General features: G+C 41.4%; 57 protein-coding genes, 1 tRNA gene and 6 pseudogenes (2 of these 64 cut by a window edge). 37 read left to right on the top strand and 27 right to left on the bottom strand.

The features are described from left to right. Together IPJ86_01980 and hpt are read right to left on the bottom strand one after the other, a co-directional pair. Window positions 1-218, bottom strand: a pseudogene (locus IPJ86_01980) (adenylate kinase) (it extends 360 nt beyond the left edge of the window). A 7-nt stretch (window positions 219-225) separates the two neighbouring features. Further along, window positions 226-760: pseudogene (gene hpt / locus IPJ86_01975) on the bottom strand (hypoxanthine phosphoribosyltransferase). Between the two features lie 129 nt (window positions 761-889). On the opposite strand from hpt, the gene IPJ86_01970 reads away from it, so the two are divergent. The 9 genes and pseudogenes from IPJ86_01970 (at window position 890) to IPJ86_01930 (ending at window position 10,683) form a co-directional block, all read left to right on the top strand. Next, window positions 890-1,153 (top strand): hypothetical protein, encoded by a 264-nt coding sequence (locus IPJ86_01970; GenBank protein MBK7886097.1) that lies wholly within the window; start codon window positions 890-892, stop codon window positions 1,151-1,153. Between the two features lie 547 nt (window positions 1,154-1,700). Next, window positions 1,701-2,847: pseudogene (locus IPJ86_01965) on the top strand (5-(carboxyamino)imidazole ribonucleotide synthase). A 141-nt stretch (window positions 2,848-2,988) separates the two neighbouring features. Further along, window positions 2,989-3,513, top strand: a complete 525-nt coding sequence (gene purE / locus IPJ86_01960; GenBank protein ID MBK7886096.1) for a 5-(carboxyamino)imidazole ribonucleotide mutase — start codon at window positions 2,989-2,991, stop codon at window positions 3,511-3,513. A gap of 64 nt (window positions 3,514-3,577) precedes the next feature. Next, window positions 3,578-3,958, top strand: a complete 381-nt coding sequence (locus IPJ86_01955) for a hypothetical protein (protein ID MBK7886095.1) — start codon at window positions 3,578-3,580, stop codon at window positions 3,956-3,958. A gap of 75 nt (window positions 3,959-4,033) precedes the next feature. Continuing rightward, window positions 4,034-4,384 (top strand): hypothetical protein, encoded by a 351-nt coding sequence (locus IPJ86_01950; protein ID MBK7886094.1) that lies wholly within the window; start codon window positions 4,034-4,036, stop codon window positions 4,382-4,384. 19 nt (window positions 4,385-4,403) lie between these two features. Further along, window positions 4,404-6,413 (top strand): helix-hairpin-helix domain-containing protein, encoded by a 2,010-nt coding sequence (locus IPJ86_01945; protein ID MBK7886093.1) that lies wholly within the window; start codon window positions 4,404-4,406, stop codon window positions 6,411-6,413. Window positions 6,414-6,519: 106 nt separating this feature from the next. Beyond that, complete coding sequence (locus IPJ86_01940) at window positions 6,520-7,776, top strand: S8 family serine peptidase (GenBank protein ID MBK7886092.1); 1,257 nt, start codon at window positions 6,520-6,522, stop codon at window positions 7,774-7,776. Window positions 7,777-7,850: 74 nt separating this feature from the next. Beyond that, complete coding sequence (locus tag IPJ86_01935) at window positions 7,851-9,503, top strand: T9SS type A sorting domain-containing protein (GenBank protein MBK7886091.1); 1,653 nt, start codon at window positions 7,851-7,853, stop codon at window positions 9,501-9,503. A 34-nt stretch (window positions 9,504-9,537) separates the two neighbouring features. Next, the gene (locus tag IPJ86_01930) at window positions 9,538-10,683 is read left to right on the top strand and encodes a lycopene cyclase (protein ID MBK7886090.1); all 1,146 of its coding nucleotides are present in this window, start codon (window positions 9,538-9,540) and stop codon (window positions 10,681-10,683) included. Window positions 10,684-10,798: 115 nt separating this feature from the next. Here IPJ86_01930 and IPJ86_01925 read toward each other — a convergent pair whose 3' ends face one another. Next, window positions 10,799-11,638 (bottom strand): DUF4349 domain-containing protein, encoded by an 840-nt coding sequence (locus IPJ86_01925; protein MBK7886089.1) that lies wholly within the window; start codon window positions 11,636-11,638, stop codon window positions 10,799-10,801. Between the two features lie 175 nt (window positions 11,639-11,813). Here IPJ86_01925 and IPJ86_01920 point away from each other — a divergent pair. Next, window positions 11,814-13,102: pseudogene (locus tag IPJ86_01920) on the top strand (bifunctional folylpolyglutamate synthase/dihydrofolate synthase). Window positions 13,103-13,110: 8 nt separating this feature from the next. Here IPJ86_01920 and IPJ86_01915 read toward each other — a convergent pair. Together IPJ86_01915 and IPJ86_01910 are read right to left on the bottom strand one after the other, a co-directional pair. Further along, complete coding sequence (locus IPJ86_01915; GenBank protein MBK7886088.1) at window positions 13,111-13,452, bottom strand: T9SS type A sorting domain-containing protein; 342 nt, start codon at window positions 13,450-13,452, stop codon at window positions 13,111-13,113. A gap of 25 nt (window positions 13,453-13,477) precedes the next feature. Next, entirely contained in the window at window positions 13,478-14,170 is a 693-nt protein-coding gene (locus IPJ86_01910; GenBank protein MBK7886087.1) for a SprB repeat-containing protein, read from the bottom strand. A 310-nt stretch (window positions 14,171-14,480) separates the two neighbouring features. Between IPJ86_01910 and IPJ86_01905 the strand changes: the two genes are divergently transcribed. From IPJ86_01905 to IPJ86_01885, 5 genes are all read left to right on the top strand, one after another. Beyond that, window positions 14,481-14,555, top strand: a tRNA-Val gene (locus IPJ86_01905). A gap of 231 nt (window positions 14,556-14,786) precedes the next feature. Next, window positions 14,787-15,455, top strand: a complete 669-nt coding sequence (locus tag IPJ86_01900) for a hypothetical protein (protein MBK7886086.1) — start codon at window positions 14,787-14,789, stop codon at window positions 15,453-15,455. 290 nt (window positions 15,456-15,745) lie between these two features. After that, the gene (locus IPJ86_01895; GenBank protein MBK7886085.1) at window positions 15,746-16,060 is read left to right on the top strand and encodes a hypothetical protein; all 315 of its coding nucleotides are present in this window, start codon (window positions 15,746-15,748) and stop codon (window positions 16,058-16,060) included. A 107-nt stretch (window positions 16,061-16,167) separates the two neighbouring features. Next, window positions 16,168-16,686, top strand: a complete 519-nt coding sequence (locus IPJ86_01890) for a T9SS type A sorting domain-containing protein (GenBank protein MBK7886084.1) — start codon at window positions 16,168-16,170, stop codon at window positions 16,684-16,686. Between the two features lie 172 nt (window positions 16,687-16,858). Then, a complete protein-coding gene (locus IPJ86_01885; GenBank protein ID MBK7886083.1) occupies window positions 16,859-17,866 on the top strand; it encodes a hypothetical protein in 1,008 nt (335 codons plus the stop codon). A 351-nt stretch (window positions 17,867-18,217) separates the two neighbouring features. Here IPJ86_01885 and IPJ86_01880 read toward each other — a convergent pair whose 3' ends face one another. The 4 genes and pseudogenes from IPJ86_01880 to IPJ86_01865 all read right to left on the bottom strand — a co-directional run bounded on the left by IPJ86_01880 (window position 18,218) and on the right by IPJ86_01865 (window position 20,091). Beyond that, complete coding sequence (locus IPJ86_01880) at window positions 18,218-18,451, bottom strand: energy transducer TonB (protein ID MBK7886082.1); 234 nt, start codon at window positions 18,449-18,451, stop codon at window positions 18,218-18,220. A 124-nt stretch (window positions 18,452-18,575) separates the two neighbouring features. Further along, complete coding sequence (locus IPJ86_01875; GenBank protein ID MBK7886081.1) at window positions 18,576-18,749, bottom strand: hypothetical protein; 174 nt, start codon at window positions 18,747-18,749, stop codon at window positions 18,576-18,578. Continuing rightward, window positions 18,746-19,477: a biopolymer transporter ExbD gene (locus tag IPJ86_01870; GenBank protein MBK7886080.1), complete on the bottom strand. Its 732-nt coding sequence runs from the start codon at window positions 19,475-19,477 to the stop codon at window positions 18,746-18,748. The genes IPJ86_01875 and IPJ86_01870 overlap by 4 nt, the downstream gene beginning before the upstream one ends. Next, window positions 19,474-20,091: pseudogene (locus tag IPJ86_01865) on the bottom strand (MotA/TolQ/ExbB proton channel family protein). The gene IPJ86_01870 and the pseudogene IPJ86_01865 overlap by 4 nt, the downstream one beginning before the upstream one ends. On the opposite strand from IPJ86_01865, the gene IPJ86_01860 reads away from it, so the two are divergent. The 6 genes from IPJ86_01860 to IPJ86_01835 all read left to right on the top strand — a co-directional run bounded on the left by IPJ86_01860 (window position 20,027) and on the right by IPJ86_01835 (window position 22,940). After that, entirely contained in the window at window positions 20,027-20,170 is a 144-nt protein-coding gene (locus IPJ86_01860; protein MBK7886079.1) for a hypothetical protein, read from the top strand. The pseudogene IPJ86_01865 and the gene IPJ86_01860 overlap by 65 nt on opposite strands. Window positions 20,171-20,510: 340 nt before the next feature. Next, window positions 20,511-20,795, top strand: coding sequence for a hypothetical protein (locus IPJ86_01855; protein MBK7886078.1), 285 nt, complete (start codon window positions 20,511-20,513; stop codon window positions 20,793-20,795). 155 nt (window positions 20,796-20,950) lie between these two features. After that, entirely contained in the window at window positions 20,951-21,112 is a 162-nt protein-coding gene (locus IPJ86_01850) for an SBBP repeat-containing protein (GenBank protein ID MBK7886077.1), read from the top strand. Window positions 21,113-21,179: 67 nt separating this feature from the next. Continuing rightward, window positions 21,180-21,527 carry a hypothetical protein gene (locus tag IPJ86_01845; protein MBK7886076.1) on the top strand — a complete coding sequence of 116 codons (348 nt, stop codon included), beginning with the start codon at window positions 21,180-21,182 and terminating at the stop codon, window positions 21,525-21,527. Window positions 21,528-21,609: 82 nt separating this feature from the next. Beyond that, window positions 21,610-22,341: a hypothetical protein gene (locus tag IPJ86_01840; GenBank protein ID MBK7886075.1), complete on the top strand. Its 732-nt coding sequence runs from the start codon at window positions 21,610-21,612 to the stop codon at window positions 22,339-22,341. Next, complete coding sequence (locus IPJ86_01835) at window positions 22,263-22,940, top strand: T9SS type A sorting domain-containing protein (protein MBK7886074.1); 678 nt, start codon at window positions 22,263-22,265, stop codon at window positions 22,938-22,940. Before IPJ86_01840 ends, IPJ86_01835 begins: the two co-directional genes overlap by 79 nt. A 241-nt stretch (window positions 22,941-23,181) precedes the next feature. Here IPJ86_01835 and IPJ86_01830 read toward each other — a convergent pair. From IPJ86_01830 to IPJ86_01815, 4 genes and pseudogenes are all read right to left on the bottom strand, one after another. Then, a pseudogene (locus tag IPJ86_01830) lies at window positions 23,182-23,695 on the bottom strand (gamma carbonic anhydrase family protein). A 123-nt stretch (window positions 23,696-23,818) separates the two neighbouring features. Beyond that, window positions 23,819-24,313 carry a GNAT family N-acetyltransferase gene (locus tag IPJ86_01825; GenBank protein MBK7886073.1) on the bottom strand — a complete coding sequence of 165 codons (495 nt, stop codon included), beginning with the start codon at window positions 24,311-24,313 and terminating at the stop codon, window positions 23,819-23,821. A gap of 45 nt (window positions 24,314-24,358) precedes the next feature. After that, window positions 24,359-24,643 carry a T9SS type A sorting domain-containing protein gene (locus tag IPJ86_01820; protein MBK7886072.1) on the bottom strand — a complete coding sequence of 95 codons (285 nt, stop codon included), beginning with the start codon at window positions 24,641-24,643 and terminating at the stop codon, window positions 24,359-24,361. Between the two features lie 40 nt (window positions 24,644-24,683). Beyond that, window positions 24,684-26,087: a hypothetical protein gene (locus IPJ86_01815; protein MBK7886071.1), complete on the bottom strand. Its 1,404-nt coding sequence runs from the start codon at window positions 26,085-26,087 to the stop codon at window positions 24,684-24,686. Window positions 26,088-26,411: 324 nt separating this feature from the next. On the opposite strand from IPJ86_01815, the gene IPJ86_01810 reads away from it, so the two are divergent. The 4 genes from IPJ86_01810 (at window position 26,412) to IPJ86_01795 (ending at window position 32,313) form a co-directional block, all read left to right on the top strand. Beyond that, entirely contained in the window at window positions 26,412-26,900 is a 489-nt protein-coding gene (locus IPJ86_01810; GenBank protein ID MBK7886070.1) for an SHOCT domain-containing protein, read from the top strand. 17 nt (window positions 26,901-26,917) lie between these two features. Further along, a complete protein-coding gene (locus tag IPJ86_01805) occupies window positions 26,918-27,553 on the top strand; it encodes a hypothetical protein (protein ID MBK7886069.1) in 636 nt (211 codons plus the stop codon). A 189-nt stretch (window positions 27,554-27,742) separates the two neighbouring features. Beyond that, window positions 27,743-31,252, top strand: coding sequence for a hypothetical protein (locus IPJ86_01800; GenBank protein MBK7886068.1), 3,510 nt, complete (start codon window positions 27,743-27,745; stop codon window positions 31,250-31,252). Window positions 31,253-31,260: 8 nt separating this feature from the next. After that, entirely contained in the window at window positions 31,261-32,313 is a 1,053-nt protein-coding gene (locus tag IPJ86_01795; protein ID MBK7886067.1) for a T9SS type A sorting domain-containing protein, read from the top strand. Window positions 32,314-32,348: 35 nt separating this feature from the next. Here the strand turns inward: IPJ86_01795 and IPJ86_01790 are convergent, their stop codons facing one another. Both IPJ86_01790 and acs read right to left on the bottom strand, forming a co-directional pair. Continuing rightward, window positions 32,349-32,615: a hypothetical protein gene (locus IPJ86_01790; protein MBK7886066.1), complete on the bottom strand. Its 267-nt coding sequence runs from the start codon at window positions 32,613-32,615 to the stop codon at window positions 32,349-32,351. Between the two features lie 106 nt (window positions 32,616-32,721). After that, a complete protein-coding gene (gene acs, locus IPJ86_01785) occupies window positions 32,722-34,617 on the bottom strand; it encodes an acetate--CoA ligase (protein ID MBK7886065.1) in 1,896 nt (631 codons plus the stop codon). Between the two features lie 133 nt (window positions 34,618-34,750). On the opposite strand from acs, the gene IPJ86_01780 reads away from it, so the two are divergent. Continuing rightward, window positions 34,751-35,095 carry a hypothetical protein gene (locus IPJ86_01780; protein ID MBK7886064.1) on the top strand — a complete coding sequence of 115 codons (345 nt, stop codon included), beginning with the start codon at window positions 34,751-34,753 and terminating at the stop codon, window positions 35,093-35,095. 200 nt (window positions 35,096-35,295) lie between these two features. Here IPJ86_01780 and IPJ86_01775 read toward each other — a convergent pair whose 3' ends face one another. After that, window positions 35,296-36,003, bottom strand: a complete 708-nt coding sequence (locus tag IPJ86_01775) for an SDR family oxidoreductase (protein ID MBK7886063.1) — start codon at window positions 36,001-36,003, stop codon at window positions 35,296-35,298. 68 nt (window positions 36,004-36,071) lie between these two features. Between IPJ86_01775 and IPJ86_01770 the strand changes: the two genes are divergently transcribed. Beyond that, window positions 36,072-36,629 (top strand): hypothetical protein, encoded by a 558-nt coding sequence (locus tag IPJ86_01770; GenBank protein ID MBK7886062.1) that lies wholly within the window; start codon window positions 36,072-36,074, stop codon window positions 36,627-36,629. 18 nt (window positions 36,630-36,647) lie between these two features. Here the strand turns inward: IPJ86_01770 and mtgA are convergent, their stop codons facing one another. Both mtgA and IPJ86_01760 read right to left on the bottom strand, forming a co-directional pair. Continuing rightward, window positions 36,648-37,325 (bottom strand): monofunctional biosynthetic peptidoglycan transglycosylase, encoded by a 678-nt coding sequence (gene mtgA / locus IPJ86_01765; GenBank protein MBK7886061.1) that lies wholly within the window; start codon window positions 37,323-37,325, stop codon window positions 36,648-36,650. A gap of 402 nt (window positions 37,326-37,727) precedes the next feature. After that, window positions 37,728-38,942, bottom strand: a complete 1,215-nt coding sequence (locus tag IPJ86_01760; GenBank protein ID MBK7886060.1) for a T9SS type A sorting domain-containing protein — start codon at window positions 38,940-38,942, stop codon at window positions 37,728-37,730. 195 nt (window positions 38,943-39,137) lie between these two features. Between IPJ86_01760 and IPJ86_01755 the strand changes: the two genes are divergently transcribed. Next, on the top strand, window positions 39,138-39,488 hold the full coding sequence (locus IPJ86_01755; GenBank protein MBK7886059.1) for a hypothetical protein: 351 nt from the start codon (window positions 39,138-39,140) through the stop codon (window positions 39,486-39,488). A gap of 832 nt (window positions 39,489-40,320) precedes the next feature. Here the strand turns inward: IPJ86_01755 and IPJ86_01750 are convergent. The 3 genes from IPJ86_01750 to purL all read right to left on the bottom strand — a co-directional run bounded on the left by IPJ86_01750 (window position 40,321) and on the right by purL (window position 44,141). Beyond that, window positions 40,321-40,962, bottom strand: a complete 642-nt coding sequence (locus IPJ86_01750) for an alpha/beta hydrolase (protein MBK7886058.1) — start codon at window positions 40,960-40,962, stop codon at window positions 40,321-40,323. A gap of 167 nt (window positions 40,963-41,129) precedes the next feature. Further along, the gene (locus IPJ86_01745; protein ID MBK7886057.1) at window positions 41,130-41,684 is read right to left on the bottom strand and encodes a hypothetical protein; all 555 of its coding nucleotides are present in this window, start codon (window positions 41,682-41,684) and stop codon (window positions 41,130-41,132) included. A 222-nt stretch (window positions 41,685-41,906) separates the two neighbouring features. Further along, complete coding sequence (gene purL, locus IPJ86_01740) at window positions 41,907-44,141, bottom strand: phosphoribosylformylglycinamidine synthase subunit PurL (protein ID MBK7886056.1); 2,235 nt, start codon at window positions 44,139-44,141, stop codon at window positions 41,907-41,909. Between the two features lie 125 nt (window positions 44,142-44,266). Between purL and IPJ86_01735 the strand changes: the two genes are divergently transcribed. The 7 genes from IPJ86_01735 (at window position 44,267) to IPJ86_01705 (ending at window position 51,847) form a co-directional block, all read left to right on the top strand. Further along, window positions 44,267-45,583, top strand: coding sequence for a hypothetical protein (locus tag IPJ86_01735; GenBank protein ID MBK7886055.1), 1,317 nt, complete (start codon window positions 44,267-44,269; stop codon window positions 45,581-45,583). Window positions 45,584-45,588: 5 nt separating this feature from the next. Beyond that, on the top strand, window positions 45,589-45,990 hold the full coding sequence (locus tag IPJ86_01730) for a hypothetical protein (protein MBK7886054.1): 402 nt from the start codon (window positions 45,589-45,591) through the stop codon (window positions 45,988-45,990). 23 nt (window positions 45,991-46,013) lie between these two features. Next, complete coding sequence (locus tag IPJ86_01725) at window positions 46,014-46,865, top strand: hypothetical protein (protein ID MBK7886053.1); 852 nt, start codon at window positions 46,014-46,016, stop codon at window positions 46,863-46,865. A 37-nt stretch (window positions 46,866-46,902) separates the two neighbouring features. Further along, the gene (locus IPJ86_01720) at window positions 46,903-48,624 is read left to right on the top strand and encodes an amino acid permease (GenBank protein MBK7886052.1); all 1,722 of its coding nucleotides are present in this window, start codon (window positions 46,903-46,905) and stop codon (window positions 48,622-48,624) included. Window positions 48,625-48,755: 131 nt separating this feature from the next. Then, window positions 48,756-49,514, top strand: a complete 759-nt coding sequence (locus tag IPJ86_01715; GenBank protein MBK7886051.1) for an SDR family NAD(P)-dependent oxidoreductase — start codon at window positions 48,756-48,758, stop codon at window positions 49,512-49,514. Beyond that, window positions 49,511-51,142: an amidohydrolase gene (locus tag IPJ86_01710; GenBank protein ID MBK7886050.1), complete on the top strand. Its 1,632-nt coding sequence runs from the start codon at window positions 49,511-49,513 to the stop codon at window positions 51,140-51,142. Before IPJ86_01715 ends, IPJ86_01710 begins: the two co-directional genes overlap by 4 nt. A gap of 300 nt (window positions 51,143-51,442) precedes the next feature. Beyond that, on the top strand, window positions 51,443-51,847 hold the full coding sequence (locus tag IPJ86_01705) for a lactoylglutathione lyase (GenBank protein MBK7886049.1): 405 nt from the start codon (window positions 51,443-51,445) through the stop codon (window positions 51,845-51,847). A gap of 131 nt (window positions 51,848-51,978) precedes the next feature. On the opposite strand, the gene IPJ86_01700 is transcribed toward IPJ86_01705, so the two are convergent. From IPJ86_01700 to IPJ86_01685, 4 genes are all read right to left on the bottom strand, one after another. Continuing rightward, on the bottom strand, window positions 51,979-52,686 hold the full coding sequence (locus IPJ86_01700) for a hypothetical protein (protein MBK7886048.1): 708 nt from the start codon (window positions 52,684-52,686) through the stop codon (window positions 51,979-51,981). 89 nt (window positions 52,687-52,775) lie between these two features. Next, on the bottom strand, window positions 52,776-53,969 hold the full coding sequence (locus tag IPJ86_01695) for a DUF255 domain-containing protein (protein MBK7886047.1): 1,194 nt from the start codon (window positions 53,967-53,969) through the stop codon (window positions 52,776-52,778). 68 nt (window positions 53,970-54,037) lie between these two features. Continuing rightward, window positions 54,038-54,658: a hypothetical protein gene (locus IPJ86_01690; protein ID MBK7886046.1), complete on the bottom strand. Its 621-nt coding sequence runs from the start codon at window positions 54,656-54,658 to the stop codon at window positions 54,038-54,040. Then, the gene (locus IPJ86_01685) at window positions 54,655-55,098 is read right to left on the bottom strand and encodes a hypothetical protein (protein MBK7886045.1); all 444 of its coding nucleotides are present in this window, start codon (window positions 55,096-55,098) and stop codon (window positions 54,655-54,657) included. The genes IPJ86_01690 and IPJ86_01685 overlap by 4 nt, the downstream gene beginning before the upstream one ends. Before the next feature lie 316 nt (window positions 55,099-55,414). Here IPJ86_01685 and IPJ86_01680 point away from each other — a divergent pair, with 316 nt between their 5' ends. Then, window positions 55,415-55,849 carry a DUF2384 domain-containing protein gene (locus IPJ86_01680; GenBank protein ID MBK7886044.1) on the top strand — a complete coding sequence of 145 codons (435 nt, stop codon included), beginning with the start codon at window positions 55,415-55,417 and terminating at the stop codon, window positions 55,847-55,849. Window positions 55,850-55,851: 2 nt separating this feature from the next. Further along, window positions 55,852-56,349, top strand: a complete 498-nt coding sequence (locus tag IPJ86_01675) for an RES family NAD+ phosphorylase (GenBank protein ID MBK7886043.1) — start codon at window positions 55,852-55,854, stop codon at window positions 56,347-56,349. Between the two features lie 20 nt (window positions 56,350-56,369). On the opposite strand, the gene IPJ86_01670 is transcribed toward IPJ86_01675, so the two are convergent. Together IPJ86_01670 and IPJ86_01665 are read right to left on the bottom strand one after the other, a co-directional pair. Continuing rightward, window positions 56,370-56,873 carry a DUF4442 domain-containing protein gene (locus tag IPJ86_01670; GenBank protein ID MBK7886042.1) on the bottom strand — a complete coding sequence of 168 codons (504 nt, stop codon included), beginning with the start codon at window positions 56,871-56,873 and terminating at the stop codon, window positions 56,370-56,372. 196 nt (window positions 56,874-57,069) lie between these two features. After that, a protein-coding gene (locus IPJ86_01665) for a nitronate monooxygenase (protein ID MBK7886041.1) crosses the window boundary here: on the bottom strand, window positions 57,070-57,671 show its 3' portion. Its footprint extends 430 nt past the window's final position; 602 of the gene's 1,032 nt are visible here — the last part of the coding sequence; the start codon falls outside the window, past its right edge; its stop codon occupies window positions 57,070-57,072.

Here is a 57,671-nt window from a genome sequence, read left to right as displayed (position 1 = left end):
AGCTTCTGATTCCAGCATACGGATTGTCACTTCATCCGGCACCAGTTGACCCTGATCCATAAACTTTTTGCAAGGTTTCCCAGCTCTGTTCCACCTTTGATGTTCGCTCTGAAAATATCTCCGGTCGAGAGATGAACGAGTTGATATTTCTCAATCAGTTTAGCACTTTGAGTGCCTTTACCTGCTCCCGGAGGGCCGAAGAGTACAATGTTCAGCATATTCATTTTATGATTTTAACTGGTAAATATCTGCGAGGTTTCTTCCCAGCCCGTCATAATCGAGGCCATAGCCCACTACAAATGCAGGTGGTATTTCGAATCCTATATAGTCGGGCTTTATAGCATGGCGAAGAGCGGTGGGTTTAAAAAGTATCGTAGCAAATTTGATACTGGCCGGATTCTTCTTTTTAATCTCGTCGATCAAATATACTGCCGTATCTCCTGTATCAACAATATCTTCAACGATGATAATGTCGCGACCGGTGATGTCATCATTAATACCCATTACGTTTCTTACTTTGCCGGAACTTTCGGTACCATGGTACGAACTCACCCTGATAAATCCGATTTCACAGGCGGATTTGATATGGCGAAGTAAGTCAGCCATGAAGATGACCGAACCGTTCAAAACCCCAATCAGCAAGGGCTTTTTCCGGCATAGTCAGCATCAATGGCCGCGCCCAACTCAGCTACCCTTTTTGGATAAGATCTGCTGTGATAAAGGGCGAGAAGGTTTTGTCGTGAACGTTTACGTCTGGCATAAGAGGCGCGAAGGTAAGAAAAAAGGTGGCTTGTCGTAATTATTTGTATTCGTTTAAAAACAGGTAAGCCGCATTTGAGTGTTATTTTTGCCGGAATTTAAGTGTTTGATCAATCAAAATTTGCAGCGCATGTATAAAATCAGTTATTTTAGCAGTATGAAGTCTAACCAAATCAAACTTGAACTGCTTCAGTGGTTAAAGGAATTGCAAGACAAGAATACGCTGCAATCACTTTTCCATTTTAAGCAAATTCAGGAAAGCAATGATTGGTGGGAAGGCCTTACAGAGAAGCAGAAAGAGGAGATTGAACTTGGAATGAAGCAAGCAAAGGAAGGAAACACATATTCAAGTTCAGAAGTCTGGAAAAAATATGGCCGCTCACCTAAAGATTGAATGGTCTGAATTGGCAGTTCTGCAGCTCGATAATTTTTATAACTATTTACTTGTAGAATGGTCATTGGTTGAAGCCGAACAATTTCTAGACCGTGTGCAGGAATTGAATTGGTTGTCTCTTTATTTCCCAGAGCCTTTATCGCGAGCAAACGACACAAGAGTTGTAGAATTGGTTTAATTCACAAGAATATTTCCGCAGTGTATGGAATTTATAAAGGTAAAATAATTGTTTTTTCTTTGGTAGATAACCGATCTTCTCACATTGAAAGATAACTGTATCGTTTAAAGAGAATTTAATAGCCTGATCTTTTCAAATCGTTTTTTAAAATTGGTTTTACAGTGAAAGCTTATTTGAATCCATTACCTAATTTACTCTTTTAAACAACCTTCAAGAACCCATTTTTCAATGAACTAAGGGTGTTTAAAATGAAGAAGAGCCCAAATTTATTTTTCTTTAATTACTGATTTACAAACGCTTCGAAGGAATAAACATTTGTATTCGTTTATAGATGGTTACCCTTGATTTTCAATGTATTTTTGCACCACTATGAGTTTTCAATTCGCCGGACAACATTTCAGATTGGGCATCCTTGGAGGAGGGCAACTGGGAAGGATGCTTATTCAGGAAGCTATAAATCTGAATATCAGCACTTCTGTAATGGATCCCGATGCCAATGCGCCCTGTCGTCATCTTTGTGAGCACTTCACCCATGCCGATTTCCGGTCGGAGGAGGATGTGTACCGATTTGGAAAAGAGTGCAGTATGATTACAGTAGAGATTGAGCATGTGAATACGCAGGCTTTATTGCGATTGGAAGCGGAGGGAATTCCGGTTTTTCCGCAGCCCTTGCTCTTGCGGATGGTCCAGGATAAAGGGTTGCAGAAGGAGTTTTTTATTACCCATGGAATTCCAACAGCCACTTTTGCATTGGTAAAAGATAGAACGGAGTTGCAAAAAATGGAAGCCCATCTGCCGGGTATGCTCAAGCTGCGTAAGGGAGGCTATGATGGTAAAGGGGTGATGAAGCTACGAACAGTTGCTGATATCGAGTCAGCGTTTGAAGGACCTTGTGTGCTCGAAGAAATGGTAGACTTCTCCATGGAAATTGCTGTCATTGTTTCACGGAATCATCTGGGGAGATCAGTCATTTCCCTGTAGTGGAGATGGAGTTTAATCCGCAAGCCAATCTCGTCGAATTTTTATGTAGTCCGGCACGGATAAGTAAGTCAATTGAAGAAACTGCTTTCGCTATTGCACGAAAAGTGATTGATAAAATGAGTCTTGTAGGAATTCTTGCGGTGGAGATGTTTGTTACCCGGCAAGGCGATGTGCTGGTGAACGAGATTGCACCTCGTCCTCACAACAGCGGACACCAAACTATTGAAGGAAATATTACCTCACAATATGCGCAACATTTACGTGCTATTATGGGTCTGCCTCCCGGAGATACGTCAACGGTCAGACCTGCAGTTATGATCAATCTGCTGGGAGAGGCCGATCATTCAGGCGAAGCGCATTATACCGGTATTGAAGAAGTGATGAAATGGCCGGGTGTTTATGTCCATCTCTACGGCAAAAAATAACAAAACCTTTCCGTAAAATGGGGCATGTCACGATTACTGCTGATCATCTTGAAGAAGCTATACAATTGTCAAAGAAGGTGCAAAGAACATTAAAAGTAATCACGAATTAGGACGCTTCACTGGGAGGAACGTTCGCTTCACACACTGGGAAGTCATTGAACATTAAACTATAAACATTGAACTTTAACTCTTAAACCATGAAGCAGAATCGCAAAAGCGATACGCTTCATGGTAAACCTTAAACCTTAAACATGACTTTAGTTGGAATAATAATGGGTAGTGAAAGTGATCTTCCGGTAATGAAAGATGCTGCGGAAGTACTTGATCAATTGGGGGTGGCGTATGAAATGACCATTGTTTCAGCGCATCGGACCCCTGAACGGATGTTCAGCTATGCGAATGAAGCGGCAGGTCGTGGTATCAAAGTCATTATTGCAGGTGCAGGAGGAGCGGCACACTTACCGGGTATGACCGCTTCAGTAACACCACTGCCCGTGATTGGTGTGCCGGTGAAATCATCAAATAGCATTGATGGGTGGGATTCAATTCTTTCTATTTTGCAAATGCCAAATGGTGTACCCGTAGCAACGGTAGCATTGAATGCAGCTAAAAATGCAGGAATTCTTGCCGCTCAAATTTTAGCTGTTGCTGATCCGAAATTGATGAAGAGAATTGTTACCTATAAAGAATCTCTTAAGGATAAAGTTATGGATTCTGCCCTGAAAATGGAAAAGGAAAAAACAGTGAAACCCGGTAAAGCAAAAGCAAAAAAATAATTCAGTACGCTAGTATATAAACTTTCTCCTTTCCTTTTTCTCCAGGGGGAATTATCATATTTCAATGGAAAAAATAATCTCGATCAGGCATGGCCTGTGTATTTCAGTACTTTTTATACCCTCGTTTCTACTTGCTCAATTTCCGCTTTCGGCAGATAGAGTAGGTGCCGGTTCTTGTTTCTTATTTTCCGGCAATGCTTTTTCCGGAGGATTTGGAAATATGGCAGCTATGGATTCAACTTACAGCATCAGTGCAGGAGTGTACAGCAGTCGCTCTTTTTTACTGAGTGAGTTAAATGAATCAGGAGTAGCCTGCAATTTTCGACTGCCTTCGTCTACTGTTTTTTCCGGTGGATTTGCGATGAAGGGCTATGCACTTTACAGACGTTATTATTTATCGGCTGCGCTTGCCAAACGCTTCGGCAACGACTTTATGCGGGAATGAGATTCGTAGTGCAGGGTGTTGATCAGGGAGAGCATTGGAAACACACGAAACTACAGTTGTAGCGGTGCCGCGCTGATGAGACTAAGTTCGAAGTTAGATGCTGCTACCTTTTTTAACATTCCGGTGGATACAAAAAGTGAATTGGTCTCCAGTGATTTTTCCATGGGCGTTCGCTTTCGGTTCTCCGGACTGTTTCATGTCATCGCTGAATCTTCTTTGAGGCAACAAGCGTTTGAATTCAGAGGGTCATTTAACTATTTCGTGCATAAAAGGATTTTGATTTCGGGAGGCATGGGCGGCAGAAATCTATCACTTTCTTTTGGTTGTACGATGGAAATGAAAAGCTTTAAATTGATGATTGCTGCAGCGCATCGGCCGGTGCTTGGATTTAGTCCGGCAGCAGGTTTTTCAATGGGTCGTCCGTGATTTTATAACGTTAGTGGATATGAGAAATCTATTTATTATACTTATTTTCGTTTTCCCCCATCTGGTGAAATCTCAATCGGTCACCTCACCGGTTTCTGAAGAAATCATCGAAGCCCAACAGGAGGCCGCCGACAATAGCGGTAATCAGGAAGTGCCCGATCCGGAGCAGGAGTGGACCCTGGACCTGAATGCCGCCGATATCACCGAAATCATATCGTCTCCTCTTATCACCAATGTACAGGCTACAGCGATTATAAGGCATCGCGAAGTTTTTGGTCGCTTTTTGACAGTGGAAGAACTGCAGGTGACGGATCAGTTTGACACGGAGCAGTTGCGAAAAATCAGGCCCTTTGTGAAATGTGGTCAGGCAATAGTGGATGAAAAATTTAAATTAAATGAATTGTTAGCTGCAGCCCGACATGAAGTCTTGTTCAGGGCAAGAAGAGTTTTGCAGGACAAAGAAGGGTTCTCGAATGATGGGATATTTCCATTTTATAGAGGAGATCCTAATCATTTTAACTTTCGTTATCGCATGCAGGCCGGTCGCTATTTTAGTGCAGGAATCGTGATGGAGAAAGATGCCGGGGAGAATTTGCTTTCGCGCAATAACGGCGGACGTATGGATTATTTTTCATGGCATGTCTATGTCAAACCCGAAAGGCTGGTGGAGACGATTGTAGTGGGAGATTATCAGGTGCAATTCGGTCAGGGTCTCGTCGCCTGGAAAGGACTGTCGCTGGGGAAGAGTAGTGAGGTACAGCAGTTCTTTCGACGAGGAGCGGGTATAAGACCGTATTCCTCTTCCGGAGAATCAGGATTCAACAGGGGATTGGCGTTTACGCTCTTGAAACAGAACTGGAAATTTGATGGATGGACGTCTTATCAGAAGCGTGATGCTTCATTGTTTCCTGCCGACTCGGTCTTTAGCAATTTTTATGTCAGTACGATACAGGAGAGCGGCTTGCATCGAACTTCTGATGAGATGAGTGACAAAGCTGTTCTGGACCAATTTATCGCAGGAGGGCATCTCCAATGGCAAAATGATCGATTTCGGAATGAATTTACTTTTCAATTTCAGCATTTCAGTTTCCCCCTCTGGCCCGGTGATGATCCGTATGAACGTTATGATCCTGTAGGAAGAAAATTTTTTAATACAGGATGGTCGGGGAGATATGTTTTACCGAATGCCACTGTTTATTCAGAGGTCGCAACTGATGCACAAGGCGATCCTGCATTAATTGCCGGACTCCTTTTTATGCCTGATCAACGCTGGACCATCAGTCTTCATTACCGCAATTATGACAGAGCGTATCAGTGTATCGGTTGTGATGCTCTTCGTGAAGGGAGCAAAGTGCAAAACGAAAATGGGTTCCTGACGGGAATTCTTTGGCAGATTTCAACGCGTGTTAAAATGCAGGGATATCTCGATTATTTTAGTTTCCCCTGGCTTCGTTTTACAAGTTCATCACCCATAAACGGAAAGGAATGGCTCGGACAGTTTACCTATGCCCCAAACAGAAGTACAGAGATTTATGTCCGATATAAACAGGAAGAGAAACCGTCGGACGAATCAGTGTTATTCAAAAAAGTTCCATTGCCGGTAATTAAAAATAATGTTAGGGTGAATGTGCAGTGGATGAATGGAAAAAACTGGGAATTTCAGGCGAGATGTGAATGGGTGGGGATTCGTCAATTGGAAAGCAGGCAAGAGGGGGTTATGTTTTATCAGGAGATACGGTATAAACCGATGGGAAAGGCATATAGTTTTTCTCTGAGATGGTCGGTTTTTAGTACAGAAAGCTATGATTCAAGGATATACACCTATGAACAGGATATGGCGGGGGCATTCAGTTTACCCGCTTACTCTGGAACGGGCTATAGGTATTACCTGATCACCCGATACAGGCTGATGAAGGGACTGGATATCTGGCTTAGATACAGTACATCTGTCTTTCCAAATCCAACAGCATCCGGTGAAGAAATAGAAGGAAAAGATGAAATAAAAGCACAGATTAGGTGGCAATTCTAAGTTTCCATTAGACGAAATCAAGGATTTTAAACAAAATTTCAATTATTCTTGTTAATATTGATACGTAGGTCTTAAATTCGTAACCACACAATCCCTAACAAATCCAATGAAAAAACATTTAGCGTTGACAGTGATCATGCTGTTAACAATTCCCTTTATCCTGTCGGCCGGTACTTCAGGAAATACAGCATATAAGTTACCTGAAGGAATCACTTCTTCAGATTATATGTCACGCACCATTATTTTCAGAGTGAAACCGGAGTTCAGGTCTTTATGTACTGAGAATGCAATTCAGTCTGTATCCTTCAATAAAATGATGGCGCAGTTGGGACAATCACAACTCTTTAAAATGTTTCCCCGTCACCAGGCACCATTAACTTCTACGAATGAATTAGGTCAGCCATTGGTTGATCTCTCATTAATCTATGAGATGCATTTTTCAGCGAATTTGGATTTGGTAAAGACGATTAATGCATTCCTGAAAACAGGATTATTCATGTATGCCGACCCAAAATTCGTTCCGCGCACGCAGTTCAATCCAAATGATCCACAGAATGGATTGCAATACCATCTCACTAAAATAGATGCATATAATGCCTGGGATATTCATAAAGGAGATTCCAATACCGTGATTGGTATAACGGATACGGGTACCGATATGGATCATCCTGATCTCGAGCCGAACCTCAAATACAATTATGCGGATCCTATTAATGGAATTGATGATGATAGCGATGGGTATACCGATAATTTCAATGGATGGGATCTCGGTGAAAATGATAACAACCCACAGGTGAATGCCAGTGGACATGGTTCACATGTTTCCGGTTGTGCTGCAGCAGTAACCGATAACGCTACAGGAGTTTCTTCTCCCGGTTTTTATTTTCGTTATCTTCCTGTCAAGATTGCCGATGCTTCCGGTGCACTCACCAAAGCTTATGAAGGTATCGTCTACGCTGCCGACATGGGTTGTCAAATCATAAATTGTTCATGGGGTGGCGGCGGAGGAAGTTCCTTCGGACAAAATATTATTGACTACGCTACTTTTAATAAAAATAGTCTGGTTATAGCTGCTGCCGGTAACAATGGTAATACGCTTTTATTTTATCCTGCCTCCTTTGACAATGTATTAAATATTGCTTCAACATCATCAGGTGATGGCAAATCAGGTTTTTCAAATTATGGAACTTCAGTTGACGTTTGCGCTCCGGGATCGGCTATCCTTGCAGCACAGTATGACGATAGTTATGCACCACAGTCCGGTACTTCGATGGCTTCACCTGTTGCTGCCGGTTGTGCCGCTATCATAAAATCCTATTTCCCGGCATTCAACGCCTTGCAAGTTGGTGAAAACTCAGAGTAACTGCTGATAATATTTATGGACTTTCTGCCAATGCCAGTTACCAGAATCTTCTCGGTACCGGTCGAATTAATCTGTTGAATGCATTAACAGTGAATGGACCATCGATTCGCATGAATAATATCGTTGTTACAGATAATAATGATGATATCCTGATTGTGAATGATACCATGCGCTTAACAGGTGATATCATTAATTATCTGGATGCCACCACTAACCTCGTGGTGACTTTGACTTCTACTTCTCCTTATGTGACCATTATTGATGGAAGTACTACTGTTGGAGCGCTGGCTATGATGGCCACCACCAATAACAATGCTGATCCATTTGTTGTAAAGATAAATGCCAATGCCCCTCTGAATACCGCGATCCAATTCCGTATTCTTTTCCAGGATGGTACTTACAATGATTTTCAATTCTACAGTCAAACGGTGAATGTGGATTATCTCAACATTACGATCAATGATGTGTTTACAACGAATTCCAGTAAGGGACGCATTTGTTATAATGGAGAAGATCAAACCGAAGGTTTAGGATTTGATTATAATTCGGATGGCACGATGACTTATGAAACAGGATTCATGGTTGGTATCAATAATTCTGTTTCTGATAATGTTCGTGGCGCAACAGCCAGCTTAACTGATAGTGATTTTCAAGCTCAGGTTACGATCCAAAAAAATGATCCCGGACAATGGTCGGATTTCGATACTTATGGTACCTTCAGTGATGCCACCAATCCATCTCCCATAAATGTAGATGTGAATTATCGTTCGATGTCCTGGACACCGACGCCATTTTCGAAGTTCCATATTTTTGAATATACCATTCACAATACTGGAGGAACAGCATTGAATAATCTATATGCTGGTGTGTTCTCGGATTGGGATATTCAGACCTATGCGAATAATAAGGCTGATGAAGATATTGCGAATAAGATGGGCTATGTTTATTGTACCGATCCGGGTGGATATTATGCGGGTATTAAATTGTTAACCAATGGTGGCTTTACACATTATGCAATTGACAATACCAGTGGAGGTGCCGGCGGGATCAATATGATTGATGGAATGACCGATGGAGAAAAGTATCAGGCACTTTCTACTTTACGTGCGACTGCCGGTGGTGCAGGTACAGGAAATGATGTTATTGATGTAGTAGGTACAGGACCTTTCACCATTACTCCCGGCGATTCAGTGGTGGTGGCATTTGCGTTGATTGCCGGTAATGAGTTGTCAGATATTCAAGGAAGTGCTCAACAAGCTCAGATAAAGTATAATTTTGTTACAGCGCTTGAAACGCCAAATGTTTCCGGAATTTATACCGCTAACGCCTATCCGAATCCTTCTTCAGGTTTGGTATTTATTCCATTCTACCTTGAGTCAGCAGCTGCAATACAATTGGAAGTGTATGATATCCTTGGTCAAAGAGTCTCCGGTAAAAATCTTGGGACTTTAAGAACAGGTGATCATCAGGTACAGATGGATTTTACCACATTAAGTGCCGGTATTTATCATTACCGTTTGATCAGCGATAAAGGATCGGTGTCTGGTATGATTCATAAAATTAATAAGAACATTCATCGAAAGCGTCCTTTGCTTCGTTGCAAGGGCGCTTTTGTATTTAGATGGATTTATAATTGGTATATTTGGATTAATTATTCAGAGGAAATCAGAATCGTGAAACTATTGTACTTTTATGATTGTTCACATCATATATTAATTTCGTATTAGCAATAAATTAAAAAAACAGGTACTTCCGGCAGTTATGATTCCAAAACTATTTGATTTTGCTATTGTGGGAACAGGGGCAGGGATTGCAGTTGGCATTGTCGATGCTGGAAGATTCTTTTTTCAGGATAAACAAGTGTTGCTCATCGACAAGGAAGAAAAAGTAAGTAACGATAATACCTGGTGCTATTGGGAGAAGGGTAGTGGGCGATATGATCATTTGCTTTACAAAAGCTGGGAGAGAGGTTTGTTTTTGAGCAGCACAGCTCAAATTGAGTTGAATTTAAAACCTTATAGGTATAAGATGCTTCGTTCAGGCGATTTTTATGCTTATGCAAAGCAGAAAATTGAATCAGCTTCAAATTTTACCAGGATCCAGGCTGAAGTGTTGCATCTAAAGGAAGGAGAAAATGTACAAGTAGAGACCGGCATAGGTGTCTTTTCTGCCAGACATGTTTTTGACAGTCGGATAGATCCGGCTTTTGCGACAGATAAAAAGTCAACAAAGATTCTACAGCATTTTAAAGGATGGATGATAGAGAGCGAAGCACCGGTCTTTCATCCTGAACAATTTGTAATGATGGATTACAGGCTGCGAAAAGCGGGAACCAGCAGTTTCATTTATGTCCTGCCGTCCACACCTTACCGGGCCTTAGTGGAGTTCACACTATTTACTCCGGATTTAATCCGAGAAGAAGAGTATGATGAAATTTTGAAGAAGTATATGTCTGCCATTCCGGGCATCGGAAATTATACCATTACAGAAACGGAGATGGGTATCATTCCCATGAGTGATTATCCATTTCACAAACACCATACGCAAAGGATTACAAAGATTGGAACCGCCGGTGGATGGGTGAAACCTTCTTCAGGTTATTCCTTCTACAATGGAAAGAAGTATGCTGAACGCATTGTAGCTGCCATCAAGAGTGGCCAATCGCCATCATTTACCTTAACGAAACCCCGATTCCGGTTTTATGATCGTATTTTTCTCGATGTTTTGTTTCATCAAAATGAAAGAGGTGAAGAGATCTTTACGTCGATGTACAGCAAGAACAAAGTGACGGATATCTTCCGTTTTCTGGATGAAGAAACTTCCCTTGCAGAAGAATTACGAATTATCAATCGGTTTCCGCATGCGCCTTTTCTTCGGGCGGTAATGAACAGGTATTTCCGGTTGTAAGGACATGGTTTAACGATAAGATACTATTTCCTAAACAAACATTTTTCAGTTGGAATCATTTCACAGGAAGGATGTGATTAAACCCTTAGTAAAATCAATTTCTGAAAACTCAAGGTTATTTACTATCGCCGGTGTAGTTTAATGCGACCTTTTTCTTTTTTTGCACGAGCAGAATTGTAAAGGCAATTCCAACGATAAGAAATAGTGGCCAGATATTGATGGCCAATAACACCATCTCCTGAATCAACTGGAGACCATTGGAGAAGGAATATGCTGCACGCGAGAAAAAGGTTAATCCGGGGGATTCATTTATCGGGACTACTTCGTATAGGCTGATCGTTAGTGTAGCGTAAGCCACCCTGTTGTCGAAGTATTTTAGCTTTCCCTGCATCGACTCAATCTCACCCCTGACAATTCCCAGTTGCTGTTCTACTTCCAGCATTTCACTGATTTTTCCTGTTCGTTGCAGGAGCTGTAAATAGCGATTTTCCATTTCCAGCTTTGCTTTCAGTCTGGCTTCAATATCCATGTATTCCATTCCGATATCTTCGCTGCTGAGATCTTTAGTATCGATAAATTTCGCCTTGCTGCTGATGTCTTTAATCAAGGCATCCATATACTGTCCGGGAACCCGGATCACTAGCGTACTTTCATGATTTCCCGACTGACGATTTTCATTTTCGTTGGCTATGTAGGCTTTATATTTCTGCAGAACAGTGGAGAGATAGTTTCGAGCCGATGACAATGAATCTACCTGAAGCCGGAGTGTAGCCTGCTGGATAACCTTCTGCGCACCTGTATATAAGGAGCTGTCAGCGCTATTATCTGTACTTGAACTGTACGTTTCAGATACTGGTGCTGATTCAGTAGCAATGCTACCAGATTTTTCTGTTTTACTTCCACAGGAAGTGATCAGAAGAGCAAGGCTCAAGCCGATCCATAATAACTTACGCATAGTTGTATCGTTTAAAGTTGGCGTAAGGGTAGGGTATAGGCGGCTTTTATCTTAATTACGAAAGGTGTAAAAAGGTAACCCGAGAGGAGCGGAGCATGTGGTTTGTAGTTTTCTTAAAAAAATATAAATTTAGAAGGAAGATCAATCATTATTCATCGTTTACTATTTTTACTGCGTGAATTATCAGGAAACTATTGATTATATTTTTTCGGCATTGCCGATGTTTCACCGGGTAGGACCTGCTGCTTATAAACCGAACCTGGATAACACGTTAGCATTGGCAGGTGCAATAGGGAATCCCGAAAAAAATCTTCGATGTATTCATATTGCCGGGACCAACGGCAAAGGAAGCACTTCCCATATGCTGGCTTCGGTACTTCAGGAGGCGGGTTTCAGAACCGGACTTTATACTTCTCCACATCTCAAGGATTTCAGAGAGCGTATTCGTGCAAACGGTGAAATGGTTAGCGAGGAATGGGTGGCCCATTTTGTCACCGGGAATAAAAAAATATTCGATAAAATCAGTCCTTCTTTTTTTGAGATGAGCACCATCATGGCCTTTTCCTATTTCCAACACATGCGTACTGATATCGCCGTTATAGAAACCGGATTGGGTGGAAGGCTGGACTCTACCAATATCATCACACCCTTCATATCTGTTATCACGAATATTGGAATGGATCATATGAATCTGCTGGGAGATACACTCGAAAAAATAGCAGGCGAAAAGGCAGGTATCATTAAAAGTGGAGTGCCTGTGGTGATTGGCGAATCCAACCTCGTCACTAATTTTGTTTTTAACCAACAAGCAGCTAAAGAAAACGCTCCGATTCATTTTGCAAATGATCATTTCAGCTTAGAGGTAGTAAAACATGATTTACTTGACGATAAATTATATTTCAACGTTTTCAAAGATGGACAACCTTATCTGGAAACACTCTCCTGCGACCTCAACGGAAAATATCAACTAAAGAACATTCTAACGGTTCTGCACGCATTGGATCTAGTAAGGGAAGAACTACATATAACGGATGAGCATATCCGAAAAGGGCTGGCTGATGTGAAAGGAAATACGGGGTTAAAGGACGCTGGCAGATCCTTTCCCGACAACCCTTAATCATCTGTGATACCGGACATAACGAAGACGGCTGGAAGGAGGTGCTGGAAATGATAGAAAGTCTAACTTATCAACGCTTACATTTTGTTCTTGGTGTGGTAGAAGACAAGGACCTCAGTAAAATGCTGGATCAGTTACCTGTTGAAGCCACCTATTATTTTTGCAAGGCAGATATTCCGAGAGGATTAAATGCTGAGCTTTTGCGAGAGATGGCAGAACGTTCCGGGTTAAAAGGATTAAGTTATTCAAGTGTGAATGCTGCTCTGAACGCTGCAAAAAACGAAGCATCAAACAAAGATCTGATCTTCGTAGGAGGAAGCACATTCACTGTAGCAGAAGTGGTTTAAGAATCCCCTCAACGTTGTTTTTGTACAATTACACGGGCAACCCTCATGTTATTTTCCGAACGCCATCTGCACTGATAAATTCCCGACTCAGACAATTGAATCATGCAGGCATCACGCTCAGCTTTCAAAATTTCAACGTCAACGATCCTTCCTTTCATATCAACAACGATGAGATCAGAAATGTCTACATCCTTAATTACAATTACACCATCGATACTCGGATTCGGGTAAATAAACGCAGCTTCATCTCCGTTTATATCATTTATTCCCACTGACAAAGGCACTGCCACACAAAATGTATCGTCCCAGGAGAATGTATATGGGGCACCGTTACCTCCGGCGGGATTCAAAGTAATCGCGCCATTACAGGTGCCATTATCTGCAGTAATAGAAAGTCCCCGCTAAAGCATTGGGTGCAACAATCGAAACGGATTGACCTGTGCTGAGTCCGGTGGAATCTGTAACGGTTACAAAATAAATTCCGGCGCAAAGGCTATCATAATCCGCTGTTGATGGACCATTACTCCATTGATAGGTAAATGGTGGAACTCCTCCGGAAGGCACCACGGTTGCAGAACCATCACATACACCGAAGCAGGAAGCATTCACCGAGCTGACTGCAATAGAAATTGCCGGTTGCGGTGATGCACAACAGTTACCTGCATTGGAAAGCAACACTTGACCTTGGTAACAATTATATTGAGTACGGTGAGCATACACAGAACCACCAGAAAATACCTGCAGGAAATAATCCTCCACCTGATCCACCGTATTGCATCCACCCTGACTGGTTAGCGTATCGCAATCATAAGCGCAAATAATAGATGAATTGCCATTGGGATTAGCAGTAGGTGCCGGAGGAGCGAAAGAAATACTGGTTTGTGCGGTTCCGGGAACACCGGTAATTACAGTAGTTGGGATTGTTAGGGAACAATTATTATTATTCTGACTATTGTAACCGGCATAGCGCACTTCCGACACATTCCCGGAGAATGCACCCGAAATATTGATAGCGATAGCTTCGTAGCTCACCACACCTATTTTAAGATTGGGGATATTTACATCCACCACGATATTGAGTGTACCCCATCATAGTTGGAAACGATAAAAATATTTCCCACCGGATTACAAATGGTTTGAGCGGAAGCTAACGGATTGAATACAACATTGAGCAATAAGAAAACAGCGAATCGACGAACCGATTTCATTAGACAGGGGGTGCTTTTCATGATTTTTTAAGCTTTAAGGAGCCAAAATAAGGATAACAAACCAAAAAACAAATTCGCTAGCAGTTGATAATCAATAATTAACATACATTTTCCATATTTATTTGGGTGATATCCCGTACATACCTATTTTTGCAGTCCCAATTAACAAAGGGAGCATAGCTCAGCTGGTTCAGAGCATCTGCCTTACAAGCAGAGGGTCACAGGTTCGAACCCTGTTGCTCCCACTTCAATTTCAAAGGGTTACTGTCGAAAATGGCAGTAACCCTTTTTCGTTTCCACAAAACTTGCATAAAGTATTAAGTGCATCTCCCTATTTTAAATGTTATATTTTACATCCTATAACCACTTACCTAATTAGGTTTAATAGGTTATTTCAGATATACCATTGATTCCTTAAAATTATAAAATATACGTGATTTAATATAACTTTGATTAATCACTAAAGTCATTTTTAAATGCGCAATACTCTGCTTCTTATAGTGCTTTATTGCTCCAGTCCAGCGTGGGGTCAAGTAAACCTTGTACCTAATCCGAGTTTTGAGGATACAGTGGTGTGTCCACAGTTTCTTGATCAAATGGATGCTTGCTTAGGATGGTCGTCATATCGAAATTCACCTGATTATTATAATGCTTGCAGTCCAGTTAGTGGTATTACAACACCTAATACTTCATTTGGTTTTCAATATGCAAATTCTGGTTTAGCCTACGTTGGTGTAGCAACATACCGTAAGAATAATTCACCTACTGGAAATAATTATAGAGAATATATTGGTTCCGAATTAACAACACAATTACAAATAGGCACAAAATATTATTTTTCTTTTTTTACGGTTTCAGCAGAAAAGAATCCAATAGGATTTTTTAGTAATAATATTGGATTAAGGTTTTTTACTAACTTTTATTCACTTTTAAATCCTGCACCGTTGGATAATTTCGCTCATATAAAATTAGATTCTTTGTTAACTGATACAGTGAATTGGCTTAAAATAAGTGGTTCATTCATAGCTGATTCAAATTATAACTATATAAGTGTTGGTAATTTTTATGATTCTCAACAAACCGACACTTTAATTTTTAATCCATTTCAGATGCTGCATATTATTTTATTGATGATGTTTGTGTAAGTACAGATTCACTGTACAACGAAACATGGACGGGATTGCAAAATGCAGAACCAAACGAAGTACAAATTTTTCCTAACCCTGTACAGGATTATTTCCAATTTCAATCCATTCATAAAATAGACGAAATTATTTTATATGACAGTAGAGGTAGATGGATAGAAAGTAAAAAGTTTAATTCAACCGAAGGACGAATTAACTTGAGTTCACTGTGAGAGGGAATGTATGTTGCATTATTCAAAAAGAAAAATCCATTTCAGTACATAAATTCTTAAAATTTTAAGAGAGAAAACATGAAGACGTTACTATTATTGATTGCTTTTATTTTCATTAACACTCAAACACGGGCTCAAATAAATTTAGTACCGAATCCGAGTTTTGAGGATACATTGAATTGCGATAGTTTCAGTTATTACCCTAATGTAGGTTTTCCTTGGTTTACTCCAACAAATTGCACACCCGATTATTACTATGGTGCAAGCCCGACTTGTGGAACTTCCGCATTTCAAAACCCTGCTGGTTATCAATTACCTTATGATGGAATTGCTTATATTGGACTTTATGCCACGATGGCACAACAACAAGAGAATATATTTGTATTGAGTTAAATGATACACTATTATTCAATAAAGATTATTTCTTAGAATTTTATGTTTCCCGTGCAAATCAATTTTCTCTTGCTACAGATGATATTGGTGCTCATTTAAGCACTCTATTGCCAATAAATACGGGTTGTTATTATTTACCTTATCTGCCACAGGTTGAAAACCCACAGGGTAATATTATTACAGACAGCCTTAGCTGGACTAGGATTTCAGGAGTCTTTACCGCTCAAGGTGGAGAAAAGTATTTAACCATTGGTAATTTTAAAGATAGCAGCAATACGACAGTTGTAGATGCAGATAATGGAAATGGAGTAAATAATAGCTCATATTATTATATAGATAAAGTTTCGCTTATTCCACTCGACTCTTTACAGGGGATTGCACAACCTTATAATATTTCTCAATTAATAGATGTTTTCCCAACTCTTGCAACTATAGGAAGTTTTATCACAATAATTTTAAAATTAGAGCGTGATGTAGATGCACAAGTTTATTCGATAGATGGAAAGATGAAAAGGAGTTTTAAATTAGCAAATGGAACAAATTCTATAAACACATCCGGTATGAGTCCTGGTTTATATTTTATTGCTTTTAAAATTGAGGATGCGATTGCTTATAAAAAGTATTAATCTTCTAAAACTCAATTAGAGCCCACTTAATTTTAGTGAAGTACTTTATCAATTACTCCAATAATTGGGATAAATCTTAATCATTCTCTGCAGATTTCCTCCCTATTTATCCATTTTCTCGATTATTGAATAGCATTTCATATCGTTTCTTGGGAATTTACATTCCTAATGAGTGGAAAAATTAAATCTTTCTTTATATTTGAGTATTATCTTAATACAAACGCCTATGCGACCTTTGATTATTTTAGTCTTGCTTTTCAATTTGACCCTTGTAGAAGCTCAATTGAATCTAGTGCCTAATCCCAGTTTTGAGGATACTGTTTATTGCCCTGTAAACCTAAGTGGAATGTATGGTGAGCAAATTTATGCCTTGACTGACTGGTTTCCATCGGCAAATTCACCAGATTATTTAAGTTCATGTGCAACAAATCAAACTTCAAATCCAATTAATGGGTTTGGTTTTCAGTATCCGAAATCAGGGATAGGATATGTTGGTTTTTATACAATTACAAATTTTTCTTCATTATCTAATTATCGTGAATATTTAGGAGTTCAGCTAAAACAAAATTTGCAGATTGGTACAAAGTATTATTTTAAAGGATACGTTAGTGCTGCATTTGGAGGACCGCAGGGGATAAAATTTTTTTCCAATAATATTGGTGTGAAACTTTCAACAATCTATTACGAAGCTCAATTCAACATGTTAAATCCATCTAATGTAGCAACCGCTTTTATAGATACAATTGTATCAGATACATCCAATTGGGTGCCATTCCAATTTTCATTTATTGCAGATAGCACATATCAATATTTGTATTTAGGTAATTTTTTTGATGATTTGAACACTGACTCAATTCAAGCATTTGGGACTACAAATGGAATTGGTGCTTACTATTTTATGGATGATTTATGTCTTTCTACCGATTCAAATTATTGTGAAACTTGGACAAGCTTACAAAATATCGAACCCAACGAAGTACAAATCTTTCCAAACCCTGTGCAAGATTATTTTCAATTTCAATCAATTCATAAAATAGAAGAAATTATCATTTATGACAGTAGAGGGAGATTTATAAAAAGCGAGTTGGTTAATTCAACCGAGGGAGAATTTACTTGGGTTCAATTTCAGATGGAATTTATGTTGCATTATTTAAAAAGGAAAATCCATTTCATTGCATAAATTCTTGAAGTTTTAAAATGAAAAAGAAGGACATTACTTTAAAATAACAGGAGCCAATGGTCACAGATCTAGTCCCGTCTCTGCTTTTCCTAACGACATGACAAGCTCTGTTGCTCCCATAAACAAGCCGCTCATTCTAGTGGTTTGTAATTTTAATTCATGTTTTATTTCAACATCCTTTACTCTCTATCATTTGAGAAGTTTTACATCAGACATTCATCCCTTGATGTAAATGATCGATATAAAATGCATCTCACCTATCCCAATGGATTTTCAGCCAGAGCCAAAAACTGGAAGGTAGTTTATACTGAAACTTTCAAATCGAAAATTCTTCTTCCCCCAACCCATCCCTTACCTCAAAATAAAATTGAAAGTAATACTTCCCTTTTGCTCTTCTACTCCTTTTGCACTCGGACTAAATTTTGCTTTCATGGCTGCCTCTTTCGATTTGCGGACAAGGGTGCCGTTAGTGATCGTGCTTCCGCGCGCTGGTCCTTCTGCCCTGAGAACATTGCCGTTTTTATCGACGATAATTTCAATAACAATCTTTCCCTGCTCCTGTGAACGATCTTCCAGTCGCGGCATACTGCGCATATTTCTTCCCGTTAAATCGAAACCAATTCCCTGGCCCGGACCGGTTCCGCCACCGCTTCCGCCACCACTTCCTCCATCAGAGCCCGGACCCGTACCATCTCCAATTCCTCCTCCATCACCTGTTCCTTCTCCACCCGTACCCTTGCCGGACTGTGTTCCCGTAGGGCGCCACCGGTACCTTTTTACCGGGATATAAACTTCGCGGATCTGCTTTTCGTTCTTCTACTTTCGCCAGCTCGGGTTGTTTGATAACAGGAGTAGACGTATTCTTCTTCACTTCTTTCTTCACAATTTTCTCTTCCTTCTTCTCTGTTTTTTCTTGTCCGGCTGTTCGACACTTACTGTTTCTTCAATATCGGATGTCAGCAATTCATCTTCTTCCTCTTTTGTTAAAGCCTGTTCAGACGAGGAGGGTGTTGGAACCGGCGGAACATCATTAAATTCAAGTTCACCAAATTCCACGAAGCTGCCACCGCCACCTCCGCCTGCCAACCCTTCTTCCCAGGGTGGAATAGGAGAGGAAATATAAAACAACATCAGCAAAGCCAGAATAGCCGCATGAATCAGCACAGTTAAAGCAAGCGAACGGTATTGATACGATTTCATTACTGCTGCTGTTGTTTGAGTGAGATTAGTAGCGGCCACCATTTTTATTTTATTCTTGTTGCCAATGTCGAGGAGAAAAACAACTTCTTGCCAGGGTACTGTTTTATCTACTTTCAGTAAGGCGGTAGGATCAACCTGACCTGCTACGGCTGCCATCACGGCTGCTTCAACACCCTCTCGTGGAACGATATCTTTGTTCACCACAAATTGCAAATCAGGTGTCACTGCTATTACGATAGGATGCTTCATACTTTGAATGCCGGTCTTTGAATTCGGGAGCAGCAACTTCAGCACCGAAGGAGTGGCGAGCGTAGAGGTAATCAGGAAGAAGAGCAGCAGCAAGAACATAATATCATTCAGCGAATGACTATATACTTCTGAAGCGGCTTTTTGTCGTCGGCGCAGGTTCATGGCTTAACAGGTTCTTCGAGGAGGTCAATAAATTGAACTGCATTAATCTCCATCTTATTGATAACACGATCCACACGTTGTACCAGATAATGATAACAAGAGTAGGCGATCATTCCCACCAGCAGACCCGATGCAGAGGAGATCATCTTTACATACAATCCACCGGAAATAGTGTCAATCTCCAGACTGTTTTGCAACGAGATCTGATAGAAAATTTTGATTACTCCGAAGATGGTTCCAAGAAAACCAAACATCAGACTATACCAGCTATTGTTCCGAGGAAGCCAAGATTTTTTCCATCGTGAAGACCTCCAGTTTCCCTTGATTCTCTATCGCGGATTCAATTTCGCGAATGGGTTTTTCCCTAAACGCGCCAATCCTTTGTCGATCATCCGTGCTATCGGGTTATCTGTTGCTTTGCAGAGGCTACGTGCCGCCTGAACATTTCCCTGATGCACCTGATCGCGGATCTGATTCATAAAATTTTGATCAAGTCGACTGAACTTCAGTATGACAAATAATCTTTCGAAGAAAATGTAAATGGCGAGTATGCTCAATATCCCAATCGGAATGAGAATGGGACCTCCCTTAACGGCCATTTCAAAAAATGACATACTTTGCTCAACAGGAGCACTTGTAAGCGGAGCAGTGGCAGTTGCGGCAGAATCAGCCAGAGTGCCTGCTCCTGGGTAATCTGAAGTAGTAATGACATAGGATAGTGGAATTAGCTAAGATTAAGAATGTGTAAAGGTAGAATTCCGCTATCTGGGGCTTTTTTTAAGGTGGATGCAATTGCTAACACAACACTGTTAACAAGGATTCAAGGATAAACGTGCCCGGCTTTTAGATTATTGTTTAAGTCCCGGAGCCCGGTTGCTTGCTGATCACCTCTTTAAAAAGGAGTACTTTGTTATTTAAGGGCTCTTACGGTGGCTATAACTTCAATAGCATCGAAGCAGTGAAGGGTGATTGAAGGGAGAAGGTATATCAATAAATCAATTGTACATCTTTAACTTCGCTTAAATTTATTCCAATGAAAAAAATTATATCACTTATTGTCATCCTGCAGTTTCTAGCTAACTTTTCTGTGCAGGCGCAGTCATGTCATAGTGCCACCGGTTTTAAAAACGGCCCCGGTTTCGCGAATTGGGTGCATTGTACCGATGATCATCAGGTGGTGCTTGGCGGAATTTATACCAACCCCTATTTTGCCATGGATGGGGATACCGTCTTTTCACCGCCCGGTGCTGCATTGACAACTTGGGTGGCGTTCCTCGACTCGTCATTTCGAATTGATACGATTGATGAATGGAATTAGTCTCCAAAATAGCGGAGGCTCTTTCACAACCACAACCATTTTTGATATGGTGGTGGATGCACAAAAAATATTTATTATACCGGAAGGCATTCGGATGATACATTGTTAGTGGGCATGGATACCGTGTACAGCGATAATTATGCGGAAGGTTTTTAGTGAGATATGATTCGATGGGTACCGGCACACTTTTAAAAGGTTTTGGTTCAAGAAATATCGGTTCAACATTTACTTTCGATGATCATGGTCGGGCCATTGCAGTCGATGCATCCGGAAATATCTATGTGACGGGAACTTTTGAAGGAGTAGGTTCATCGTGAATACGGATTCGGTGGACAATGGCGTGTATGTAGGTTTGAACAGCTATGCGCAAGCTTTACTTTTTCATTGAACCCGCAAGGACAAACGCGATGGCTGAAGGCCTGCGGAACACCTACGCAGGATGAAAGTCCCATCGGTATTGCAGTAGATTTGAACGGCAATGTTGCTATCACCGGCCAAACGAGTGCAGATAATCAGGTCTTCACGTTTGGATCGTTCACTCATTTATACAAGGATGTTCAGTTCAGTTATCAGGGATTTGTGGCACAGTATGACAGTGTCGGAAATGAACGATGGCTCTATCCGCTGGAAGCATATTATGGAGGAGGTCCGGACGTAGCAGGCTACGATGTGGCCATGGATGAAAATGGAAATACCTATGCGATGGGAGTCGTGAGCCTGGGGGATTTTTAACGGGGATACAATTGAAACACCAAATTATACGAGTTCCTTTCTGGTTAAAATCAATCCGGCAGGACAAGCTTCCTTTGTTCGTTTGGGGAACATCGATACATTTTATCCTTTTCCCGGTCATATCACTTATCGCGAAGGAAAAGTCGTTACTATCGGTCAGGCCTATGCGAATCAGGTGACGTTTGATCATCTCGGATCAGTGGGTTCGACGCATACATTCGTTGCAGTTTATGATACCTTAGGCGTGATTCAATGGTTGCGCGGTGGGATAAGCAATACGGGAGGCGGAGGTGATATTTATTTTTACGGAGTTGATGTAGATCCGCTCGGAAGAGTGCATGTTTCGGGAGGAGCGGGAGATGGAACAGTGACAGTGTATCCCTATGTGTTCAACGCACCTTCTACAGGAGCTTACGTTTTATTCCGATTTGATTCCATTCCGGATAATGGTTTTACGATGAATGTGAATGTGAACGGGAGCGATACAGTAGCTTGCGGTTCGTTTGTGCAGTTGCAGGGAATCGCCAATCCTTCCGGGAGTTTAGTCAAATTTACCTGGTGGGCAGATAACGACACCATTGCTCTTCCCAATTTTGTAGGACCTAACCTTAACGCCACTCCGAGAATGACAACTACCTATATCGCCTCTGCCGTTTACAATGGATGTGTGGTGCTGGATACGGTGGTACTCTATGTCACCAATTTGCCGCTGAATATTGGAACTGATACCATTGTTTGTTCCGGAGATTTAATTCAATTGAATGCAACATCCTATCCCGGAGCGCAATATTCTGGACGCCCGCCAGTGGATTAGACAATGATAGTATTCCTGATCCTGTTTTTACGGGATTACAAACGGTGCAGTTTATATGTCAGTTGAATGTGAGTGGATGTATCAGTACGGATTCAATTCTGCTGCAAGTGATACCGCCGGCACAAGCGGGGTTTTCACTTTCAACCAATCAACTCACAGTAAATTTCGGCAATACTTCTTCCGGTTATACCTCCTTCCTCTGGAATTTCGGAGATGGAAACCTCGACTCTATCAATACGAATCCAACGCATAGCTATGCCAACGATAGTGTTTGGACTATTTGTCTGGTGGTGCGCAACGATTGTTTTACAGATACCATTTGCCAGGTCGTTGATTTAACAGGTGTAGGAATAGGGGAGATGAACAACTCCGGACCACTTCTTATCGGCAACACATCAACGGAATGGATCATCTACCAACAGGAGGATAAGAACTATGATCGCTACGAACTCATCGATATGCAGGGAAAGAAAATTGTAGCTGCTGAAATAGTAAACACCACCACCCTCATATCCAAAGAAAACCTCAGCCCGGGCATCTATCAACTTATTTGCACCAGTCCTCAAACACCGGTATTCAGACTAAAAATAATTAAATAGAAAGAGATTTTCTTCGATACTCAATTAGTTTTTCAACAGAAATTACCGAGGCTTCTTGATTTAAGGTGTCTCGCAGCTCCCAATAGCTATCGGGAGCTGAGTCGCAAGGAATTTTACGAGGCGCTGTAAACTATATTCTAGTGTTTAGTATTATCATGCCCTCAAAAAAGCAAGGAGCCAGCAGCAAGAAGCTAGCAGCAGCAGGCCGGTAGCCGGTAGCTCGCAGCCGGAAGCAAAGTAGTTAATCCTCAAACCACTTCGCATACATCACATAATTATTCGCAATCCCTTCAATCAACTGCTTCGTCTGTTCCGCATTAATGCTCTTTACTTTCTTCGCAGGGACACCGGCATAAATACATCCCTCTTCCACAATCGTATTTTCCGGACCACCGCCCTGCGGCAATGATAGAATGGAATGAACAACAGCATGATCCATCACAATCGCGCCCATTCCTACCAATACATTATCATGTAAAGTGCAACCATGCACAAGAGCATTGTGTCCGATGGAAACATTATTACCGATCACCGTTTTCGCTTTTTTGATAGGTGCAGTGTATTATCGCTCCATCCTGAATATTCACTTTATTGCCGATTGAAATCGTATTGACATCACCCCTCACCACGGCATTAAACCAAACGCTGCAATTATCTCCCATAGTAACTTGTCCGACAACCGTTGCATTTTCAGCAAGGAAGCAGTCGTTGCCGAAGGAGGGATGAATACCGTGTACGGGTTTGATGAGTGCCATAAATTTTTTATTTTCTGTTTTTTTTCTAGGGTTTCATGGGTTTAGCTTTTCGGCAGTGATTTCTATTTGTTTTACAAAATGTTTTCTGCTTCGCTCATTTACATGCTCATTTCTGTGCTCACATCACGCCTCCTGCATCTTTCTGTAAGCTACATACTCTGCTTTCGTAATCGCATGCTGTACGGTTTCTTCACCGAGGGCATCGGAGAATTTTTCGAACTTGAGTCCGCATTTTTCGAGGACCCGTACCGAGGCGAGGTTGGCCACTGCTGATCGTCCGATGATGCGCGCCAGCTTGAGCGTGTTAAAGCCATAGTCAATGCTGGCGCAAGCGGTTTCAGACGCGTAACCTTTTCCCCAGTACTTGCGGAAAAAACGATAGCCGATATCAACTTCCTGTTCGTCTACAAGAAATTTTAATCCGCACCAGCCGAGGATAACTCCGTCTTCTTTTCTTTCCACTACCCATCTTCCCATTCCGTATTTCCGGTATACGTCGTAGTTCTTTAAAAAAGTGGTGGCCTCTTCTACACTTTTGAAGGGCTCATCACCTGTGTATTTTAAAACATCGGGATCCAGATTCAATTCATAGAATACGGATCCATCTTCGAGCTGCATCTCTCTCGCATCCTGCATCGTGTGGTTTCGAAGAGGTAGTTCATGTTACTGTCGGTTAAAACGGTTAGACTCATTGAAGCTATAATCACTGTTGGTGATGCGTATGGTATAAATGCCCCGGCTAAGTTTATCTGCAGGTAAGGTCAGATAAATGATGCCTTCCGCGGCAAGAAAAACAGATTGTTCAACTAATTTCCCGTCAGCACTGAAGATCTCCATCCGAAAGGGTTCTTCACGGTTGTGGCTTACCGAAATGATGCTGTTTTCATTTCCTCCCGGATTGGGGTAGATGCTGACACCGGACGCAGGGGATTCGGGATCAACTCTCATGATTTGCGAAAATTGTGAAAGCCCGGCATTGTCAAAATATTTAAACGATAGTAAGTGCTGGTGTCGAGTGTTTGAGGATCGGTCCGGTATAATTGGCGATTTGACCCAGGTTGCCCGTAGGATTTACATTTCCTGCTGTAGTAAAGAGCAAGGTGTTGGTGGATTTTTCGATATCGAACCGGTCGAGGTTAAATTCATTGGCCGTTGACCATTTTAACAAAGCTTGATTCCCTATGCGCTGTGCAGTAAAACTCAGCAGCTCAAACGCCGGTGGATTTCCACTACGTGTGTACCAGATGGGCGCTGTCCATATTTTATCCCCATCGGCCTCTGTGATCTCAGCAAAATAATAGAATGTTTGTCCGGGAATGATTGAATTTATAAACTGCAGTGAGTCAGAGCCCGGCCCCTGCATGGAAACGATGGAGGAGGCCATGAGCCCGCTTCCCGGAACTCCCACCCATATCCGCAGCCAGGTAATGGACTCTCCATCGGCATCAGAAACATATAATTTGATTTCAGGATTGTCCGGTCCGGAACAAATACTTCCCATGCCAAATCCATTGATCGAAAATTCGACACGTGCATTCCAGTCATCAGAAGCGTAAAAACTTCTTCTTTTAAATGCAGATAACAGACTCTCACGGTTAAGGCTATCCGAAATGACAACAGTTCTCCCGGGATGAGTCCTTCCGAAAACAATGTAATGGTTGTCATGGTCGATTCCGGGTGCCACATGGTACCCTTTTTTAAGAAGATCGAGATAGCGATCAAAGTAATTGTAGGAGGGAAGGCTGCTATATGTAGTGTCTGTCGAGAATGCAGGACCGTTTCTTAGTGCAAGTCCAACGATAGCGGAATCCCAGGTTGCGTTATAAGGCACTTGCAGTAAATTGCCAAAATCTGTATCTTCCATACGCCCCAGATAAGCGAAAGCTGACTTGCCGCGTCGTGCTACTTTGTCAAATAAACCGCCATAGTCCGACTGCCCGTTGAAAATATCATAGTTGCCGTTATCCCATCCAATCAAACTATCGATTCCATGAACAATAACATGACCACCGGTGCTGATGACGCCCCATTCCATTCCATAGAAACTGGTAAACACATTATCCTGATTCACAGAATCGGCCTGTAATACACCTTTATGATAATCGGCTATAGCCATGCCGGCACCACTATGATTATGATCAGAGATTCCCCAGTAATTTACATTCAAAGTGTTTTGTTGGATATATTCAAAGCAGGATTTGACATCGTGATAGTCGGGATCGTTGCCCATATTTCCATCCGAGTACTCAGAGTGCGAATGCAGGCTTCCGTACCAATAGGAGGATTGGGCATTTATTTTTAATGAAAAAACGATCATGGCCAATAAAACCGCCGGTACCCTTAAAGCGGCGGTGAAATGCCGTTGATAACTTAGGGTTTTGGTCGGTGTCATAGTTGGGGAAATGCTGAGGAACAATCGCTTAACGCAAATTGTCAGATTCAAATATATTAAATTACCGGTTGAATTCATTGATAGTTAACAAACTCTATCAAAATTACGATCAATTTTTTAATAAATCTCCGTAGCTTCTTTACTTTTGCCAAACATTTTTGTAGTTTAACCAACTTAAATATGACATTCCCCGGATCCCTATCAAGCATGAAAGTAGTTGTTTATAGCCTCTTAACATGTATTTTCTGCTCGTTAATTTTTTCGGCAGCACCTGTAAGGGCCCAGGATAGTATTCGAAGGCCTGCACAAATAAAGACAGTACCTGTGAAAAATATCGCTCCTGCATTCGACCGCAGAGCACTCTTGATTGATAGTCTGGGTGCGATGATAGTGGAGATGGAATCGCGAGAAGATTCGCTTTATCGTGCTTTAAGTTCGCAAAATGAAAAGATATCAGATGCCAACACAGAGATCGAAGCATTGAAAGCCGGTAATGCAGAATTAAAATTACAGTTGGAAGATGCGCAAGGTGATAACCTTCAATCGTCACATACCAATTCTATTCTTTTTATCTTTAACATTGGTGTAGGTATTTTTCTGCTCATCGGTCTTATCTGGATGTTCATGCGAAAAAAAGGAGATGCTGAATCGGATGAACAACCGGCTCGCAATGATCGTCGAAAAGTTTCCAATGGTGAAGATAATTTCGATCACAAGTTGGATAGAATTCAAAAGCTCGGCAATCTGCGTGATAAGGGATTATTGACAGACGATGAGTTCAATTTGCAAAAGAGACAGATTCTCGGAGAATAATATAAAGAAACAGTAGTATGCGCAGCATCAGCTCACAGTTCAGAAAGGTAACTCCGGTTTTATTGATTTCATGGTTGCTGACAACTCTTGCCTTGCTGCTTGCGATTTTTATCAGTACTGCCAAAGATATCTCGTTAGATTCTTTTACACAGGACCCGAATGCTCAATTTTTTGCTCCGTTTTATATCGGCTTCTTCTCCAATGTCGGAATTATGATTTGGAGTGCTGCAGTGACCATTTGCTTTTATGGTGCATGGCGAATAGATGGAAATGTAAGTGCAAAAACACAACAGTTTCTCCTCTTCAGCGGAATCATTACTTTATTGATGACCCTGGATGATTTGTTCCAGTTGCATGAACTCGTGTTTCCACTCTATTTTAATATTTCAGATAATATGATTTATCTGACTTATCTGAATATCTACCTGATTTATTTTATTCGCTTCAGAAGGCAGTTATTGAATTCTGATTTTATTGCTCTTGTTCTCGCTTTTTTCTTCCTCGGTCTTTCCACTATCATTGATATTTTACCCTTGCCTATCTCGAAGGATACATTTTTAGAAGATGCCATGAAGCTGTTAGGCACAGTTTCCTGGTTGATTTATTTTACACGTACAGCGAATGAATTGCTTGAAGTGAAAACATCAGCTTGATTTCTACAGCATAACATCCGGGAAATTTTAAATGTTTATTTTTTTGCGTTGTGAACGATTTCACTAAAGAAATGTGTTCGCTTTTTTGAGGTCAGGTGGACTTCGATTCGCGAATTGCTGAGTACTTACTGAAACATCTCCATGCCCTTATCGTATACTTTTTGATTTTTTAAACAATCAGAAATTAGTATGGAAAGAGCTAAAACTAAAGTTAAAAGGTTGAAAATCAAACAACAACAAAGGACTAAACTCGTGCAACGCTATCTGATTGCAGGAGGTATTTTCTCTGTTTTTGCCTTTGTTGCAGGATTGATTTATTGGAATTTGGGTGTCAATACCACCGCTGTTGCCGGAATCAGTTATACCTGGAATGGCTCTTCTGATAGTTTATGGTCCAACTCAAACAACTGGACGCCTTCGGGATTGCCTACAATTAATGATCAAATCACGATCCCTTCCTCCTTGAGCAGATATCCTGTTTTAGACAATGCCGTAAATACATCAGATATAACAATGAATTCCGGTTCACAGTTAGATATGAATGGATTTTCATTGACATTAGCAGGTAGTTTTGTGATGAATACGACTTCCACTTTAGAACTAAGAGGAGGAAACCTGGTTGTTAATGGAAACGCAACGTTCAACGGTGGCACTATTGCCACTTCAACCGGTACTGGCAACATGGTGACCAATGGCAGTTCCACCGTATTCGGAAGCGGTTCAGCCGGACCGACTATTCATACGGATATTGAAGTGAATTCAGGAATTGTGACTGTAAGAAATACTACATTTAATGGGATCACCCGGTTGACTAAAACAGGTGCAAGCAATGATGTTGCTTCAGGGAATAATACTTTCAATGATTCCACTTTTATTACCAATTCAGGAACGGGGTACTTGATTTTTTCGAATTCTACCCGCGATATTTATAATGCTCCTTTAACTTTAAATAGCACGGGCGCCGGAGTCCTCTACATCGCCTATAATGGAACAAATACACAGTTTAATGAGAATCTGATTTTTAACAGTACCGGGGGAGGAATTAGAATTGGAGGAAGCAATGGTACGTCCATACTGGCAGCAGATAAACAATTAACTATTGGCAATACCGGGTTTTCCGGCGGAACACTTCAATTATCACGTATGTCCATAGCCGGTAGTTCAGATCAGTCACTTACATTAAACGGAAGTGCTGTTTTAACATTGGGACCTGCAACTACTTTTCCATCTGATTTTATAGCGGTAAGTCCGGGCGTTAGTCTGAACGGGGTTGTGTTTAATGGCGATGTAAATATCACTAAGAACGGAGCTGCCAACACGCACGGTTCAGGGAATAATACCTACAATGGTACCACCGTGATAACCAACGAGGGAACAGGATTCATGTCTTTTTCCAATTCTACCCGAGATATTTTCAATGGAGAAGTGACATTTAACAGTACTGGTACCGGAGTCCTTTATGTCGCACATAACGGTGTCAATACTCAGTTCAATGATCATGTGAATGTAAGTAGTACTTCTACAGGAAGCATTCGTTTTGGTAATGCTGCAGGTACTTCAATGCTGGCAGCGGGTAAATCCATCAGAGTAGGTGGGGCGGGATTTGAAAGCGGAAGTTTACAATTGGGCGGTATTGCTTTTCCGGCCGGAAACTTTGATTTAAGTTTGGGTAATGCGGTTACGCTTACACTAGGACCTTCTACCTCCTTTGCAGATGATGTAACTGTAACAAGTGGTGGAATGTGTTTATCCGGTTGTACTTTCAACGGGAAGTTAACAGCAGTAAAGACAGGAAGCTCGAATGATAATGGCAGTGGCAATACTACCTACAATGATTCCGTACACGTGATTAACAATGGCACAGGCTATATGGTCATGTCGAATAGTACAAGAGATATTTTTAATGCTCCGGCTACTTTTAGCAGTAATGGTACAGGTACCATTTATGTGGCGCATAAGGGAACGAATACACTCTTTAACGAAAATGTTTTCCTCAACAGCTCAGGTGGTGGAGGTGGAGTTCGAATCAGCACAGGCAATGGAACGGCTATTTTGGCAGATGGAAAATCCATATTAGCAGGGAATGCAGGTTTTGTGAGCGGAGATCTGATGTTAGGTGCTGTAACCATGTCAGCAACAATTCCTCAAACTATTTCTACCGGACCAAATGCTACTGTAACCATTGGTCCGGCAGCTCAGATGGCTTGTCCTTTAAATGTGGAAGCCGGAGGAGTGTGTATGAACGGTGGTACATTTGGTGGAAAAGTGAGTTTGTTAAAAACAGGGGCAGGAAATAATACCGGAAACGGAAATAACGTTTTTAGCGATTCTCTTTCTATCGTGAATAATGGTACGGGCTATATGGTTTTTTCTAATTCAGTGAGAGATATTTATAATGGAGTTCTTTCAGCAACGACAAATTCAAGTGGAATAATTTATTTAGCACACAGAGGCACTAATACAGAGTTTAATGAAAATATTATAGTTTCCTCTACAAGTAACGGAAGCATACGGTTTGGTGCGAGCACAGGTACATCTTCGTTGGCCACAGGTAAAACATTTATTGTGGGAACATCGGGCTTCAATTCCGGTTCATTAAACCTTTCCCGCTTCACACAGACGGGTGCCAACCCTCTTTCCTTTACACTGGGGACAGGGGCCATACTTAATCTGGGACCTGCTTTGGTTTTGAATGGAGATGTTTCCATAAACAGTGGAGGTATCTGTTTTAATGGTGCGACTTTTAATGGAACAATTTCTGTCACTAAAACCGGGGCAGCAAACGATGCCGGTAATGGGAATAATATTTTTAATGCTTCTTCTTCTTTTATGAATTCCGGAACCGGATATCTCTTGTTGGCGAATTCCACCAGAGATGTTTTTAATGATGTCGTTGAATTTACCAACGCAGGATCAGGATTAATTCATGTGGGATACAATGGAGGTGTAACCGAGTTCAACGCGGATCTGATTCTAAATAGTACAGGCTCAGCAGGCATCCGTTTCGGCGGTGGCAATGGTTCCTCTCAACTGGCAGATGGGAAAAGGATATTAATCGGAGCAGGGAATTATACGGGAGGTGAGTTGAATTTGAGAAGATTTACTCAAGTAGGAAATACTCCTCAATCACTCGCCATGACGAGCGGAACGGCGGCGCTGTATTTAAGTTTAAATTCAACTTTTAATGGAGCGGTTGACTTCAGTTTTCCTCAAGTGTATTTGCACGGTGCAGTTTTTAATTCAACAGCCCGTGTCGAAAAGAACGGCGCTGGAGGAAATACTTCAAATGGTGGAAATATTTTTAATCAGCACGTCATCATTAAAAATAGTGGAACCGGTAGTTTCGTATTGGCAAATTCTAATCCCGATGACTTTAACAGCAATGCCTCTTTTATTCAAACAGGTGCCGGTGTTTTATCACCTGCAAGTAATAGTATCTGTACATTTGGCGGTGATATTTTAACCGACAGTTCAACTACGGCTATTACTTTTGCTAATTCAGGTGCCGGTTTTGTTACACTGAATGGAAACACAACGCAACAAATAAGAGGTCATCTCTTGTTCCCTCCTGTTATACGTCGCATGATAGTGGATAAACCCGGTGGTGATGTGCGTTTAAATGTACCCGTTACCGTGAGTCATTCTCTGAACCTGACTTCCGGAATTGTTTACTCAATGCCGCTAATCTTTTTACGCTAGGTTCATCCGTGGCAACAGTAACAAATGTTTCCAATACCAGTTATGTAGAAGGTCCGGTGAGAAAAATCGGAAATGCAGCCTTCACTTTTCCGGTGGGTGCGAATGGTGTGTATCGTCCGATCGGAATGACGGCGCCTTCATCATCAACAGAGCAATACACCGCGGAGTACTTTAAAGCAAATCCTGATTCCATTTATCCTGTGAATAACCGGGAGTCTTCACTCTACAATGTTAGCCGTTGTGAGTACTGGGCATTTCAACGCAACCTGGGAAGTTCAAATGTGAGAATATCTCTTTCCTGGCAGAGTCCGGTCAGTTGTGGTATTTCTGCCATCGGTGATTTAAGAGTAGCGCGATGGGATGTGCTTGCTTCGCGTTGGAATGACCTGGGGAATGCATCGGTTTCCGGAGATGTTTCTACGGGAACGCTGCAATCCAATCTTCCCGGAACACCATACGGTATTTTTGCGCTTGGAACAAGCAGTGCAGCGAATTCTCTTCCTATTGAGTTAATCAGTTTCAGTGCTGAGAGGGAAGGAAGTACAGCCGTAGTAAAGTGGGCTACACAAACGGAAAAGAACAATGATTATTTTACCATTGAACGCAGTGGTGATGGAGGAGAGTTTACATCTCTTGGCACTGTGAACGGCTCCGGAAATACCGTTACCCGAAAAGACTATAGTTTTATCGATCAATCTCCATTGGAAGGTCGCTCGTATTACCGTTTAAAGCAAACGGACTATAACGGTGAAAATGAAACTTTCAGAGCCGTATTGCTCGATTTTGGCAAGTCCGATAAATCGTTTTCCATGACTTCTGTCGGACCCAACCCTTTCATCAATGAACTACAGGTTAATTTCAGCAGTGATATAGAAGGTGTGGCCGAGTTCATGCTCTACAATGTACAGGGAACAGTTTCCTTCCGGGAGAGTATGGATGTTTCACGCGGATCAAATTCGGTCAACCTGAGTATCCTCAATGATCTTCCTCCCGGTATTTATTTCCTGAAACTCATTTCAGGAGATAATACTACGGAGCCGGTGAAGTTGGTGAGGAAGTGATAAATAGAGAATATGATTTATTATCTCCGAAGAAATTATTTGGTATCAGCATCTTTATCCAATTCCGGAGTCGCCATAACCCGCGATACGAAATGAATAGTTCCCTTTCCTTTCAATTTGCTGTTCGCCCAAAGTATTCCTGTAATTAAACCTGCCAGACTAATCGCTACCGCAGCTATGATTCCGTTTTGATCCGGATAGATCAGGTAAACGATAGCGCCAATGATGAATCCGGCAAGTAAGGGAGAGATGAGGATACGAATCCATCCAATGAGTTCAAATATTTTGTCTCCTTTGTTCATGTTTTGCAGGATTAATATTTTCCGGATAAGAATATTTCATTTAATTAATCAAATATACATGAAGCGCAATCAATGTCAATATTGAATGAATACAATTGCTTAGCATCTACACCACTCCCTCCTTAATACTTTCCACCACCGCAGGGTCGAGCAGGGTAGAGGTGTCGCCGAGATGGGTCAGTTCTCCCTCTGCTATTTTTCGGAGTATCCTGCGCATGATTTTTCCGGATCTGGTTTTCGGCAGCCCGGTGACAAACTGAATTTTGTCTGGCTTGGCGATGGGTCCGATGACTTTATTGACTATCTCCAGAATCTCCCGCTTACGTTGATCAGCATGTTCCGGAAGATGATCGCAGATCACATACGCGTAAATTCCCTGTCCCTTGATGGCATGCGGATATCCGACCACTGCCGATTCAATAACATGTGGATGTTCGTTGATGGCATTCTCCACTTCTGCTGTACCAAGTCGATGTCCGGAGACATTCATCACATCATCTACTCTGCCAATGATGCGATAATTCCCTTCATGGTCGCGGCGACTTCCATCTCCGGTAAAATAAAGGTTTTTAAATGTCGCGAAATAGTTAAGTCGACAACGCTCATGATCTCCATAAGTAGTGCGCAACATTCCGGGCCATGGAAATTTGATACAAAGATTTCCTTCCTGATTAATCCCTTGCAATTCCTTGCCTTCATGATCAACCAGGACAGGTTGAACACCGGGTAAAGGTAGAGTAGCATACGTTGGTTTTGCAGGAGTAATATGCGCCAACGGAGAGATGAGGATGCCGCCCGTTTCTGTTTGCCACCATGTATCGATCACCGAACAATTGCCTTTGCCGATATTGTCATAATACCATTGCCATGCTTCTTCGTTGATGGGCTCTCCCACCGAACCAAGCGTTTTAAGTGAGGCTAACGAATAGGGATATACGAACTCATCTCCATAAGCCATCAGCGAACGGAGAGCAGTAGGAGCGGTATAAAAAATATTGACCTTGTATTTATCAATGATCTGCCAGAAACGTCCGGCATCGGGCCATGTCGGTATACCTTCGAACATTAAAGTGGTGGCACCTTCCAGTAAGGGACCGTAAACAATATAACTATGTCCGGTAATCCATCCCACATCAGCCGTGCACCAGTATAAGTCTCCCTGCTGATACTGAAATACATTTTTAAAAGTGTATGCTGTCCAGACCATATACCCTGCGGTAGTATGTACAACGCCCTTGGGTTTTCCTGTTGAACCGGAGGTATATAAAATAAATAGCATGTCTTCCGCATCCATCGGCACCGGATCGCATACTTCACTGCAATTTTTAATAGCTTCATGCCACCATTGATCCCGCCCTTCTTTCCACTGACATTCCTGTAATGTATGTCGCAATACGATTACCGTTTCTATCGTCGGACATGTCTCCAATGCTTCATCAACAATTTCTTTCAATCCAATCGATTTCGCTCCTCTGAATGCACCATCTGCAGTAATCACCATTTTACATCCGGAATCATTGATGCGATCGGATAAGGATTGTGCGGAAAATCCCGCAAACACCACTGAATGTACAGCACCGATTCTCGCGCAAGCCAGCATAGCTATCGCCGCCTCAGGTACCATCGGCATATAAATACAAACACGATCACCTTTTGTAATTCCGGCTGACAAAAGCATATTGGCTGTTTTGCAAACTTCTGCATACAACTGACGATACGTCAAATGACGATTATGTTTTTCAGGATTATTAGGTTCCCATTGAATAGCAATCTGATCTCCTCTTGTTTCGAGATGGCGGTCGAGGCAATTCACCGTGATATTCAATTGGGCGCCCTTGAACCATTTCACGTCGAAAGTATCAAAGTTCCACTCCAGCACTTGATCCCAGGGCTTCATCCATTGAAATTCTTCTGCAATTTCTGCCCAGAATTTTTCAGGATCTCGTATGCTTCTATCATAGGCATCTTTGTATTCTTCAACGGTTCGGATGTGTGATTTCATAGGCTGATTCTGTTGTTTCAAAATTACACTTCTTGCCGGATATTTTCATCGCCGGAACCATTCTTTTGTGGTTGTAAGATTATTCGGAAAAATGTTCTTTTTTTGGCAGTATCGGCTATAACTTTCCAGGGTGATGCGTGTGATTCGGTTGATGTTTCTCTTACTCTGTTTCTCGCTCTGCTCTGCGCGGCTGGATGCAGGCAATGAGTTGATTTTAAGAATAAGGCACCTGAACGAAGCCACTGTAAAGAGTGTTCAACATCATCTCAAACGGCTGAAGGGCGTGGAATTTTGGGGGTATCATGTCGAATCTTCCTGTTTGCTGATCACCTTTGATGCGAAAGAAATACAGGAAAAGGAAGTTATTTTTAATGTTGCCGCCCTCCTGGATCAAACGACAAGTGTGATACCCTTGAAGGGCTATAAAATATTTGATATTCTGGATGGAAAATATATAGCGCAGGAAGAGGAGGATTGATCCGCTTGGAGGTATAATTCAATACTGATCTCTTAGCTTCAGACGGAAAAGAATGTCATTCAAAGCGCAAGCTCTCTGTGAAGCCCTTGGACATCGAAGCTTTAGCGAAGTTGTCTCCGTGTCACCTCTGTTTCCTCCGTGTTAAAATCCGTAAACATTATGACGCTGTCAATCTAAATCCATTGGTTATTTGATTTATACTAAGGCGTGCTCAAAGCGACAGGCAGAATTTTTCCGTTAAAAAACCGATGCCCGTTTAACAAGAACCAACTCACAAAATCAGCCATTTCATGTGCTTTTAACGGAGCTTCATATCCCGGAAATGCGGCGTTTAACATCTCTGTTTGAACCGCCCCTAATGCAAGGCAGTTTACTTTTATGGAAGCAGGTGCTAATTCTAAGGCCAGGCATTCCGTTAATACGGATAAAGCCCCCTTGCTGCTGGAATAAGCACTCAGGCCCGCAAATTTCACACTTCCCTGTACACCTCCTACAGAGCTGATATGAAGGATATGCGCTCCCTTAGCCGCAGTTAAAAGTGGCAACAATACTTGCGTCAGCCGGAAGGGCGCAAAGACATTGACCCGATAGCTTTGTTCCAATTCTTCCTTGCTGATTTCTCCGAAAGCCCTGTTCACCAGGAAGCCGGCATTGTGGATGATTCCATTCAAACTTTTTATGCCGGATGAATGAAGAAAATCAGCAATCACCATCGGATCTTCCTGTTCGAGATCGAAAGTTTTTATGATAATTTTTCCTCCCGATTGCTGCACCAGCTGATGCAATTTATCTGTCGTACGAGCTAAAGCGATAACTGTAGTAAAAGGTTCATGCGCTAATTTTAAAGCCGTTTCATATCCAATGCCCGAAGATGCTCCGGTAATCAGATATGTTTTAGGGTTGTCCATTCTTTGTAAATTCTTAGCTACAAAGGAAAAAAAATGATTGGATGTTGTACCTTTGATTTTGAAAGAATATGAAAAAAAGTATCATCTGCATCTGTATCCTGTTCATGGCCATTCAATTGTCGGCTCAGGATAGCGGTCCCGTTGTTGCGCCCCAGCCTGAAAAACCCCGTACGCCCCTTCGCGACCGTCTGTTTTTTGGAGGAAATATCGGATTGAATTTCGGCACCTTAACGTATATAGCCGTTTCTCCGATTATTGGTTACCGTTTGACAGATAAACTGGGGACAGGCTTAGGTCCTACTTATACCTATTTCAAAGATCACCGGGATAGAAATTACAAATACGAAACGCATACCTATGGCGGACGTACTTTTTTACAATATCAAGTCCTCGAAAGTGTGTTGCTGTATTCTGAATATGAAATGGTCAATATAGAAGTCCCCGATTTGCTCTTTACCAAATTGGTTCGTAAAAATGTCAGCAGTCTTTTTTTGGGTGGTGGATATACCCAACAATTCGGACGCAGTTCTGCTTTAACCCTGATGGTATTGTTTAATGTGATTGAAAGCGATTATCAGATTTACGAGAATCCGATAATTCGTACCGGGATTAACGTTGGATTTTAGCAGCGTTTTAAAAAGACATTAAGGCATTTCTTTCAATTCAATTTTTCCCATATGCCGTAAAATCCAGTTTCGTTTTTTAATGATGTAACGTGTCGGTTTACTGGCCGACCAGCGAATAGGATTGGGAAGAATGGCAGCGATCGTTGCGGATTCGCTTTTGGTAAGTTTGGCTGCAGGTTTATCGAAATAATATTGTGCAGCTGCTTCCGCTCCATAAACACCGGGACCCATCTCAATCACGTTCAAATACATTTCCATGATGCGTTCCTTGCTCCATAAAATTTCAATGAGAAAAGTAAAATAGACTTCCAGCCCTTTACGTACCCAGCTTCTTCCGGGCCAGAGAAAAACATTTTTCGCCGTCTGCTGACTTATTGTAGAAGCCCCTTTAACTTTCTTCCCTTTATGTTTTTCATTGTACTTTACCGCTTTCTCAATAGCATCAAGGTCGAACCCAAAATGCTCTTCAAATTTCTGGTCTTCGGCAGTGACAACTGCTAAAGGCAGGTTTGGAGATATTTCTTCCAAAGATTTCCAGTCTTTATCAATTTTACCATCTTCCATCTCAAAATAGCGAATGATCATAAGAGGTGTTGCCGGTACGGGTATAAATCTGAAAAGTAAGGTACTCAGAATGCTGATGATAAGAAATCCCAGAACGATCCGGGTAAGTAATCGAAGTACCTTTTTAATCATTAAACAAAATTACATAAAAGGTGAATACCGGGTTTTCCTGCTGTTCAGTGATGCAGACTAAACACGGAAAAGAAGTGTTCTTGGCACAGTTTGTAAAAGAGTAAAGAATATCTTAATAGATCTCACTTTTAATCTCTGAGGGTTAAATTCCTCGCTCGTCTTGAGGGATTTGTTTTTTAGTGTTGAGGTTGCGCGCGTGAGATACCCAGTTGCTTACAGTGTGAAGGTTCATTATCGAAATTTTTTAAGTGACGAACCCGTCTTAAGAATTTCGCCTAAAACAATCCCGTAGGGATGCCATTATTATAGGAACGTGAAATAAATCAAAACCAAGCCCTGTAAGGGCGACATAGGTGAGTGATAATCCAAGTAGAATAAAATAGGTCTGGCAATGAACAGAGATTAGTTCTTAATGATTTTCAAACGAGCATTTGTTTGCATATCTGATTTTAGAAAGTAAATTCCGTTGGCTAAAAGACTTATATCAATACGATTATTATTACCCGTTAGCTGGCCCTTAAATACGATTCTTCCCGAACAGTCGGAGATGCTGAAGTAATTGTTCAGGAAATTTTCCGGTGCTGAAATAAACAATTCGCCGGAAGTAGGAATTGGGAAAGCCTTCAAAGCATTTAATGTCGTTTCGTGGATAGCGCTTGTGCTGTTTTCATACTTAATGATGCTCCCTGTTTCTCCCGCGGCATAGCCATTGCCCGGATCAGAGAGATGAATGCTGTTCAGGTTAATCGTAACCGGTACATTTTGTGCGATCCAATTGGTTCCGGCATTGGTGGTCATAAGTACTTTTCCATTTTCACCGCAGATCCATCCGGTGTTCGGTGACACAAACGAAACCGATCGTAGCGGAGTGCTGAACGGAAGATTTTGTGCGTTCCAGGAAGCTCCTCCATCCGTTGTGTGATAACATCCTCCAGTTACGTAAGAGCCAACTGCCCAACCGATAGAATCTGAAACAAATTCTACATCACTGAAATGAAAAACAACACCCGTACTTAACAGTAGCCAGTTTAAACCTCCATCGATGGTTTTAAATATTCTTCCGTTATCACCGGCGGCATAACCGATAAGGGGAGATGTAAAATGAATGTTTCGAAGATAATCAAAGCCAGAAAATTGTTGGGACCAATTCAATCCTCCATCTGTGGAATGATAAATATAGCAAGTACCTTGCGTGGCATCATTTCCGATGGCCCATCCCAGTGTATCATTAATAAAATGAATGGAGTAAATCTGGAAAAGACTTGTGGTCATGGTATCCCACTTATTACCACCGTCAGTTGTTTTTAAAATAATTCCCCCCGGGATGATACCGCCACCCGCCCAACCAAGGTTAGCAGATCGGAAAAAAACAGTCAGGAGATATTTTGGAGATGAAAATTGCTGATTCCAGTTCGTTCCATTTTTTGTGGCTATGATTTTTCCTCCGTTAGCGAATGCAGTGCTGACAGCATAGGCCGTATCCGGAGATGGAGAACAGATAGATGTGATCCCATCAGTTATTCCGGAAGACATATTGGACCATTGCGCTGCTACCTCTGCAGATGGTATTCCAAAACAACATAGACTGATAATTGTAATTTTTTGTAGTGAATTCATTTAGCAATATTATTCAATTTGTTTGGCCTGTTTTCAAAGTATGATAAATGTTATGTTTTAGAGTGATAATTTCGTATTTTGTTCAAACAAATGTTTGCCTTGTTTTAATACTTTTGAAAAAAGTGGTACCAGTTAACCAGGTCTCCTGCATACTAAAAAGTTGATTCGTTTTTTGATATTAATTATATTAGCCCCATGATGAATACCAAATTACGCGAATACGAGAACTTTCATATCGTGCTATGGCTGATCAAGGATACCTGTTGGGTGCTGGATTTGAAAATTCCCGGTTTAATCATGATCCTACCCACCCTTGCTGTGGCCATCTACCTCACCTGGAAACACCGGGCCCTCAACTCTGAACTTTTTCACAACATAGCAGTGGTGAGCTGGCTTTGTGCCAATTCCATCTGGATGATCGGAGAATTTTTCTTCAACGATACCTTGCGCCCAATAGCTATTGTGTTTTTCACCATCGGTGTCATCATTGTCTTGAGCTACTATATATTTATTCGTCCGAAGGAAAAGAGGGTGGGGGCATTGTAGCTTTTTGGCTTCCGGTTTCCGGCTGCGGGCTTGGGGCAACTGGCAAAGGGTTATAATCTATCGGTTGCGTTTTTTAATCTCGTGTTGGGTAGTGTTGATTGACAAAATGGACTTTCGATGTTTTCAACTAAATCTTACCGTTCCCCCCCCCCCCCCCCTTTTCCCCTTTTTTTGGGGTTTTTTTTGGGCTCCCCCGCGCCCCCCGTTTGGGGGGTTTTTCCCTTTTTTTCCCCCGGGCCCTTTTTTTAAATTTGTCCCTTTTATTTTTTTTTTTTTTTTTTTTGTTTGTCGTTATTGGGGTTTTTTGGTGGGTTTATTTTTTTTTTTTTGGAGTCCCGCTGGAATAATTTCCCGGGCCCCCCCCCCCCCCCCCCCCCCCCCCCGCGGGGGGGGGGGGGGGGGCCGGCCCCCCCCGTTTGCTTTTTTCTCCTCCTCTTATTTTTTTTTTTTAATGCTCAGGGCCCCTGGGGCGTTTCCGGTGGGTTTTTTTTTTTTTCTCCTTTTTTTTTTTTTTAAATCCTTTTCTTTTTTTATTTTTAGGTGCGCCCCCCCCCGCCTTTGGGGCGGCTTTTTCCCCCCCCTTTGTTTGGGTGTAATTCCTTCCGCCCCCTCCCCCCCCCGTCGCCAGGTTTTGGGGTTAAGGTTTTGGGGCCCTTTTTTCCCCCGGGTGGGGTAAAATTTAATTTTTATAATTCCAATTTTTTGGGGAAAAGGTTGTTTGGGGCCCCCCTCGTGATTTCTTTGTTTGGATTTGAGCTATCAGCTGCCAGCTACCCGCTTTGCTATGTGATATGAGTGTTTTAAAGGTCATAATTGGGTAGGATTTTCATTGTCATATCTGCTGTCTTAAAATATTGTTGATTTCATCGGCCTTATTTAAGGTCATAAAGTGACCACCATCCTTGATTATCGCGTTGCATTTTACATTTTTTAATGGTAGAATTCTGTCGGCTGTCCCGTGTATATGAAAGATGTTTATGGTCTCTTTTTGATTTCTCCATTTTACCACCTTTTCAATAGCCCACTTCAAATAAACTGGATTGGTGTCCATAAGAATTTGTTTTAAAAGTTGCTTTTCAAACTTTGAACCTGTGCCAAAGAACCAATTTGTAAGAAAGGTTGAGCTTTTTAAAAAGGCTGTTGGAATAAGTTTATGAAGTCCAAGTTGTCCGGCCAAACGATAGTAAAGGGGAATTTCTTTTTTAGTCTTTACAGAAGCGATTAAAACTACTTTTTCAGTTTCAATTTGTTTTGCAATTTCAATAGCTATTAGTCCACCGAATGAAAGTCCGATTAAAGTCGGTTTTATAGTTGTAATTTGGTCAAGTAGTCGTGTTGCATAGTGCTCAATAGTTTCATTGTCTTGCGGAACAATCCATTTGATGTAAGTTGTCGAAAAGCCGGAAAAGTCAAGTCGTTGAAAGACTCTTTCATCAGCCCCCAGTCCGCTAAATATGTAAAGAGTTTTTGTCATTTCGCTTCATTATCTCTTTAGATTGACTTATTAGAAGCCAACGTTTAATTCATCGAATCACTCGATTCAGGCCTTTGCTCTAATGAGTTTAAAATATTTTTTAAAGATATTAAACTTATTTTCCTCACAAGAATTGATTCCACTATTGGTAAGTGTTCTTCCTTAAATTATTCGATGATTGCTTTAGTAATGGTTGTCTTTGTCCATATACTTATTGAAATAGCCAGACCCATTATCGTTGGCCAAACTATAAAAAAAGTTACCGGGTCGCCAAATAGATCTATGTCAAATATTTTATGTCCTTTCAAAAATATTGTCAAAAAGGGTACAGGGAGAGCAAAAAATCCTGTTATTAATAATCCTAGTAGTATATTATCAATTCGGATAAAAATACTGTTTATAAGTAATGTCAAAAGTCCGGAAATTAAACAAACAACATGAATAGAATAAGTTCCCAAAAAACTCTGACCAAGTAAAAGTCCCAATGAAACAGATGAAAAAAACAGAATTATTGTCAACAAGATACTAAGTACAAAAGCTTGGGACTTTCTTTTGGTAATTACCCTGTCTAAGTTGGTCAATGGTATTGCTATTGAATAAAAGAGAGGCACAGATAAAGTATAAATCAATTCTGATGCAGAAAAAATAAGCGGAAGTATAGCTGCCATGAAACAAGCCAAAGTTGTTAGAATTACTCTTTTAATATTAATTGAAATTTTCATAGTGTAACCAAATTGTACCTATAATTCCAGTCAAAGTAACCTTATCGCTATGAGTAGTAAAAGCCCTCTGCCCCCATCCCTCAGCCAATACACTCCTTCTATAGCCCGACACCTGTAGCCCGCAGCCCGCAGCCTGAAGCTTTCATATAAGTAAGTGGTCAAAAGCAAGTAGCCAGCAGCCAGAAGCCCGCAGCCGGTAGCCGGAAGCCGGAAGCCGGTAGCCTATGACATCATATCCCCAATCGCATGATCATACTTCTCCTTAAAAGTATGTACACTTCCATATTCTTCCTCGTCAATTACAATGGCATTTCCTCCTACTTCGCCCAGATTGGTGAAATCGATATCAGAAGCAGCGACCAGTTCAACAAAGGCGTCGAGTTTTTCGGGACTGACACTCACAACAATTCTGCCCTGCGCCTCTCCGAAAAGATAGGCGTCCTTGCGATACTCCTCGTCGGTGTCAATGCGAAATCCGAGACCGCGTGGCATTCCTGATTCCAGTAAACAAATGAATAATCCTCCATCCGAAACATCATGCGCACTTTCAATGAGATTGTTTTTGATGAGGGTTTTCACGAGATCCTGTACTAAAAATTCTTCTTCGAGGTTGAAGTAGGGAGCCGGACTATTTTTTATCTTACAATAGGAATATAAATATTCTGAAGAGGCAATATCATCCTGTGAAGCACCCAGCAGGAGGAGTACATCGCCTTCCTTTTTAAAATCCAACGTAATCTGATGATTCTTCTGCGGCAATATGCCCACCATTCCTATCGTGGGTGTGGGGAATACCGGAACTTCTCCCTGCTCATTTTTCGATTGATTGTAAAAACTGACATTTCCTCCTGTCACCGGTGTTTCAAAGCGGGTACATGCGGACGACATCCCTTTGATGGCCTGCACAAACTGCCAGTACACTTCCGGATTATAAGGGTTTCCGAAGTTCAAACAATTGGTAACTGCCGAGGGCTCTCCGCCGGAACAAACAATGTTTCGCGCAGCTTCAGCTACAGCAATGGCACAGCCCGTCTCCGGATCACTATGTACATAACGGGAATTGCAATCTACAACGAGCGCCAATGCTTTTTTCGTCCCGCGAACATCTACAATAGCGGCATCACTGGGTTTGTTGGTGCTCATATTGATGGTGCCTACCATCGAATCATACTGTGTATATATCCAGCGTTTCGAAGCAATGTTCGGATGTCTGACCAGATGGTTCATAACGGGCCGCATATCCGAAGGTACAGGAACTTTGTTGATGTCGAAGGCTTTGTTTTGGGCGATGTAGGCCGGCTCTTTGAATTCCCGCTTGTAAATAGGAGCTCCACCACCCAGAACGAGCGAATCTGCCGGGACATCAGCCAGCTGTTCTCCATGCATAAAGAAATGCAATCGCTCTCCTGCAATGACCTCGCCGATTTGTGTGCAGTTCAAATCCCATTTCTCAAAAATTTTCTCCACTTCCGCCTCACGTCCCTTTTGAACGATCACCAGCATTCTCTCCTGAGACTCACTGAGTAAAATCTCCCATCCTTTCATGTTCGGCTGTCGGGTAGGAACTTTATCCAGCCAGACATTCATACCATGCTTTCCTTTCGCGGACATCTCACTCGTAGAACAAATAATTCCGGCAGCACCCATATCCTGCATGCCTACAACTGCACCGGTCTTGATGATTTCAAGAGTGGCTTCCAGTAATAATTTCTCCATAAACGGATCTCCTACTTGTACAGAAGGTAAATCCTCATGGGAATCAGCATGCAAATCGCCCGATGCAAAGGTGGCACCATGGATACCGTCCTTGCCTGTAGAAGATCCGACAATATAAACAGGATTGCCCACACCTTGTGAAATGGCAGAGACCGTTTCACCCGCCTTTACAATGCCCACCGACATGGCATTGACTAAAATATTCACGTTGAAGGATTCATCAAAGAAAACTTCTCCTCCAACAGTAGGCACACCAAAAGCATTTCCATAATCACCAATGCCTTTCACCACACCACGCATCAGCCATTGCGTTTTTGCCAGCTCCGGATTTCCAAAGCGCAAGGAATTTAATTGAGCGATCGGTCGAGCACCCATCGTAAAAATATCGCGGTTGATACCACCAACACCTGTGGCAGCTCCCTGATAGGGTTCGATGGCGGAGGGATGATTATGTGATTCGATTTTGAATGCACAGGCCAGACCATCACCAATCGATACCAGTCCCGCGTTTTCTTCCCCGGCTTCAGCCAGCAAATGCGGACCTTTCTTTGGCAGCGTTTTTAACCAGGTGATGGAGTTTTTATACGAACAATGCTCCGACCACATCACGGAATAAATACTTAATTCGGTAAAATTGGGAACCCGGCCTAGAAATTCTTTGATCTTTTCAAATTCTTCGGGTAACAAACCCAGTTTTTTAGCAGTTTCAACCGTCGTTAGTTCTTCTGTAGCGAAAGACATTGTCTATGTGTTTTTGTATGTTATAGTGTTGATGTTGGAGGAGGGAGCATCAGCAAGGTGAATTTCTATCCTCTGCAAAAATAGTTCTTCTTCCTCTATGCCCGTAATATTTTATATTTGAGGCGATGCTTGAAGTCTTCCTCACATTCGGCTACATATTTTTAGCTATTTACTTGATTGGCAAATGGAAAATATTCATGCTGCCGGAAGTGTCCGCAAAGGTGTTCCAGCTGATGTTTATAATTAAAGTGATTGCCGCTTTTGCCTTGTATATTATTTATACTCAGTTTTATACGGACCGGGCCTATGCCGATATATTTCGCTATTATGACGATTCTGCTGTCATTTATGATACATTTCTCAACAGGCCTTATGATTTTTTCCGGATGCTGACCGGAATTGATGGTGATGCCGCCGATTTACAGGTCTATTACGATACCATGCGAAACTGGTACAATACGGACCTTGTTTTTAATGATAGCCGGACCATGATTCGCCTGAATGCATTTTTGCGTCTGTTCTCCATGGGTACCTATTTCCCGCATGCCATAGTGATGTGTTTTTTGGCGACAATAGGTCTGACAGGAATTTTCAGAGTAATGAACGACACGATAAAAGGCAGGGCATTTTTATTGATAGTGATTGTCTTTTTATTGCCATCTATGATGTTATGGACTTCAGGTATGATCAAGGAAGCATTTCTGGTTTTTGCTTTGGGAACATTGTTGTATCAGATTTCCCGGCTTATTTCCGATAAAAGTACTTCGCTACGCAGATGGGTGAGTATAGTGTTGTCTATCCTTATTCTGATCACAGTAAAGGCTTATGTTTTTTTTCTGATTATTCCGCTTCTACTCAGTTGGATAATTTCAAAATACAAACCCCTTCCTCCGGTGTTGATCAGTGGTGGTATCTATTTGATTTATTTTACGATACTTTCTATTGCTGCTCCCTTTATCACAGGGAAATCAATCCCTGTCCTCGTATCCCAAAAGCAGGCAGAATTTTATTTTGTTGCTGAAACAGAACAAGCGAAAAGTGTGGTGGAAGTCAATAGGATTCAACCGGAGTGGTGGAGTCTGATTTCAGAAGCACCGGGTGCTTTCGGCAGGACATTATTATTACCTATGCCCCGGCATGCGAATAATTTCCTGATGTGGTTTTCGGTGGCAGAGAATATTTTCATTTTGTTGTTGATGGTGTTCATGCTAATAAATATGAAGGGGGTGTTGATAAAGAATATGTCAACATTTGTTATTTCATCATTCCTGTTCGGCGTTTCGATTTTTATGCTCTCCGGCCTGGTCACACCTATTATTGGGGCGTTGGTTAGATATAAAGTGCCCGGACTTCCGTTTATAATTTTTCCGTTTACAATTTTATCGTATAAAAAGTGGATGAGTGGTTCTTTTCTGGGATGGTTTAATGGGAAGATACAGTAAAGATTATGATAGTTTTTCTACATATTCTTGTGCTGAGCATTCTATTTTACAGGACTTCATTTCTGAAAATTAAGGGAGTACCCGGTTGGTATTTGCCATGCCTGCTTTTATTAAAAGTAGCAGGAGGATTTTTTATTGCAAATTATTATATGAGCACCTATCAGGGTGGAGATATGCAGGGATATATGGCCGACACGGTTGCATTTTATAATTTATTTCTTGAAAATCCAATGCTTTTTTTTAAAATGATGATGGGAATGGAGAATGAATCCACACAACTGTTTATTAATAATCTGACCATTTGGCCCGATAACGGTTATGGCTTCCTCTTTAATGACGCCAGAACGGTTGTTAGATTTCATGCCTTGCTGAGTATTTTTCCGGTACAAATGAATGGGTACACCTGATCTGGTCAAATGTTTTATCTATCATGGGAATGGGTGCGCTGTTGCAATTTATTTTCTCCACTCGAGGAAATGAACCGCTAATACCGAAATCCGCCTTCCTTGTTTTTTTTCTTCCTAATGTGTTTATCTGGAGTTCGGCGATTTTGAAAGAACCTTTGTTATTGTTTGCGATGGGAATGACGTTGCGCTATTTTCAATTGTGGAACTATAAGCGTAAACCGGTTTATCTGATAAGTCTGCTTTTTTTTACCGGATGTTTTGTATTGATTAAATCTTTCTGGTTACTCGTATTCCTGCCGGGATTTTTTATCTGGATGTTGAAACGTGAAATGAAGAAACCCTTGCTGACGATTTCGATGTCTTACTTCCTTACGCTTGTATTTGTACTCGTTGGAGGCACTTTTTTTTCATGGTTAGATGTCCCGGCATTGCTGTTTGGTCAGCAATTAAATATGTGGAGGTTCGCGGTGTTTATGCATGCCGGTAGTCTGGTGCATCCCGTTTCTTTTGCACCTACTATCACGAGTTTTTTACTGCATATTCCCGATGCTTTTTCATTTGCATTGTTTCAACCCTGGCCCTGGCAGTTGGCAAAGTGGTACCATTTCCCTTTGTTTCTGGAGAACCTTATCTTCCCACTGATATTTTTTCTCGCCCTATATTTCGCATGGAGGAAGAGGGAGATGCCTTCCGCAGAAGTAGTCCTGGCAGCAATTGCCGGAATAATAATTTTGGTGGTCTGCGGCTTCACCACACCGGTTATCGGTAGTCTGATCCGTTTCAGAATGCCCGGTTTACTGCTCCTGATCCTTGCATTTTATTCCTGGCACTACTTCTCTTCTAAAAGTAATATTTCGAAAAAAGAGGGAAATTGAGTTTTTCTGTTTCCTTTGCATAAAATACGAAGAGACTATGAATCTTTTTCGAAAGAAAAGTATAGCGGATATCCTTAGGCAAGTGGAGTTGGATAATTCCGGAGATCAGAGTTTACTCCGAAAGCACCTTGGTGTTCGGGACCTGACTGCTCTTGGGATTGCGGCCATCATCGGTGCGGGTATCTTTAGCACTATCGGTAGTGCAAGTGCAGATGGTGGTCCGGGTGTGGTGTTTTTATTCCTCTTTACTGCGATCGCTTGTGGTTTCGCTGCCTTCTGTTACGCGGAGTTTGCCAGCCTCGTTCCGGTGAGTGGGTCGGCGTATACCTATTCTTATGTCGCCTTCGGTGAACTTTTCGCCTGGATTATCGGCTGGGCCCTGATCATGGAATATGCCATTGGAAATATTGTAGTGGCCATCTCCTGGTCGGGCTATTTCTCTACCTTGCTTGCGCATATTAAATTACCCGCTCTTGGATTTCCGGAGGGGATCATCCTTCCTGCCTGGTCGGGTATCGATTATTTTTCTGCCAAGCGTGCCTTTTCAGCAGCGCAAATTCCGGGAGCAGATCCGGCGGTGATGCTTTCAGAAGGATATAGAGCATGGATAACGGCACCGGCTATAGGCAGTTTAAAAGTTATTCTCGATATCCCTGCGCTGGTGATCAATATAATAATTACCTGGCTGGTGTATCGTGGTATGAAGGAGTCGAGGAATGCCAGCAATGCGATGGTGGCGGTGAAGCTGATAGTAGTGGTGATGGTGATCCTTGTGGGTGTGTTTTATGTAGAAGCAGAAAATTGGTCGCCCTTTCTTCCCGAGGGATGGGCAGGAGTGTTGGCCGGTGTATCCGGAGTGTTTTTCGCTTATATCGGCTTCGATGCCATTTCCACTACCGCCGAAGAATGTCATAATCCGCAACGCGATCTGCCCAGAGGAATGTTTTATGCGATTATCATTTGTACGGTTTTGTATATTTTGATTTCATTGGTGCTTACAGGTATGGTAAATTACAAGGAGTTGCGTGTAGATGATCCGCTGGCCTTTGTCTTCGGTCGCCGAGGACTCCAGTGGATGAGTGGTGTGATTGCTGTGAGTGCAGTCTTCGCTATGGCAAGTGTGATGCTGGTCTTTCAGTTAGGTCAGCCGCGAATCTGGATGAGCATGAGCCGCGATGGTTTGTTGCCGAAGAAGTTTTCTGCGATCCATCCCCGCTTCGGGACACCTTCTTTCGCCACCATCGTTACCGGACTACTCGTAGGAATCCCGATATTTTTTATTGATATGGCAACGGTAGTGGATCTTTGTTCAATTGGAACCTTGTTCGCTTTTATGCTGGTATGTGGCGGTGTGCTCATGCTGCATAAACATCAGGATTTGCCGAGGAAGTTTCGTGTGCCTTATTTCAGCGGTCAGTTTATCATGCCTGGAATTTATCTCTCCGTGATGATTTGGCTGGGCTTTTTTCAACAGCAATGGGTGCAGGAACATGTGAATCCGATAAAAAATTTAGAATCTGTTCCGAATTTTATCTTCTTCCTCATCTTTGCTATACTTTCTTTTTACAGCTTTACCCGAAAACTATCGCTCATCCCTGTGGCCGGAATCCTGACTTGCCTTTATCTGATGGCGCAAATACATGTACACCAATGGATCGGATTTTCGATATGGCTGGTCATCGGTTTAGTGCTCTATTTCAGTTTCGGCTATAGTCATAGTAAGCTGAGTAAGACGATCAAGCCGGAGAGGATATTCTGAGATGAAGTGGTCAATTTCGATTCGTTTTTCGTCATGCGTTCTGGTGTAGATGTATGGAAGTTTCGTTTTATTAATTTCCGATATTTGCAAAACTGTATTTAATCATTAATCAACTTTATACTTTAGAATTCATTACTATGATAACTCTGATAACCGGCGCTACTTCAGGATTTGGTCGTGCCATAGCTTTGAAATTTGCCGAGCATGGCAGTGATCTGATAATTACCGGCCGTCGTAAAGGGAAGCTGGAAGAGCTCGAGCATATTATCAAGGATACCTATGATGTGAAAGTGTTTTCACTCTGTTTCGATGTGCGGAATCATGAGGCAGTGAAAGAGGAGCTGGAATCGGTACCGCATTTCTGGAAGGAGATTGATGTGCTCGTGAATAATGCAGGACTCGCATCCGGAATGTCGGCTATTCATGAGGGTGAGATAGCAGATTGGGAAGTGATGATTGACACCAATGTAAAAGGATTGCTGTATGTGAGCAGAACCGTGCTTCCCTGGATGGTGGCGCGTCAGAAAGGGCATGTGATTAATATCGGTAGTACAGCCGGAAAAGATGCTTATCCGAATGGCAATGTGTATTGCGGGACGAAGTTCGCTGTGGATGCCATTACAAAATCCATGCGCATTGATCTGCTACCGCATAAAATTAAAGTAACTGCTGTGAATCCGGGTGCTGCCGAAACGGAATTTTCACTCGTACGCTTTAAAGGAGATTCCGCGAAAGCAAAATCAGTGTATCAGGGTTTTGATCCCTTGCAAGCAGAAGATATTGCGGAGATCGTTTGGTTTGCCGCCAGTCGTCCGCCGCATGTGGTGTTGAATGATATTGTTGTTACTCCATTGGCTCAAGCTAGCTCCGTATTTATTCATCGATCATGAAAAAAAATAGTTTAATACTCCTTGTTTCTTTATTTGTAGCTACTCTTCTTTCCTGCAAAACAGAGTATGCAGCAGATACTGTTTACTATAATGCAAAGGTATATACCGTAGACAGCTCCTTTGCTATTGCAGATGCGTTCGCCGTAAAGGACGGAAAAATTCTTGCAGTCGGGTCTGCTGTTGATCTGCGTAAGATGAATGCTGCAACGGAGGTTGACCTGGGAGGAAAATCAGTCTATCCCGGTTTTTACGATGCGCATTGTCATTTTTATGGCTATGGCGTCGATCTTAAAAAGATTTGGTTGATAGGCACGAATTCATTTGAAGCCATCCTTGATACGCTGGTCCTGAAGAAGGATATTAAATTTATGGGATGGATTTTCGGCAGAGGATGGGACCAGAATGACTGGGAAGTAAAAGAGTTTCCGGATAATGCAAAATTAGACTCTTTGTTTCCGGATGTTCCGGTGTTTCTCATGCGTATAGATGGGCATGCTGCACTGGTGAATTCAAAGGCCCTGGCAATTTGTGGGGTGACAGAAGATACAAAAGTAGAGGGCGGAGAATTGATAAAGAAGGGTGGTAAGCTCACCGGTTTACTCATTGATAACGCTGTTGATTTAGTAAAGCTAAAAATTCCTGAGCCCGGTAGAGAAGCGTTAATCGAAGCCTTGTTGTCGGCTCAGAAGAATTGTTTCGAAGTAGGATTAACTTCAGTGGTGGATGCCGGATTGGATGTCTCAACGATTCAGCTTATCGATAGCTTGCAAAAAGCCGGTGTCATGCAGATGCGGATGAATGCAATGGTGAGTTATAGCCCCGGTAATGTAGCGCATTATAGGAGTAGCGGGAGATATAAATCGGAGCGATTGCAGGTTTGTTCTTTTAAATTATATGCCGATGGTGCATTGGGTTCCAGAGGCGCTTGTCTGCTGCATCCTTATATGGATATGCCCGGACATCATGGATTCCTGCTGAGTAGCGTTGATTCCCTGAAACAAGCTGCGCGCGTAGCCGCTGATTTAGGCTTTCAGCTGAACACCCATTGCATTGGTGATTCGGCCAATCGGTTGTTGTTGAAAATATATAGTGATGTGCTAAAGGGAAAAAATGATTTTCGCTGGCGCATCGAGCATGCACAGGTGATGCATCCTTCCGACTTCCACCTCTTTCATGATTATTCCATCATACCTTCCGTACAACCTACTCATGCTACTTCTGATATGTACTGGGCAGGCACCAGAGTGGGGCCGGAGAGATTGAAGTCTTCATATGCCTATAAGGAATTACTAAATCAAAGAGGATTGATCGCAGCCGGTTCCGATTTTCCGGTGGAGGGCATCAATCCGCTCTATGGATTTTATGCAGCCGTGTCCCGTAAGGATCAGAAATTATTTCCTGAAAATGGATTCCAAAAGGATCAAGCCATTTCCCGCACGGAAGCCCTTCGTGCCATGACAATCTGGGCAGCCTATGCTTCCTTTGAAGAGGAGGAGAGGGGAAGTCTGGAACCGGGGAAATGGGCTGATTTTGTAGTGCTGGAGAAAGACCTGATGACCGCTCCTGAAAACGAGTTGTTCAAAATAAAAGTGCTGAATACTTATAGTGGTGGTGTAAAGGTTTTTTGATTTTTTCTTCTTTATAAATCAGCTGAACAAATAGCTAGTTCGATAGAATTAAACCTTAATTGTCAATTATAAATAATCTTAGTTTTGAATTAAAGAATTTTCTGATAATTAAATCTTCTGTTTAAACGCTGCGAACGCTGCGAACCCGCCGCGAACGCTGCGTTTAAGTTTAGAATCTTTATTGCTCCGGAAAGAAATAAATTCACTCTAATTTCCTTTATACCTGCTCTTATTGTGGTTAACATAGAAAATCATTAACTTAACCGGCTGAATGCTGTTAACTGATAATTTCACCCATGAATGCAAGTACAATCATTGATACAAACGGAAATAATACTTTACGTCAGGGATCAGGATCTGAGTACTGAGTTTTATTCCATCATCCTCTCCCGTCAACCATCCCTCCATGTGCCTGGCATGACGGAGTTCATTTTATCTGATACATGTAAATTAGGATTAATGCCCAATGATGGAATAGCCAAAATCATCCATCCAAATTTACCACATCCTGAAACCGCAACAGGAATACCCCGATGTGAAATCTACTGGCTCGTAGATGATATTAATGCTGCATGTGCGCTCGCTCTCACCGCCAAAGCAAAATTAGTAAGTCCCGCTGCCCTCCGCGACTGGGGCCATCGTGTTGTCTATTTTTCAGATCCGGATGGACATGTGATTGCGTTTGCAGAGGTAGTAAAGCAATAAATAAGTTTAGATGTTTTAAGTACATAAGCTTTGAAGGAGATGGGTAGAAAGGTTTGAATTTACTCGTATAAACTTCTCTTTTGTAAATATTTGTGGAACTCCAATTTTATGATAGGACAACGTACATTGGTCTAAAAAAGAATTCCAAATCCGCTTGTTATAAGAATCCCGTTTTTCTCGATTTTCTTTTTACCGGTACTACTTAATCCATTTATGGAATAATTGCTGCCTAAATCATATGAATATATTTCCGGGGTAACATAGATTATTCCAATGGAGAATTCATATCCCCATTTCTTTTTATCAGTTTGATAAGTGCAGGAAGTCGCAAAGTGATTCTTTATAGAATTTGGCTTTATATATGTTGAAACCGTATTTTCAAAGTAGTCTGTGTTTGGAAAATTTGTTCGAGAAGAAAATGTAATGGAATAGGCTCTGACTATTTGTCTTTGAAAATCCAGATTCAAAAAGAATTTCTTATTAGCATCTTTTTTATTTAGTAAACATCGTGATCTCAAACCAATTCCCAATGCTTTATAATTTAGACTTGATAAACGATCACCATTACGAACATCACTATTAAATTCAACTTTGGTTATTCCGGTTGTTATGGATAATAGGGGGCCAAGTTCAATTCTATCATAAATTTTCCAAAAGTTACAATAGTTTATTGAAAATAAGTAATATATTAATCTTCCATTTGCATTATTGACCGGAAATTGTATTTGATCATTGGAAGGTATAATACCGGAAATTGAAATATCATTATTTAATGTATTTTGCCCACTGCATTTAATATTCAAAGCAAATAATAAGATGAAGAAGGTTTTTCGTAACACTTTTAATTGTTTTGTTAAAATAATTACATTAGGAGTCTCGTGTATAAAGAACCTTGAAATTAATCATATGTGCTATTCTTGGAAAAATTTCATTCCACACTCTTCATCTCCTCAATCTTCTCCAACAGTAAACTGGACTGTTTATAATCCACATTGGCTTTTTTTGCGAGGTCAATGGTATGTTTGCAGGCGGTCAGGGCAGGCTCTTTTTTTCCGAGTTTGAAATAGATGCCTGAAAGCGTATGGTTGTTACGGATATTATCTTGCAGGGAAACTGCTTTTACTGCCCAGGTTTCTGCTTTCGCCAATAATTCTTTATCCGTTATCCGTTCATAAAAATTATACGCGACTTCATTTAACCGTCGGTAATCTTCCATGCAATATTTTTCAATGAAGGGCACGGCTTCGAGTTGATAGTTTTTCCAATCGGATCTCATCTTATGTCGGTTCAATGAAGCATAAGCAATGATTTTTTCAGAGAGATCTAATTCCGATTTGCGGAGTTTCTCTACCATCGTGTTGTAGCCGGAAGTATCTAATTTCTGAACACGATTCATTAAAGCAGAATTGTAAAGTGAGATGATTTTATTATCAATACTGTAAGCAGTGTAAATTTTAGCGTACTCTTCCCGTAAATACATGACTTTTTGAAAAGAGGTCGTTTCCACTTCTTTGAAGAGATCGTACATGATTCTCCAGTTCTCATGTTTCAACATCTCCTTATCACTCAACCCGCTGAGATAAGCGTTGATCGTTACCTGATTATCCAATCCCGCTTTTTCGAGCATCTTCATATAGGTCGTGATCTCTTCGATATTGGCTTTTTTGTCGAAGTATTTTCTTTCAAACGTACGCAGTTGTTTGGTGGTGTCCAGTGCATCTTTTCCTAACTGAAGAAACTCAGCAATGTTTTTCTTCCCCGCCGAGCGATGCATCATCACTGTATTGTTATAGTCGAAGAAAACATGTGTGGGATAGTTTTTAATTTTAATTTTTTTATTGAACTCCCTTCCCTCTTTTTCCATATCCATTTTAATGCAGACATAGTTTTTGTTATAGTACGCCGCCACCTCCTGATCTTTATAAACACTATCTACCATGAATTCACAAAAGTGACACCAGGAGGCAAAGGCATGCAGGAAGATGGGTTTCTTCTCAGCTTTCGCTTGTTGAATCGCCTGATCAAATGTGATGGCGCGGAAATTGATCCCTTCCTTTTCCTGTGCGGTAACAGAACTTGTGAAATAGAGGGTGAATAGAAGTATAAGAGAGGTCTTTTTCATGGCATAAATAACTGTACTAAATTAAATATTTTATTTTTATAGTTAACGAGCGAATTGAATAGTCAGCACTAGTGTATATGACTTGGCAGGAGGCAGTAAGGCATTTTCCAATCTGTTTTTTTTCGTTCTACCAAAGGTGTTACTTTTCCGTTACAGTCTGTCAACCTTCCCTGAGCATCTCTTTTCATAATTTTCATTTTTCCTTCATGGATGGCTGCGATTGTTTTCTGTTGCAGTTCGGAAAACGCCACTTCTTTGTTTTCTCTTGCAATGCGCAATCCTTCTTCATTATTAAAAAGATCCATCTCTACAGCGGTGGCATCTTGCAGATATCCATCTTCTGTTTTCCCTCTTTTAAAGGCTTTGTAATTCCCTTTTTCATGCGCCTTGCCGAGTTTACGGGATGCTTTTTCTCCGATGGTAGTCCCCAGACAAGCCATCCAGAAAGCATGACGGAAGGCATCTAATTTTCCTCCATGAGGAAAGGTGTCGAGTTCCTGTTTGCGATAGAGAATGGTCGTTTCATTTCTCACATAAGCGGTAATACGATGTGCTCTTCCGGCTTTAAACAGATGTGTCAGCGTCCAGCATTTTTCAGGTCCGCTTAACTTAAAGAAAGCAGAAATCCTCGATTGAGTATAAGCCGGAAACGTTAACAGGAGAAACAATAACGTGATTGTTTTTGTCATTTAGCCATATGAAACATCATCGCCTTCGCAAAAGCAAAACTGAAAAATTGCAGTTGCTCTTGTTTGTTGTCCGTCTCACCCGCCAGACTAACACGAAAGCGATCCCATAACGACTCCGGTGCATCCAACGTAGGGATACAATAATATTCAGGAGCGCCGCGCAATTTGGTATATACCATTATGATGGCACAGGGTTGTTGTTCTGATGGTCGATAAAGTCCTTTGAAAGAGGCTTTGCGTTCTCCATACTCGTAATCTTTGAGATCTTTTACTTTATAACCTCCCTTTAATTCCACTTTCATTTGCATCAGCATTTTATAACCTACCGAACCCATTACATATTCGTCTTCAGTAGTGGCTGCTATTTTTTGATCTTGTCCGAAAGTAGGGGTGGTGTTGAATAAGATCACCAGAAGGAGGGCACTAAATATTTTTTTCATAGATTAACGGTTTCTACAAAGTTAAGAAAGCTATGGGCGATCACAACTATTGTTCTTTAAAGTTTTGATGAAGGAAGTCGGGTGCAGGTATAATTCCTGGTAATTTTAGTAAAATTCAGATTAAATTGATTTAACTTCCTAACCTGATATTATGCGCTAACTATGTAGATAAACCTATTAATTAAGAAGTTGAAGTGTTAGAATTATGGTTTTTTATAGTATTGATAAACAATGTAATGTATTACATAAATGTAAAATCTACCTTTTATTTTTGCAAAATTGCCTTTTGTCCTTATATTTACTAAGAATTAAGAATATGACAACAGCAACAGCAGAAAAAATTCTCCTTAAGGAAATACCGAATAGTCCCTTAAATGAAGATAAAATATTAAAACTTATTTCCTCTGAGTTATTGGACAAACAGTCAATTGCCTTTATAAAAAGAATTACAAAATTTAATGACCAATATATTTCAGATTTATTAAAAATTAGTATCCGAACGTTAAGAAATTATACCTTAGTGGGTGCAATGCTTAAAACAAAATTGGCAAAGGAACATTGGATAAAAATTCTTTCACTTTACAAGCATGGAGAAGAAGTTTTTGGTGAAAAGGATTTATTTATTGAATGGCTGAACGAGAACAATTATTATTTTGACAATAAGCCTCCTATATATTTTATAGATACCGTAGCGGGAATTAAATTCATCGATAACCAATTAACGGGTATGCAATACGGTGATAATGCTTAACGATGGAGCTTTTTAGAATTGCAGAGGAAAAGTATGCGTCGGATTTAATTGCATCCGGAATAGCAGGGCGGTGGAATGATGATAATGAATTTGTTATTTACACTGCCTCGTCAAGAGCTTTAGGCACACTGGAGAAGGTTATAAGGTTTCAAAGTATTCACCCTAAAGTTGTTTATAAAGTGATGGTGATTTTTATTCCGGATAATCCGGATTTTATAACAGAAGTGAAGATCGGCCATTTGCCATCATATTGGAGAGAAGTTTCCGCCTATCCTGAATTAAAAGCTATTGGAACAGATTGGTATAATAAAAGGAAATCATTGGTTTTGAAAGTCCCTTCTTCAATTATTACCAAGGAATTTAATTTTTTAATTAACACGGAACATCCTGATTTTGGGGTTGTGAAATTAGCTTTGATTGGAGATTATTTTTTTGATGAAAGACTCCTGTCAATGAATTCATCGGGTGCAAAAGCATCAAAAAGTAAAACAAAAAAATAAAATACCCATAGGAACCTTCATTAAGCCTGAACCTTTACCTTCCCCCAAGGCTTTATCTGCCAGGTAATGGAGCCGGTGCAAATAGGATGTTGGTTGGTGTCGAATACCTGAACAGCATAAGTTTTTACTATGGAATCTTCAGTGACCAATGCAGCTTTAATGGCAGCTAACTCCGATTGATCAATTCCAAATTCAGCATTTACTTTCATCTTGCCCTGGTACAGGTATTCCATCTGTATGGATTTCAGAATTAGCCGGTATTGCTCCGGTGGAAGCGCGCGCGCCAGACTCAGTCCGCTGATGTATTCACAAAGCGTAGCCAAAGCACAAGCATGAACTCCATTAATATGGTTTTTGTTTTTGCGAATGAAAGGAATGGAGATGAGTAATGTGTCTTCCTTTACCTGCTCCACTTTTAATCGATGCGGCTGATTAAAGGGAATGGTCCTCCAAAGTACGATGTTAAATAACCATTTGTAAAACCCCGACGTTTTCGCCTTTTCCAGTAAGCTGTTTAGATTCATCGGTGGATTTATTATTTATTCAGTAAGACTTGGACTTTTTACGCCATTTAGGTTGAAATGTTCCACATCTATATTTCGTGAGTATGAATCAGGAGTACTTGAAGTGATATGACATGGAATGATTTTTTAAATAGGGTTGTTCCGGAGTGGGTCAATTCCTTGCTGACATATCATGACTGTTTACTTGGGGTTTCATTCATTTATTGTCCGCTTGAACCGGAGCGATATGTTGTTGCATTAAATGAAACATCGCTTCTTCCAACTCTGCTTCCAGGCGTTGAATGATGTTTTCACAGGGAATGATGTCGTGAATCAATTCTACGCTCTGTCCTGCTGCCCAAAGGTTGTCGTAATTTCCGGGCTTAACCGCTTTTTCAAATTTGCCCATGCCTTTGTATTGTACCAGCATCTTGAAGTATTTTTTTGTTGTTGGATTATTGCTCATCCACCGTTCGAACCAGTTTTGTTTCGGGCCAATTTTTTTTGCGTAGGGTGTGCTGATAATGGCGCAGGGTGTTCCGGAGATGCGTTCCGTCATCATGATATCATCCATTCCCGAATCCACAATCGCATTTTTATACGCTTCACTGACCGCCGCTTCATTGGAGGCAATAAATCGGGTTCCGATGCTGGCACCCGCAGCTCCAAGAGCCAAGACAGATAGAATTCCTGCTCCTGTGGCAATACCTCCCGCCGCAACGACCGGAATATGCGGATAATTTTCACGGAGAAAAGGTAGCAGCACCGACTGTGGATAAGGTCCGGCATGCCCGCCCGCTCCCTGACTCACCGCAATAA

Source organism: Bacteroidota bacterium (genome assembly GCA_016713925.1).
GTDB lineage: Bacteria > Bacteroidota > Bacteroidia > AKYH767-A > OLB10 > JAJTFW01.
Note: the sequence above shows the minus strand (reverse complement) of the source record. Positions and strands in the feature narration are given on the sequence as shown.

What these genes read in the sequence shown, in the direction of transcription:
- IPJ86_01970 (MBK7886097.1), top strand. Translation starts at nt 890, where the DNA reads ATGTATAAAATCAGTTATTTTAGCAGTATGAAGTCTAACCAAATCAAA.
- purE (MBK7886096.1), top strand. Translation starts at nt 2,989, where the DNA reads ATGACTTTAGTTGGAATAATAATGGGTAGTGAAAGTGATCTTCCGGTA.
- IPJ86_01955 (MBK7886095.1), top strand. Translation starts at nt 3,578, where the DNA reads ATGGAAAAAATAATCTCGATCAGGCATGGCCTGTGTATTTCAGTACTT.
- IPJ86_01950 (MBK7886094.1), top strand. Translation starts at nt 4,034, where the DNA reads ATGAGACTAAGTTCGAAGTTAGATGCTGCTACCTTTTTTAACATTCCG.
- IPJ86_01945 (MBK7886093.1), top strand. Translation starts at nt 4,404, where the DNA reads ATGAGAAATCTATTTATTATACTTATTTTCGTTTTCCCCCATCTGGTG.
- IPJ86_01940 (MBK7886092.1), top strand. Translation starts at nt 6,520, where the DNA reads ATGAAAAAACATTTAGCGTTGACAGTGATCATGCTGTTAACAATTCCC.
- IPJ86_01930 (MBK7886090.1), top strand. Translation starts at nt 9,538, where the DNA reads ATGATTCCAAAACTATTTGATTTTGCTATTGTGGGAACAGGGGCAGGG.
- IPJ86_01925 (MBK7886089.1), bottom strand. Translation starts at nt 11,638, where the DNA reads ATGCGTAAGTTATTATGGATCGGCTTGAGCCTTGCTCTTCTGATCACT.
- IPJ86_01900 (MBK7886086.1), top strand. Translation starts at nt 14,787, where the DNA reads ATGCGCAATACTCTGCTTCTTATAGTGCTTTATTGCTCCAGTCCAGCG.
- IPJ86_01895 (MBK7886085.1), top strand. Translation starts at nt 15,746, where the DNA reads ATGAAGACGTTACTATTATTGATTGCTTTTATTTTCATTAACACTCAA.
- IPJ86_01880 (MBK7886082.1), bottom strand. Translation starts at nt 18,451, where the DNA reads ATGCCGCGACTGGAAGATCGTTCACAGGAGCAGGGAAAGATTGTTATT.
- IPJ86_01870 (MBK7886080.1), bottom strand. Translation starts at nt 19,477, where the DNA reads ATGAACCTGCGCCGACGACAAAAAGCCGCTTCAGAAGTATATAGTCAT.
- IPJ86_01860 (MBK7886079.1), top strand. Translation starts at nt 20,027, where the DNA reads ATGCTCAATATCCCAATCGGAATGAGAATGGGACCTCCCTTAACGGCC.
- IPJ86_01855 (MBK7886078.1), top strand. Translation starts at nt 20,511, where the DNA reads ATGAAAAAAATTATATCACTTATTGTCATCCTGCAGTTTCTAGCTAAC.
- IPJ86_01825 (MBK7886073.1), bottom strand. Translation starts at nt 24,313, where the DNA reads ATGCAGCTCGAAGATGGATCCGTATTCTATGAATTGAATCTGGATCCC.
- IPJ86_01820 (MBK7886072.1), bottom strand. Translation starts at nt 24,643, where the DNA reads ATGAGAGTTGATCCCGAATCCCCTGCGTCCGGTGTCAGCATCTACCCC.
- IPJ86_01815 (MBK7886071.1), bottom strand. Translation starts at nt 26,087, where the DNA reads ATGACACCGACCAAAACCCTAAGTTATCAACGGCATTTCACCGCCGCT.
- IPJ86_01805 (MBK7886069.1), top strand. Translation starts at nt 26,918, where the DNA reads ATGCGCAGCATCAGCTCACAGTTCAGAAAGGTAACTCCGGTTTTATTG.
- IPJ86_01800 (MBK7886068.1), top strand. Translation starts at nt 27,743, where the DNA reads ATGGAAAGAGCTAAAACTAAAGTTAAAAGGTTGAAAATCAAACAACAA.
- IPJ86_01790 (MBK7886066.1), bottom strand. Translation starts at nt 32,615, where the DNA reads ATGAACAAAGGAGACAAAATATTTGAACTCATTGGATGGATTCGTATC.
- acs (MBK7886065.1), bottom strand. Translation starts at nt 34,617, where the DNA reads ATGAAATCACACATCCGAACCGTTGAAGAATACAAAGATGCCTATGAT.
- IPJ86_01780 (MBK7886064.1), top strand. Translation starts at nt 34,751, where the DNA reads ATGCGTGTGATTCGGTTGATGTTTCTCTTACTCTGTTTCTCGCTCTGC.
- IPJ86_01775 (MBK7886063.1), bottom strand. Translation starts at nt 36,003, where the DNA reads ATGGACAACCCTAAAACATATCTGATTACCGGAGCATCTTCGGGCATT.
- IPJ86_01770 (MBK7886062.1), top strand. Translation starts at nt 36,072, where the DNA reads ATGAAAAAAAGTATCATCTGCATCTGTATCCTGTTCATGGCCATTCAA.
- mtgA (MBK7886061.1), bottom strand. Translation starts at nt 37,325, where the DNA reads ATGATTAAAAAGGTACTTCGATTACTTACCCGGATCGTTCTGGGATTT.
- IPJ86_01760 (MBK7886060.1), bottom strand. Translation starts at nt 38,942, where the DNA reads ATGAATTCACTACAAAAAATTACAATTATCAGTCTATGTTGTTTTGGA.
- IPJ86_01755 (MBK7886059.1), top strand. Translation starts at nt 39,138, where the DNA reads ATGATGAATACCAAATTACGCGAATACGAGAACTTTCATATCGTGCTA.
- IPJ86_01750 (MBK7886058.1), bottom strand. Translation starts at nt 40,962, where the DNA reads ATGACAAAAACTCTTTACATATTTAGCGGACTGGGGGCTGATGAAAGA.
- IPJ86_01745 (MBK7886057.1), bottom strand. Translation starts at nt 41,684, where the DNA reads ATGAAAATTTCAATTAATATTAAAAGAGTAATTCTAACAACTTTGGCT.
- purL (MBK7886056.1), bottom strand. Translation starts at nt 44,141, where the DNA reads ATGTCTTTCGCTACAGAAGAACTAACGACGGTTGAAACTGCTAAAAAA.
- IPJ86_01735 (MBK7886055.1), top strand. Translation starts at nt 44,267, where the DNA reads ATGCTTGAAGTCTTCCTCACATTCGGCTACATATTTTTAGCTATTTAC.
- IPJ86_01730 (MBK7886054.1), top strand. Translation starts at nt 45,589, where the DNA reads ATGATAGTTTTTCTACATATTCTTGTGCTGAGCATTCTATTTTACAGG.
- IPJ86_01725 (MBK7886053.1), top strand. Translation starts at nt 46,014, where the DNA reads ATGGGAATGGGTGCGCTGTTGCAATTTATTTTCTCCACTCGAGGAAAT.
- IPJ86_01720 (MBK7886052.1), top strand. Translation starts at nt 46,903, where the DNA reads ATGAATCTTTTTCGAAAGAAAAGTATAGCGGATATCCTTAGGCAAGTG.
- IPJ86_01710 (MBK7886050.1), top strand. Translation starts at nt 49,511, where the DNA reads ATGAAAAAAAATAGTTTAATACTCCTTGTTTCTTTATTTGTAGCTACT.
- IPJ86_01705 (MBK7886049.1), top strand. Translation starts at nt 51,443, where the DNA reads ATGCAAGTACAATCATTGATACAAACGGAAATAATACTTTACGTCAGG.
- IPJ86_01695 (MBK7886047.1), bottom strand. Translation starts at nt 53,969, where the DNA reads ATGAAAAAGACCTCTCTTATACTTCTATTCACCCTCTATTTCACAAGT.
- IPJ86_01690 (MBK7886046.1), bottom strand. Translation starts at nt 54,658, where the DNA reads ATGACAAAAACAATCACGTTATTGTTTCTCCTGTTAACGTTTCCGGCT.
- IPJ86_01685 (MBK7886045.1), bottom strand. Translation starts at nt 55,098, where the DNA reads ATGAAAAAAATATTTAGTGCCCTCCTTCTGGTGATCTTATTCAACACC.
- IPJ86_01680 (MBK7886044.1), top strand. Translation starts at nt 55,415, where the DNA reads ATGACAACAGCAACAGCAGAAAAAATTCTCCTTAAGGAAATACCGAAT.
- IPJ86_01675 (MBK7886043.1), top strand. Translation starts at nt 55,852, where the DNA reads ATGGAGCTTTTTAGAATTGCAGAGGAAAAGTATGCGTCGGATTTAATT.
- IPJ86_01670 (MBK7886042.1), bottom strand. Translation starts at nt 56,873, where the DNA reads ATGAATCTAAACAGCTTACTGGAAAAGGCGAAAACGTCGGGGTTTTAC.